The 54,303-nt window shown below is 61.7% G+C and carries 51 protein-coding genes and 1 pseudogene; 26 read left to right on the top strand and 26 right to left on the bottom strand.

The window, feature by feature from the left end; genetic code table 11:
* On the bottom strand, positions 1-582 hold a 582-nt coding region (locus tag CP49_RS03795; protein ID WP_156438018.1), incomplete at its 3' end, for an alpha/beta fold hydrolase.
* 257 nt (positions 583-839) lie between these two features.
* Here CP49_RS03795 and CP49_RS03790 point away from each other — a divergent pair.
* Positions 840-1,475, top strand: coding sequence for a TetR/AcrR family transcriptional regulator (locus CP49_RS03790; RefSeq protein WP_057848959.1), 636 nt, complete (start codon positions 840-842; stop codon positions 1,473-1,475).
* A gap of 107 nt (positions 1,476-1,582) precedes the next feature.
* Here CP49_RS03790 and CP49_RS03785 read toward each other — a convergent pair whose 3' ends face one another.
* The 6 genes from CP49_RS03785 to CP49_RS03760 all read right to left on the bottom strand — a co-directional run bounded on the left by CP49_RS03785 (position 1,583) and on the right by CP49_RS03760 (position 7,637).
* Entirely contained in the window at positions 1,583-2,557 is a 975-nt protein-coding gene (locus tag CP49_RS03785; RefSeq protein ID WP_057848958.1) for a TRAP transporter substrate-binding protein, read from the bottom strand.
* Between the two features lie 14 nt (positions 2,558-2,571).
* The gene (locus tag CP49_RS03780; protein WP_057848957.1) at positions 2,572-3,879 is read right to left on the bottom strand and encodes a TRAP transporter large permease; all 1,308 of its coding nucleotides are present in this window, start codon (positions 3,877-3,879) and stop codon (positions 2,572-2,574) included.
* Position 3,880: 1 nt separating this feature from the next.
* Positions 3,881-4,426, bottom strand: coding sequence for a TRAP transporter small permease (locus CP49_RS03775; protein WP_057848956.1), 546 nt, complete (start codon positions 4,424-4,426; stop codon positions 3,881-3,883).
* Positions 4,427-4,727: 301 nt separating this feature from the next.
* Positions 4,728-5,726, bottom strand: a complete 999-nt coding sequence (locus tag CP49_RS03770; protein WP_057848955.1) for an SIS domain-containing protein — start codon at positions 5,724-5,726, stop codon at positions 4,728-4,730.
* 11 nt (positions 5,727-5,737) lie between these two features.
* Positions 5,738-6,694, bottom strand: coding sequence for an N-acetylmuramic acid 6-phosphate etherase (locus CP49_RS03765; RefSeq protein ID WP_057848970.1), 957 nt, complete (start codon positions 6,692-6,694; stop codon positions 5,738-5,740).
* A 19-nt stretch (positions 6,695-6,713) separates the two neighbouring features.
* A complete protein-coding gene (locus CP49_RS03760) occupies positions 6,714-7,637 on the bottom strand; it encodes a glucosamine kinase nucleotide-binding domain-containing protein (RefSeq protein WP_057848954.1) in 924 nt (307 codons plus the stop codon).
* 117 nt (positions 7,638-7,754) lie between these two features.
* Here CP49_RS03760 and nagA point away from each other — a divergent pair, with 117 nt between their 5' ends.
* Together nagA and CP49_RS03750 are read left to right on the top strand one after the other, a co-directional pair.
* A complete protein-coding gene (nagA, locus tag CP49_RS03755) occupies positions 7,755-8,936 on the top strand; it encodes an N-acetylglucosamine-6-phosphate deacetylase (RefSeq protein ID WP_057848953.1) in 1,182 nt (393 codons plus the stop codon).
* Complete coding sequence (locus tag CP49_RS03750; protein WP_057848952.1) at positions 8,937-10,139, top strand: aspartate kinase; 1,203 nt, start codon at positions 8,937-8,939, stop codon at positions 10,137-10,139.
* Between the two features lie 98 nt (positions 10,140-10,237).
* On the opposite strand, the gene CP49_RS03745 is transcribed toward CP49_RS03750, so the two are convergent.
* Together CP49_RS03745 and CP49_RS03740 are read right to left on the bottom strand one after the other, a co-directional pair.
* A complete protein-coding gene (locus tag CP49_RS03745) occupies positions 10,238-11,041 on the bottom strand; it encodes an isocitrate lyase/PEP mutase family protein (RefSeq protein ID WP_057848951.1) in 804 nt (267 codons plus the stop codon).
* Between the two features lie 85 nt (positions 11,042-11,126).
* Positions 11,127-12,026 carry an alpha/beta fold hydrolase gene (locus CP49_RS03740; RefSeq protein ID WP_057848950.1) on the bottom strand — a complete coding sequence of 300 codons (900 nt, stop codon included), beginning with the start codon at positions 12,024-12,026 and terminating at the stop codon, positions 11,127-11,129.
* An 82-nt stretch (positions 12,027-12,108) separates the two neighbouring features.
* On the opposite strand from CP49_RS03740, the gene CP49_RS03735 reads away from it, so the two are divergent.
* From CP49_RS03735 to CP49_RS03720, 4 genes are all read left to right on the top strand, one after another.
* Positions 12,109-12,708 carry a MarR family winged helix-turn-helix transcriptional regulator gene (locus tag CP49_RS03735; protein ID WP_245310483.1) on the top strand — a complete coding sequence of 200 codons (600 nt, stop codon included), beginning with the start codon at positions 12,109-12,111 and terminating at the stop codon, positions 12,706-12,708.
* Positions 12,709-12,735: 27 nt separating this feature from the next.
* Positions 12,736-13,809 (top strand): sugar phosphate isomerase/epimerase family protein, encoded by a 1,074-nt coding sequence (locus CP49_RS03730; protein WP_057848949.1) that lies wholly within the window; start codon positions 12,736-12,738, stop codon positions 13,807-13,809.
* Between the two features lie 31 nt (positions 13,810-13,840).
* Positions 13,841-14,992 (top strand): Gfo/Idh/MocA family protein, encoded by a 1,152-nt coding sequence (locus CP49_RS03725; RefSeq protein WP_057848948.1) that lies wholly within the window; start codon positions 13,841-13,843, stop codon positions 14,990-14,992.
* A gap of 179 nt (positions 14,993-15,171) precedes the next feature.
* Positions 15,172-16,284, top strand: coding sequence for an Rv1681 family radical SAM protein (locus tag CP49_RS03720; protein WP_197423008.1), 1,113 nt, complete (start codon positions 15,172-15,174; stop codon positions 16,282-16,284).
* 47 nt (positions 16,285-16,331) lie between these two features.
* On the opposite strand, the gene CP49_RS03715 is transcribed toward CP49_RS03720, so the two are convergent.
* Both CP49_RS03715 and CP49_RS03710 read right to left on the bottom strand, forming a co-directional pair.
* Positions 16,332-17,177: a phosphate/phosphite/phosphonate ABC transporter substrate-binding protein gene (locus CP49_RS03715; protein ID WP_057848947.1), complete on the bottom strand. Its 846-nt coding sequence runs from the start codon at positions 17,175-17,177 to the stop codon at positions 16,332-16,334.
* Between the two features lie 82 nt (positions 17,178-17,259).
* On the bottom strand, positions 17,260-18,405 hold the full coding sequence (locus tag CP49_RS03710; protein WP_057848946.1) for an acyl-CoA dehydrogenase family protein: 1,146 nt from the start codon (positions 18,403-18,405) through the stop codon (positions 17,260-17,262).
* Between the two features lie 316 nt (positions 18,406-18,721).
* Here CP49_RS03710 and CP49_RS03705 point away from each other — a divergent pair, with 316 nt between their 5' ends.
* The 6 genes from CP49_RS03705 (at position 18,722) to CP49_RS03680 (ending at position 25,588) form a co-directional block, all read left to right on the top strand.
* Positions 18,722-19,531 (top strand): nucleoside phosphorylase, encoded by an 810-nt coding sequence (locus CP49_RS03705; protein WP_057848945.1) that lies wholly within the window; start codon positions 18,722-18,724, stop codon positions 19,529-19,531.
* Complete coding sequence (locus CP49_RS03700; protein ID WP_057848944.1) at positions 19,528-20,232, top strand: TIGR04282 family arsenosugar biosynthesis glycosyltransferase; 705 nt, start codon at positions 19,528-19,530, stop codon at positions 20,230-20,232. The genes CP49_RS03705 and CP49_RS03700 overlap by 4 nt, the downstream gene beginning before the upstream one ends.
* Positions 20,229-21,602: an MptA/MptB family glycosyltransferase gene (locus tag CP49_RS03695; protein WP_197423007.1), complete on the top strand. Its 1,374-nt coding sequence runs from the start codon at positions 20,229-20,231 to the stop codon at positions 21,600-21,602. Before CP49_RS03700 ends, CP49_RS03695 begins: the two co-directional genes overlap by 4 nt.
* Positions 21,599-22,678, top strand: coding sequence for a radical SAM protein (locus CP49_RS03690; RefSeq protein ID WP_057848942.1), 1,080 nt, complete (start codon positions 21,599-21,601; stop codon positions 22,676-22,678). The genes CP49_RS03695 and CP49_RS03690 overlap by 4 nt, the downstream gene beginning before the upstream one ends.
* Entirely contained in the window at positions 22,675-23,433 is a 759-nt protein-coding gene (locus CP49_RS03685) for a glycosyltransferase family 2 protein (protein WP_057848941.1), read from the top strand. Before CP49_RS03690 ends, CP49_RS03685 begins: the two co-directional genes overlap by 4 nt.
* A 394-nt stretch (positions 23,434-23,827) precedes the next feature.
* Positions 23,828-25,588 carry an adenylate/guanylate cyclase domain-containing protein gene (locus tag CP49_RS03680; RefSeq protein WP_245310481.1) on the top strand — a complete coding sequence of 587 codons (1,761 nt, stop codon included), beginning with the start codon at positions 23,828-23,830 and terminating at the stop codon, positions 25,586-25,588.
* A 622-nt stretch (positions 25,589-26,210) separates the two neighbouring features.
* On the opposite strand, the gene CP49_RS03670 is transcribed toward CP49_RS03680, so the two are convergent.
* The 13 genes and pseudogenes from CP49_RS03670 to CP49_RS03615 form a co-directional block, all read right to left on the bottom strand.
* Positions 26,211-26,495 (bottom strand): hypothetical protein, encoded by a 285-nt coding sequence (locus CP49_RS03670; protein WP_156438014.1) that lies wholly within the window; start codon positions 26,493-26,495, stop codon positions 26,211-26,213.
* A 214-nt stretch (positions 26,496-26,709) separates the two neighbouring features.
* Positions 26,710-27,450, bottom strand: coding sequence for a class I SAM-dependent methyltransferase (locus CP49_RS42270; protein ID WP_082645851.1), 741 nt, complete (start codon positions 27,448-27,450; stop codon positions 26,710-26,712).
* Between the two features lie 29 nt (positions 27,451-27,479).
* Entirely contained in the window at positions 27,480-28,142 is a 663-nt protein-coding gene (locus CP49_RS03660; RefSeq protein ID WP_057848937.1) for a DoxX family protein, read from the bottom strand.
* A gap of 442 nt (positions 28,143-28,584) precedes the next feature.
* Positions 28,585-28,713: pseudogene (locus tag CP49_RS42265) on the bottom strand (cytochrome c); the annotation flags it as partial.
* Positions 28,714-28,802: 89 nt separating this feature from the next.
* Positions 28,803-29,981, bottom strand: a complete 1,179-nt coding sequence (gene pobA / locus CP49_RS03655; RefSeq protein WP_057848936.1) for a 4-hydroxybenzoate 3-monooxygenase — start codon at positions 29,979-29,981, stop codon at positions 28,803-28,805.
* 170 nt (positions 29,982-30,151) lie between these two features.
* Positions 30,152-31,276, bottom strand: a complete 1,125-nt coding sequence (locus CP49_RS03650; RefSeq protein WP_245310480.1) for an acetylserotonin O-methyltransferase — start codon at positions 31,274-31,276, stop codon at positions 30,152-30,154.
* Positions 31,277-31,432: 156 nt separating this feature from the next.
* Positions 31,433-31,681 carry a DUF1127 domain-containing protein gene (locus CP49_RS03645; RefSeq protein ID WP_156438023.1) on the bottom strand — a complete coding sequence of 83 codons (249 nt, stop codon included), beginning with the start codon at positions 31,679-31,681 and terminating at the stop codon, positions 31,433-31,435.
* Between the two features lie 369 nt (positions 31,682-32,050).
* Complete coding sequence (pdxR, locus tag CP49_RS03640; RefSeq protein WP_057848934.1) at positions 32,051-33,505, bottom strand: MocR-like pyridoxine biosynthesis transcription factor PdxR; 1,455 nt, start codon at positions 33,503-33,505, stop codon at positions 32,051-32,053.
* A 903-nt stretch (positions 33,506-34,408) separates the two neighbouring features.
* Positions 34,409-35,383, bottom strand: coding sequence for a tripartite tricarboxylate transporter substrate-binding protein (locus CP49_RS03635; RefSeq protein ID WP_057848933.1), 975 nt, complete (start codon positions 35,381-35,383; stop codon positions 34,409-34,411).
* A 19-nt stretch (positions 35,384-35,402) separates the two neighbouring features.
* Positions 35,403-36,836 carry an FAD-dependent oxidoreductase gene (locus CP49_RS03630; RefSeq protein ID WP_057848932.1) on the bottom strand — a complete coding sequence of 478 codons (1,434 nt, stop codon included), beginning with the start codon at positions 36,834-36,836 and terminating at the stop codon, positions 35,403-35,405.
* A gap of 20 nt (positions 36,837-36,856) precedes the next feature.
* Positions 36,857-37,846: an ABC transporter substrate-binding protein gene (locus CP49_RS03625; protein ID WP_057848931.1), complete on the bottom strand. Its 990-nt coding sequence runs from the start codon at positions 37,844-37,846 to the stop codon at positions 36,857-36,859.
* A 5-nt stretch (positions 37,847-37,851) separates the two neighbouring features.
* Positions 37,852-38,664: an ABC transporter ATP-binding protein gene (locus CP49_RS03620; protein ID WP_082645850.1), complete on the bottom strand. Its 813-nt coding sequence runs from the start codon at positions 38,662-38,664 to the stop codon at positions 37,852-37,854.
* The gene (locus CP49_RS03615; RefSeq protein ID WP_245310479.1) at positions 38,661-39,464 is read right to left on the bottom strand and encodes an ABC transporter permease; all 804 of its coding nucleotides are present in this window, start codon (positions 39,462-39,464) and stop codon (positions 38,661-38,663) included. The genes CP49_RS03620 and CP49_RS03615 overlap by 4 nt, the downstream gene beginning before the upstream one ends.
* A gap of 180 nt (positions 39,465-39,644) precedes the next feature.
* Between CP49_RS03615 and CP49_RS03610 the strand changes: the two genes are divergently transcribed.
* Positions 39,645-40,205, top strand: a complete 561-nt coding sequence (locus tag CP49_RS03610; protein WP_057848930.1) for a helix-turn-helix domain-containing protein — start codon at positions 39,645-39,647, stop codon at positions 40,203-40,205.
* Positions 40,206-40,349: 144 nt separating this feature from the next.
* Here CP49_RS03610 and CP49_RS03605 read toward each other — a convergent pair whose 3' ends face one another.
* The gene (locus tag CP49_RS03605) at positions 40,350-41,264 is read right to left on the bottom strand and encodes a LysR family transcriptional regulator (RefSeq protein WP_057848929.1); all 915 of its coding nucleotides are present in this window, start codon (positions 41,262-41,264) and stop codon (positions 40,350-40,352) included.
* Between the two features lie 121 nt (positions 41,265-41,385).
* On the opposite strand from CP49_RS03605, the gene CP49_RS03600 reads away from it, so the two are divergent.
* From CP49_RS03600 to CP49_RS03545, 12 genes are all read left to right on the top strand, one after another.
* Positions 41,386-42,018 carry a DsbA family protein gene (locus CP49_RS03600; RefSeq protein WP_057848928.1) on the top strand — a complete coding sequence of 211 codons (633 nt, stop codon included), beginning with the start codon at positions 41,386-41,388 and terminating at the stop codon, positions 42,016-42,018.
* A gap of 100 nt (positions 42,019-42,118) precedes the next feature.
* Positions 42,119-43,018, top strand: a complete 900-nt coding sequence (locus tag CP49_RS03595) for an MBL fold metallo-hydrolase (protein ID WP_057848927.1) — start codon at positions 42,119-42,121, stop codon at positions 43,016-43,018.
* 538 nt (positions 43,019-43,556) lie between these two features.
* On the top strand, positions 43,557-44,054 hold the full coding sequence (locus tag CP49_RS03590) for an RNA polymerase sigma factor (protein WP_057848926.1): 498 nt from the start codon (positions 43,557-43,559) through the stop codon (positions 44,052-44,054).
* A gap of 99 nt (positions 44,055-44,153) precedes the next feature.
* The gene (locus tag CP49_RS03585) at positions 44,154-45,116 is read left to right on the top strand and encodes a FecR family protein (protein ID WP_057848925.1); all 963 of its coding nucleotides are present in this window, start codon (positions 44,154-44,156) and stop codon (positions 45,114-45,116) included.
* A gap of 182 nt (positions 45,117-45,298) precedes the next feature.
* The gene (locus CP49_RS03580) at positions 45,299-47,737 is read left to right on the top strand and encodes a TonB-dependent receptor (RefSeq protein ID WP_245310477.1); all 2,439 of its coding nucleotides are present in this window, start codon (positions 45,299-45,301) and stop codon (positions 47,735-47,737) included.
* A 135-nt stretch (positions 47,738-47,872) separates the two neighbouring features.
* A complete protein-coding gene (locus tag CP49_RS48550; protein ID WP_276326526.1) occupies positions 47,873-48,004 on the top strand; it encodes a hypothetical protein in 132 nt (43 codons plus the stop codon).
* Between the two features lies 1 nt (position 48,005).
* A complete protein-coding gene (locus CP49_RS03570) occupies positions 48,006-48,299 on the top strand; it encodes a hypothetical protein (RefSeq protein ID WP_057848922.1) in 294 nt (97 codons plus the stop codon).
* Positions 48,300-48,306: 7 nt separating this feature from the next.
* Positions 48,307-49,953, top strand: coding sequence for a PepSY-associated TM helix domain-containing protein (locus CP49_RS03565; protein WP_057848921.1), 1,647 nt, complete (start codon positions 48,307-48,309; stop codon positions 49,951-49,953).
* Positions 49,954-50,099: 146 nt separating this feature from the next.
* On the top strand, positions 50,100-51,185 hold the full coding sequence (gene exbB / locus CP49_RS03560) for a tonB-system energizer ExbB (protein ID WP_245310475.1): 1,086 nt from the start codon (positions 50,100-50,102) through the stop codon (positions 51,183-51,185).
* 3 nt (positions 51,186-51,188) lie between these two features.
* On the top strand, positions 51,189-51,674 hold the full coding sequence (exbD, locus tag CP49_RS03555; RefSeq protein WP_057848920.1) for a TonB system transport protein ExbD: 486 nt from the start codon (positions 51,189-51,191) through the stop codon (positions 51,672-51,674).
* Positions 51,671-52,516 (top strand): energy transducer TonB family protein, encoded by an 846-nt coding sequence (locus CP49_RS03550; protein ID WP_057848919.1) that lies wholly within the window; start codon positions 51,671-51,673, stop codon positions 52,514-52,516. The genes exbD and CP49_RS03550 overlap by 4 nt, the downstream gene beginning before the upstream one ends.
* 47 nt (positions 52,517-52,563) lie before the next feature.
* Entirely contained in the window at positions 52,564-53,109 is a 546-nt protein-coding gene (locus CP49_RS03545; protein WP_245310472.1) for an invasion associated locus B family protein, read from the top strand.
* A gap of 203 nt (positions 53,110-53,312) precedes the next feature.
* Here the strand turns inward: CP49_RS03545 and CP49_RS03540 are convergent, their stop codons facing one another.
* Complete coding sequence (locus CP49_RS03540) at positions 53,313-53,984, bottom strand: DUF1007 family protein (protein ID WP_063791615.1); 672 nt, start codon at positions 53,982-53,984, stop codon at positions 53,313-53,315.
* Between the last annotated feature and the right edge of the window lie 319 nt (positions 53,985-54,303).

Genomic DNA, 54,303 nt, shown 5'->3' with positions numbered 1-54,303 from the left:
CCCGCCGGCAGCGACGGCCGCGCGAGCCGCGGCCACGCCGTCGCCGGACGCCCCGAACAGCATGTTGCGTATGGTCGCACGCGGATCGCGCCCCAGCTCCGCTTCCGCAGGCCCCGGCTCCTGAAAATAGAGCTGATAGAATTGCGCGTTCTCCGTGCGGGGCATGAGACTTGTCGGCGGCGCCTTGCCGCGCGGCCGGAACGGTACGCTGAGCGCTGCGACCGCCCTGAAGCGGTCGGGTCGCATGAGAGCCGCCTGCCAGGCGATGCTGGCGCCCCAGTCGTGACCGACGATGACGGCGGCCGGCGCGCCGAGCGCATCGAGAATGCCCACCATGTCGCCGACGAGATGCAGGATCGTGTATTGGTCGATCGCCTGCGGCGCATCGCTCTTGCCGTAGCCGCGCAAGTCGGGGGCGACGACGCGGAAGCCGGCGGCGGCGAGCGCGTCGATCTGATGCCGCCAGGAGAACCAGGATTCAGGGAAGCCGTGCACCAGCAGCACCAGCGGCCCTTCGCCCTGCTCGGCAATGTTGATGTGGATCCCGTTGCATTCGATGATGCGTTGGTTTGGCGCGTTCATCTTTCCATCTCTCTGCGAAGTCGCCGCTGACGCGCTTGATGAGACCGCGTCTGGCGCAACTCGCAATGCGAGCGGCGCCAGGGCGGCCGCCAATAGCTGGCGTCTGTTCATCGGCTTCCCTTCCGGCGGACCAGGCCTACGCACGCGGCGCGGCCATGACCCGTCCTTTACTTTGCAGTTCGTTTTGGTACGATCTGGTACCAGACATCTCGAGATATGGTACCGACTAGTACCGAGTCAAGCGGAAAAATGAGGCGATGAGTCCAAGGATGAAGGCGCGCGAGGAGGAAACCGACGGAACCGCGGTCCGGAAGCGGATTCTGGGCGCGGCCTTTTCGGCGTTTATGGAGAACGGTTTTGCGCAGACCAGCACGCTGGAGATTGCGACACGTGCGCGTGTTTCGAAACGCGAGCTTTATTCCCTGTTCGGCAACAAGGAAGCGATGCTGGTTGCATGCATCACCGAGCGAGCGCAGCGACTGAAAGCGCCGGCCGATCTGCCCGAGCTGCGCGACAGGGAAGTTCTGGCCAACGTGTTAACCGCTTTTGGAACAAGGCTTCTGACTGAGACAACCGATCCGGCCGTTGTCGCTGTGTTCCGGCTGGCGATATCCGAAACAGTGCACGCGCCAAAGGTTGCGCAAGCGCTGGTATCGATTGCGCGCAAGCCCACGCGTGAAGCATTGCGGGAGATCATGGCAAACGCCAAATCAGCCGGATTGCTCGGTGGCGATCCGGCCGCGATGACCGAACAATTTTTGGGGCTGCTCTGGGGTGACCTGATGACCGGGCTGCTGCTTCAGGTAGCCGAGCGCCCAAGCGCCGGCGAAATCGCGCGACGGGCCCGCGCGGCGACGACAGGGCTCCTGCAGATCTATCCGAAGCCCGGGTAGAGACGCCTATTGTCGCCGATCGCAACTCATTCAACTATTTGCTGCCTACCGCGAAATAGCAGAGTCCGGCAATCGAGCGCCGGACTCCACCAGAGCACGACAGCGTCTTACTTCTTGTAGGTGGCGATCACGGCTTCACCATCGGCGCCGGCCTTCTTGAGCCAATCGGCCGTCAACTGCTCCCCGATCTTCTCAAGGCCGGTCTTCAGCGCCGGCGGCGGCGGCAGCACCTTCATCTTGTTGGCCTGAAGCTGCTCGAGATACCACTTCGCCTTTTCTTCCGCGAGCTTCCAGCCGCGTTCTTCGGCGACCACAGCCGCCTTGAGGATCGCTTCCTGGGTCGGCTTGTCGAGCGCGTCAAAAGCCGCCTTGTTCACGAAGGTCACGTTCTTCGGAATCCAGGCTTGCGCATCATAGAAATGCGTCATGGTTTCCCAGGCCTTGCTGTCGTAGCCGGTCGAGCCCGAGGTCATGAACGCGTTCACGACACCGGTCGCCAGCGCCTGCGGCAGTTCCGCCGCCTGGATGGTGACGGGCTGCGCGCCGACGAGTTCGGCGATGCGCGAGGTGCCGACATTGTAGGCGCGCCACTTCAGGCCTTTCATATCCTCAATGGTGTTGAGGTCTTTCTTGGCATAAATGCCTTGCGGCCCCCACGGCACTGCGAAGAGCAGCAGAAGACCTTGCGATGCGAGCTTCTTTTCGATTGTGGGTTTCGACGCCTGCCACAACTTCTTGGCTGCCGGATAGCTCGTCGACAGGAACGGGATTACATCGATGCCGAACATCGGATCTTCGTTCTCATGTAGCGAGATCAGAACCTCGCCCGCTTGCGCCTGTCCGGTTGCGACCGCGCGCTTGATTTCCGGTGCCTTGAACAGCGACGCCGCTGGATGCACGGTGATCTGGAGCTTGCCGCCTGTGGCGTCGGCAACGTCCTTGGCAAACGCGATCAGATTCACCGAATGCGGATTGTCTGCCGGATAGGCCGCCGGGAGATTCCATTTTGTCTGCGCCATTGCAGGGCCGGCAAGAGCCGCGACGCAGGCGGCCACCGCGCAGGTTTTAATAAGCTTCAACATGACAACACCTCTTTCTAGCCGGGAAACGCTATTCGCGGCAGCAGCATCACGATATCAGGAAACACCGTGATGATGGCAACCGCCAGAACGAGCAAAAAGAAGAACGGCAGGGCCGCCTTGGCGACTGTATTGGAATCCTTGCCGCTCATGGTCTGCAGGACGAACAGGTTGAAGCCGACAGGCGGGGAGACTTCCGCCATTTCCACCACCAGCACCAGGAAAATGCCGAACCAGATGAGGTCGAAGCCGGCTTGCTTCACCATCGGAATGACGATGGCGGTGGTCAGCACGATCATGGAAATGCCGTCCAGTGCCGCGCCGAGCACTATGTACATGACGGTCAGCGCCGCGATCAGCGCGTAGGGGCTGAGCTGGAGGCCGTTCACCCAGTTCGCGAGCGCCATCGGGATGCCGGTATAGGCCATCGACGTGCCCATGTAGGAAGCGCCCGCCAGGATCAAGAGGATCATGCAATTGACCCGCGTCGCGCCCATGACGCTCGCCCAGAAGGATTGCCAGGTCAGCGCGCCTTGCCACCATGCGATCGCGAGCGCCCCCAACACGCCCCAGGCGGCGCATTCCGTCGCCGTCGCCCAGCCCATCAAGAGCGACAGAAAGACGAAGACGATCAGCAGCAGGCAAGGAATGAGGTTGAGCGACTCGGCAATCCGCTTGCGCAAGCTCATGGACGGTTCGGCCGGCGGCGTGCGGGCCGGATTGGCGAGCGACCACACTGCGATGTAGCCGGAATAGAGCGCCATCACCAGCAGGCCCGGCAGAAATCCGGCGAGGAAAACCTGAATGATGGAGACGTTCGCCTGCACGGCGTAGACCACCATGGTGATCGAGGGCGGGATGAGAATGCCGAGCGTGCCCGCACCGGCCAGTGAGCCGAGGCTTAAGCTTTCGTCATAGCCGCGCTTCTTCAATTCCGGCAGGGCGATCTTGGCGACGGTGGCGCAGGTCGCGGCTGATGATCCCGACACCGAACCGAACACACCGCAGGCGAGCACATTGACGTGCATGAGCCGGCCCGGCAGCCAGTTCAGCCAGGGCGCAAATCCGCGAAACATCTCCTCCGATAGGCGCGTGCGGAAGAGAATTTCGCCCATCCAGATGAAGAGTGGCAAGGCCGCGAGCGACCACGACGCGCTGTTGCCCCACACCGTTGTCGCAAGCACGCTGCCCGCCGGAATGGCGCCGCCGGCGAATTGCATGCCGGCCCATCCGGTCGCCATCAAGGCGACGCCGATCCAGACACCGGCGCCGAGCAGCAGCGCAAGAAGCCCGAGGAGGATAGCGGCGATGGAGAGAAGCTCCACGTCAGACCCCGCTCTGCATGGCGCGCTCGACGATTTCCTCGGCGCTCTTCGGCTTTGGCAATTCGTAGCGCGGCGCGAAGCCGCGCAGGACATGGACCAGCTCATCCACGAAAGCGATGAAAAGAATCACGAGGCCGCCACTGTAGCCGAGTTGCGGAATCCACAGCGGCACCGCGATGACGCCTTGCGAAATGTCGGAAAATTTCCACGACTGCCAGGTCATGATCGAAGCATGCCACGCGAAAAAGCCGATGAAGCCGACGCCGATGAGGAGCGCAGCGATCTCGACATAATGGCGTACGTTGTCGTTGAGGCGGTCGATCAAGAGGCCGACGCGGATCATCTCGCCGTGTTTGAACGTATGCGCGAGCCCGAGGAAGGCCGTCGCCGCCATGCACCAGGAGATGAAATCATCGCCCGCCGGAATATTGACGCCGAGCGGCCGGCCGCCCGACAGCAGCAGCATCAGCACAAAAATCGCAATGAGGAAAAGTCCGGCGAGATAGCCGGAGAGAAGGTAGAGCCAATCAAGAAATACGCGGATCATAGTGTGTCTTTCCCCTCGCACGCATATTGCTCGGAAGCAATAGACGTACCACTTGGGGTGACCATCCCCTTCAGGATGCGCCTGTCGATCCCAGGCACGCCCGAAGTGGAATGCTGAAATCAGTCCCCAAAGGGGCAGGTTTTCGGAGTTGCCCCGGACAGTCAAGGCGGGGGAGCCAAATCGCGCGACTACGCCACACCTGCCTCCGCCAAGGCTGACAAGATTGCTACCCCAGCATGCATGGCGAAGATCTCTCTAGCGACATGGGTCGTAAGGCGCCGGGTGACCATATCCGCAGCCGTCAAAACGTCTCGGTGATCTTGGTCAGGCGAGGGGGGCGATCCGGATCAAATCCGTGGGCGCGTGCCGTCTGCTCGATCATCCGATAGGCCGGAACGAGCATGGTGATCGGGTCGGTGGCGGGGTCATCCTCGGAAAGCCAGGGCAGCGAGCCATGCGGTCCGCCGCATAGATGCAGCGCGATTTTTTGCTCGCGCAATTCTTCTGCCAGCGCGTCTACCGTGGCCGCCGTTTCATCCATGAGGCGCATCATGACAACCGGCGTGCGCGATGATAACGCGGCGCGCGGCCCATGCTGCAGCTCGGCGGCGCTCACACCAATGGAAGGCAGGCGCAGGATTTCCGAAAGTTTGAGCGCGATCTCCCGCGCCGAGCCTAAGCCCAGGCCCCGCGCCGCCACAAACACGGCCGACGCCTTGGCGAGATCATCGGCAATCTCGGACCAGTCGAGCGCCAGCGCGCGGTGCAGGCGCTCGGGCAGCCTGTCGAGGGCTGACCGCAGCGCACGGTCTTCCGCCAGCTCGGCAACAAGTCCGGCGCTGGCGGCCATCGAGCCGATCACGGTCTTGGTCGCCGCTACGGAGTGCTCTCTGCCGGCTTCGATCGGAACGACGAACTCCGCTTCGTCAGCCACCGGCGACGACGTCGCATTGACGATGGCGATGGTGCGGGCGCCCGCGGCGCGCGCCGACCTGGTCGCCGCGATAAGATCCGGGCTGCGCCCGGATTGCGAGATCACGATGAACAGTGCATGGCGCAGCATCAACGGCGTGCGAAACGCCGTGATCACCGAAGGAGCGCTGGCTGAAACGGGAAGGCGAAGCCGCGTCTCGACAAGGTATCTTAAGAAAACCCCGGCATGCCCGGAGCTTCCCCGGCCGCACACGACGCACAGGGGGGCGGAGCCAATCCCAATTCGCTGTGCGATGTCGCGCGTGGCGGGGCGGCTACGGACAATTTTGGCGACAACATCCGCGCTTTCCCCGATTTCGCTCGCCATCGCGGATGTCGTCACGGCTCAACCGCTCCGCCTTGCTTGCGCGCCGCCGCTTCCTTGGGATGCCGATCACGATGCGAGTCACGATCCTTGGCGAGCTCGGCAAACACGCGCCGAAGGTTGCCGTCACAGTTTTTCAGAATGGTCTCGGCATCAACCCTGTCGACACCCAACGCCAGAAGGCCTGCCGTCTTGATGTCTCCCTCGGCCTGCTCAAGCCAGCGTGCCGCGTGCGACGGATCACAGTGCGCGATTTGCGCCACCATCGCCTCGGCGCGCCGCTTCAGCTTGGCATTGGTCGGCTGCATGTTCACCATCATGCCGCGGTACACCCGGCCAAGGCGCAGCATGATCCCTGAGGAGATCAGGTTGAGCACAACCTTCTGCGCGGTGCCCGCCTTCATCCGCGTGGAGCCCGCGATCAGCTCGCGGCCGGTCTCGATCAAGATCGGAAACTTCGCCGACGCCAGCAGTGCGGTGCCGGGATTGTTGGCAACACCGATCGTCACTGCACCGAAAGAGCCTGCCTGCTGCAGCGCGGCGACCGTGAACGGCGTTGTCCCGCTGGCGGCAACGGCGATCATCACGTCGTGCGGTGTGAGCTGCGCGGCATTGGTCTGCCTGACTGCATCGTCGACATCATCCTCCGCACCCTCGACGCTGGTGACGAACGCGCTGTCTCCGCCGGCGACGATGAAGCGGACGCGCCCGCTGGGCCAGGCGAAGGTCGGCATCAGCTCGGCGCCGTCCTGGACCGCCACGCGGCCCGAGGTGCCGGCGCCGGCATACACAATGCGTCCGTGATCACCCAGCGCCGCCTTGGCCGCTTCGGTCGCCGCAGTGATCGCGGGAAGGGCGTGGCCGATCGCCGCGACTGCCGCAAGCTGGCCCTCCCACATCGCTTCCATCGCTGACGTCAGCGGCCATGCATCAAGATCGGCAAAGCGGGGATCGACTTCTTCGGTGGCCATATAGTTGATCCATGCGCCATCAAACGCGGAACTTTGAAGCCCGTTCATGGTCGGTTTCTCTCTTGGGCAGGTCAAGCCGCCCTCGCGCCACCAGTAACGCGCCGGCCGCCGCATCGGCGTCAGGACACCTCAGGCGCGCGCGCAGGTCAGGCGTCAGCCAGGGCGTAATGGCATCCGCGAGCCCGCCTACCAGCGAGAGCCGGTCAATCCCTCTCGCCAGGAACAGATCAAGCAGATCGCCAATGGCATCGGCCGCGCGTTCGACAATGCGACGGCCGACGGGATCGCCCTGATTGGCGTGCCGCATGACGATCGGCGCGAACGCAGCGTAGTCTGCGGCCCTGGCTTCTTCGGACCAAGCCACCGCCTGATAGGGATCATGATCGAATGCGCCCAGCACCTCTGAAAGCAATGGGGTCAGCTCGCTGCGGCGATCCGCGGCCCGCAGCGCCAGTCGAACAACCTGCAGGCCGATGTCGGCACCGCTGCCTTCGTCCGACACGGGAAAGCCGTAACCGGCGAGACGGATTTCGCGGCCGTCGATCAGGCCGACACCCACCGAGCCTGTGCCGGCTACCACGATGGCCCCGTCCGCGCCGCTATGGGCGCCGAGACAGGCCGCCAGGCCGTCGCTGATGAAGATGACGGACGCAAAGGGATGCGCGATCTCGTTGAGCGCCGCTTCCGCGCCCCGGCGACCAAGCCCGGCAAGGCCAATTCCGGCGTGCATCCGCGCGAAATCCTCGCGCGTCAGTCCGGCCTGTGCGGCTGCCGCTTCAGTGGCCTCCATCATGGACCGCCAGGCCTTCTCCAAGCCAATCCGCGTCGTGGCAGGCCCTGAGCTCGCTGCACCGAGTACGCTGCCGTTTTCGTCCTCGATCCGGGCGCGGCAGCGGGTTCCGCCGCCATCGATGCCGAGATACGTGGTACCCTTTGTTGCCATGGAAAGTTAACGCAAAGGTTTCGCTCCGGGTCCTTCCAAAGCTCCCTGATGTACATATGAAGTCTTGTAGGGGACTCGCCTCACGAGTCCGTGACTGCCATTCTCGGATCAATACAGATGGACCATGCTGGTTCTTCCTCTCTTACGATTGCCGCGCAGCACCTCTTTGATGGTGCCGACATGCGCGGGCCGGGGTCGGTCAGGATCTCGCTGGGGCGGATTGAAAGCGTCACCTTCGGCGAGGCGGAGGCACGCGGCTCAATCCAACTTCCCGCAGACGCGATCCTTGCACCCGGATTCATCGACATCCAGGTGAACGGAGGCGGGGGCGTTCTTCTCAACGACCAGCCAACGGAGGCTGGCGTTCGACGCATCGTTGAGGCGCACCGCAAGGAGGGAACCACGGGCTGCTTGCCGACCCTCATCACCGATCGCAGCGAGGTCATCGAGCGATTGGCTGCAGTCGCGCAGGATTGTCTGAAGATTCCCGGCGTTCTCGGCTTTCATCTGGAAGGACCGGCCCTCAACAGGTCGCGCAAGGGCATTCATCCGGAAGCCGAGATCCGCGTGCCCGATCGGCGCGATCTCGCCGCGATCAAAAGTTTTGGGGGCCGCGGCCGCTCCATTGTGACGCTGGCCCCGGAGTGTGTGCCCGCGTCCATGATCGATGAACTGATCGGCGCCGGATTGCGTATCGCGGCCGGCCACAGCGACGCCACCGCAGCCGAGATCGGGCAGGCGGTCGATCGCGGTGTCTCGGGGGTGACCCATCTGTTCAATGCCATGTCGCAGTTGAACGCACGGGAGCCGGGCTTGGTGGGCGCCGCGCTGGGGGATGACCGGCTGTTTGCAGGGATTATCTGCGACGGCATCCACGTTGACCGCGCCGGTTTGCGTATTGCCTTCCGCTGCAAGGGACGCGATCGATTGATGCTGGTCACCGATGCCATGCCATTGGCGGGCACGAACGACCGGCAATTCATGCTGCAAGGAAGGCAGATCACGTTGCACCAAAATCGCCTGACTGGCCCCGATGGCACGCTCGCGGGCGCTCACCTCACCATGATCGAGGCGGTGCGCAACGCTGTTGCGCTGCTCGGAATCTCCCTTGTCGATGCCCTCATCATGGCCTCGCGGACATCAGCGGTATTTCTGGGCCTTGAGTCCGAGCTTGGACGGATCGCGCCCGGATACCGCGCGGACCTTGTCGCCTTCAATCCGAACTTTGAAGTTGTCGGCACATGGATAGGCGGTGCCGGTTCGATCGGCGAGGCGAGCGAGGCTTCTTGTCGAGGTTAGATGCGCAACCATTCGATCATCGTGCAAAAATACGGCGGTGTCTGTCTCGAAACACCGGCGAAAATTCGCGCGGTTGCGCGCAGTCTCGCCGACCTGCATGGCCGTGGCCGTCGTGTCGTGGCGATCGTCTCCGCCATGGGCAAGACCACCGACCAATTGATCCAGATGGCTTATCAGGTGAGCCCTAATCCCAATCGCCGTGAACTCGACATGCTGCTAACGACCGGTGAGCGCATCAGCATGTCCCTGATGAGCATGGCGCTTTCCGATCTCGGCGTGCCCGCGATCAGCTTCACCGGCAGCCAGGCCGGCGTGATGACCGACGACTCCCATTCCTCCGCACGCATTCTGGATGTACGGCCCATTCGCGTGCGTGAGGAACTTGATCGTGGGCGCGTTGTGGTGCTGGCAGGATTTCAGGGCGTCAACCCGGTGACCAGAGAAATCACCACGCTCGGCCGGGGCGGCAGCGACACCACGGCCGTTGCGATGGCCGCGGCGCTGAAGGCCGAACGCTGTGAAATCATCAAGGAGGTCGACGGAATCTGTTCGGCCGATCCGCGCATCGTGCCGGATGCAAGGCCCCTGCGACGCGTGGACTTCGCATCCCTGTCCGAAATGTGCTTCTGGGGTGCAAAGATCCTGCATTTTCGCAGCGTAGAGCTGGCGCAAAGTCAGGATGTGCCTCTGGTTCTCAAGCAGTGGGGCGGCGTTAAACACAGCACGCAAGTGATGAAAAAGGTTGCAGGCATGGAAAACGGAAGGGTTCTGGCCGTCAACTCGATGGCTCGCATCGAGCATGTGGAAATCGATTCCAACGATCTCAATCACGGTTTCGAGAAATTCGCGCAGCACCTCAAGCAAAACAGCCTGTCCTGGCCGCAGCTCCTCGCTTCGAGCTTCACGTTAGGAAAAACCAGCATGACAGTGGCCTGTGATTCAGAGTGGCTCGACGCCCTGTTGCGCACGCTGGAGCAATGCCCGGATCTGCGCAGGCAGCGCGAGGCTTCAAGCTCGGTTACTCTCACCTGCTTCGGCGGCATTTCGTCGGAATTGCCGTTCAGGGCGTTGCAGGTTCTCGGACATCACGGGATTGTCCCCGACAAGTACGTGTTATCGCCGCATTCGGTCAGTCTGTTTGTCCCGGTAGAGAACCGGGAGGCCGCGGTTACGGCGTTGCATTCGCTTGTCCAGCAAACATAGGTCGGCTGCTGATCCACTTGGCCGACGACCTGTGCGAGTCGGCATCGATCAGCGACGCGCTCTCCACTCACCCTGCTTTGGGCTGGTGATTTACGCGCTCAGGCATTCGGTTGCAGAAACGTGCCGTATTGCTTGCTCGCGGCGACCGCGGCGGCGGCCTGTCCAATGACACGCATCGCCGCCATCATGGGCCACGGCCCAAGACTCACGCGCCGAACACCGACGCGGGCGAGGTCAGGAATTTCGGGAACACCTTGCGTCACCATGATGTTGACCGGCAGAGGCGTGAGTTGAACGAATTTTTCGATGAGAGCAAGGTCGGTGAGGCCGGGTACAAAAATTCCATCAGCGCCGGCATCGGCATAAGCCTCCGCACGCCTTGCCGCTTCATTCAGGCATTCATCCGGCGATCCGAATTTCAGCAGAAACGGATCAGTTCTCGCATTGATGAACAGATGAATTCCGACTTTTTGCGCAGCGTCCCGCACTGCCTTGATCTTCGCTGCATGCTGTTCCGGGCTGACGAGTTGCCGCTTTCCCCCGGATAACCCGTCTTCAATATTGATGCCTATGGCGCCGGCTTTCAGAATCTTGATCGCCGAGTTCGCAGCGGCGTCCGGCGTGTCGCCATATCCTGCCTCCAGATCGATTGATACCGGAACCGGCACAGCCGTTGATATCCGCGACACCAAACCTGTCACCATATCGAACGGGACATCTTCTCCGTCCGCGTACCCAAGTGCGGCCGCGACCGCCCCGCTACTGGTCGCGACGGCCGGAGAAGTCTTCGCGATGGCTTTGGCGGTGGCGACATCCCACGCGTTGAACAGGACGAGCGGATCTCCCTTCTTATGCAGACCGTGAAACGTCTCGGCGTATTGCTGCTGCGTCTTGGCGTCCATTGCGCGCACTCCTGGTCAGAGAACCTGAAAAATGTTGTGGCGCCCGCTCTTGGTTCGGGACCCCGTGCCAACGGAACGATTTCATTCAGTCGGGGGCGTGCGTCTTGAACCAGTCCATGATCAGAGCGGTGACTTCGGCCTCGCGCTCGAGGTGCGGGAAGTGTCCGACGTCGGGCAGAACAATCCGCCTATGCGGCCCCTTGAAGAACGGCTCCTCCTTCACCGAATACCTCGCTGTCGGATCGTTGCTGCCATAAATCGTCAGCGTCGGCGTATACATCTCGTTCATCGGCAGCCGGCCCGCGCGTCCCGCATCGAACAGGCCTCCATAGTATTTGAGCGCCGCCGTCATGGTGCCGGGAGAGCTGAGCGTCTCCTTGATCGAGCGGAGATGTTCGTCATTCTTGAACGACGGCGACCACAGCTTCCAAAGATAGTCGACGAAGGGAAGTCCCTCGATATTCACCGATGATTCAGCGCCAGGCAGCTGAAAAAAATAGAAATGGAAGAGGGATCGAACGGCTTCGGGATCCTTCCGGATGCTCGAAAACGTGATGGGGTGCGCGGTGTTCATGACGACGGCGGCCTTGATCGCCGATGGCGCCGTGGCTAGCGCCTGAAAGGTCGACGTGCCACCCCAATCCATGCCAACGACGCATGCTTGTCCGTCGTCGCTCAGCGCCGCGATGAGCGCTTCGAGATCCTTGCCCAGTGCGATCGGATCGAAAATTCCGTCCGCCGGGATCTCGGTCGGCGCATAGCCACGCAAGAACGGCGAGACCGCGCGATACCCCGCATCCGCGAAGACTTGCAGTTGCTTTCGATACGACCAGGCGTTGTCGGGAAAGCCATGCATGAACATGACAAGGGGTCCGCTCCCCTGTTCGAGGTAGGCAAACCGCACTCCATTGGCCTGCACGTATTTCAGGGCGGGGTCGCTGCCGGTGGCATTCGGGGATGCTAATGCGGCGCTTCGAGTATTCATCGCTATTCTCCATGTTTCTTCGTGTTCAGTCGCGCATGACAGGCATGGTCGCGAACCGCCGTTGGCCTCGCGCTGCCCTGGCGTGACACGTCGCTCGTTTGACCGAATATGTGCGGAGCGCACATATTCGGTCAAGTTGTTTTTTGTGCGCTACGCACATATTATTCATCACATGGAAACCGGAATCGCGAATTTGCTGGGGGCGCTATCGCTCGCCGTCATGGATCGTATCGAGCAAGGAGCGCGCGAGGTCGTCGGCCGTGGCGGCGAGACACCTGCAGCACTCATCGTCATTGGGTACGGCCAGGGCATGACCAACGACAAGCTCCGGCGGATCCTTGGCCTGTCGCATTCCGGAACCGTCCGGCTGGTGGACCGTCTGGTTTCGGATCAGCTTGTCGAACGCCGGCCGGGAAAGGACGGCCGGGAGGTTGCCTTGTACCTGACGGTCAAGGGCGCTGCGACCCGGAACGATCTGCTGGTTTCCCGGATTTCAGCCGTTGCGTCACTTCTGGATGTGCTGTCGCCGGCTGAAACGAAGCGACTTGGAATGTTGATACGTGAGTTGCTGGAAAGGCAGGACACCTCCGAGCTGGATCGCTTCACGATCTGCCGTATGTGCGACGATAGGGTCTGTACGAATTGCCCATTGCCCACAACCAAGAGCAAACGCGATCGCTAGCACCAAGCCTGAACCGGAGAAAATGTAATGTCAGCGACCATTCGACCGGCCACCATGAAGGGGCCCGCAATTTTTCTGGCGCAGTTCATCGGCGATGCGCCGCCGTTTGACAGCTTCGATGCCATCTGCGGCTGGGCGGCAGGACTAGGGTACAAGGGCGTTCAGGTCCCGACCTCCGATCCACGCATGATCGATCTCGACAAGGCCGCAGCGTCTCAGACCTATTGCGATGAAATTGCCGGCGTGGCTGCGAGCCATGGTCTGGTGATCACCGAATTGTCCACCCACCTGCAGGGACAACTCGTCGCAGTTCACCCGGCCTACAACGAAGCCTTCGACGCTTTTGCACCGCCGGCAGTGAGGGGCAGGCCGAACGAACGTCAGATCTGGGCGGTAGATCAACTGATGAAGGCCGCGCAGGCGTCGCGCCGCCTCGGCCTCACCGGCAGCGTGAGCTTCACCGGCGCGCTGGCCTGGCCGTTCCTTTATCCCTGGCCGCAGCGGCCGCCGGGCCTGATCGAGACGGCGTTCGACGAACTCGCGCGTCGCTGGCGTCCGATCCTCGATGCCTATGAGGAAGCGGGCGTCGACCTCTGCTACGAGGTCCATCCAGGCGAGGACGTATGCGACGGCATTACCTTCGAGATGTTCTACGAGCGCACCGGCAATCACCCGCGTTGCGCGATCAACTACGATCCGTCCCATTTCGTCCTGCAGCAATTGGACTATCTGGCCTTCATCGACATTTACGCCGAGCGCATCCGCGCCTTCCACGTGAAGGACGCGGAGTTCAATCCGACCGGGCGGCAGGGCGTCTATTCGGGCTTCCAGCCCTGGATCAATCGCGCCGGCCGCTTTCGCTCGCTCGGCGACGGACAGGTTGACTTCAAGGCGATCTTCTCGCGGCTGGCTGCCATCGGATTCGACCGCTGGGCGGTGCTCGAGTGGGAATGTTGTTTGAAGAACGCGGAGGACGGCGCGCGCGAAGGCGCCGCCTTTATCCGCGACCACATCATCCGCGTCACCGAGCGAGCCTTCGACGACTTCGCCGGCGGCACCAGCGACGAGACGAAGATCCGACGGACGTTGGGCCTCATCTGAGCGCCGGAATAAATCGACAGGAGCGCGCGACATGGCTGAGCCACGCATTCGACTTGGAATGGTAGGCGGCGGGGAAGGCGCCTTCATCGGCGCCGTTCACCGTATTGCTGCGCGCCTGGACGATCGTTACGAACTCGTCGCTGGCGCGCTTTCGGCCTCGCCCGATAAAGCGATCCGATCGGCGGCTTCTATCGGCCTTGGGTCCGATCGATCCTATCCCGACTTTCGGACCATGGCGCAGGCCGAGGCCGCGCGAACCGACGGGATCGAGGCGGTTGCGATCGTCACTCCAAACCATATGCATGCACCCGTCGCCGACGTCTTCCTGGATGCGGGTGTCCACATCATCTGCGACAAGCCGTTGACGACAACCCTTGAGGAGGCGCGCCGCTTGCGCGACAAGGCGCGCACGAGCCGACTGATATTTGCCGTCACGTATAACTATTCCGGTTATCCGCTTGTGCGCCATGCACGCTCCATGGTTCAGGGCGGCGAACTCGGCGCTATCAGGATCGTGCAGGTCGAATACCCGCAGGATTGGTTGGCCGCTCCGCTTGAGGCCACCGGCCAGAAGCAGGCCGACTGGCGTACTGACCCGGCGCGCTCGGGTGCCGGCGGCTGCGTCGGCGACATCGGTACCCATGCATATCAGCTCGCGCACTTTGTCACCGGGATGATGCCTGAGCAGATTCTGGCCGAGACGACCATCTTCGTGCCGGGCCGCCGTCTCGATGACAACGTGCAAATCCTGCTGCGTTACGGGAACGGGGCGCGGGGTGCATTGTGGGCGAGCCAGGTTGCACCCGGAAACGATAACGGGCTGCGATTACGGATCTTCGGCGAGAAGGGTGGTCTTGATTGGCGGCAGGAAGAGCCGAACGTTCTCAACTGGTCGCCGCTCGGTGAAGCACCACGGTTGATTCGCCGCGGCACAACGTCCATGAACGCCGCCGGTCAGCGCGTCAATCGTACTCCACCCGGCCATCCCGAGGGATACCTGGAAGCATTCGCGACGATCTATACCGAAGTGGCCGCAGCTATTGTGGCCAGTCGTACCGCTTCCCTTGCCGATCCAGGGCTGACCTTTCCGACGATTGAGGATGGCTTTGCCGGTGTTGCGATGGTGGACGCCGTCTTGCGCTCGAGCGCAGCCGGAGGGGTCTGGATGCCGGTTGAGTTGTGAACGCACCGACCACCGTCGTTGCCGTTACGTGGGGTGCGGAGTTCACTTGCGATGAGACAGCGAGCGAAGGCTGGTGGGCCCGGCAGGACTCGAACCTGCAATCAGACCGTTATGGGCGACGGGATATCGCACGCGATCGTTGATTTTCCCGCATTTTCGGCGGAGATTGATCCTGTTCATTGCGTTTTGGTCAGATCGTTTCTGGTGCGAAACTGGTGCGGTCCGCGCGAAACATCTCCATGACCATGGGTTTCTTCATGAGAGCGAACGCAAACGTTGAGCTCGACGCCGGCGCCAAGACGTTTGCCTCGGGCCTCTTGCCGGATTTGATAGCTGCGCTCCGCCGAAGCCGTAAAGGCGATCTGGTGGCCGTGATCAGCGGCGATCCGAGTGTTGGACCGGAGCTCGAGGCATGGTGTCGCTTCACCCGCAACAGTTTGGTTGACGCAGCAGTCGAAAAAGGTCGCACCCGTTGGGTGCTCCGGTACGGAGAGGCTCCCGAGAATGTCGGAGAAGATCGGCTTGTCGGCTCTCGTCTGTGGCTTTATACCAACTTCGACTGCAACCTGAGCTGCGACTATTGTTGCGTACGCTCGTCACCCAAAGCTCCGCGGCGGGCTCTCGGTATCGAGCGGGTGCGACAGATCGCTACCGAGGCAGCGGAACTCGGCGTAGGTGAAATCTTTGTGACCGGCGGCGAGCCATTCATGCTGCCGAATATTGGCGAGATCCTTGCCGCGTGCGCTGCGGCGGCGCCGACGACAGTTCTCACTAACGGCATGCTGTTTGCCGGAAGTCGGCTCGCAACGCTGCGCTCGCTACCGCGCGAGCGCGTAACCTTCCAGATTAGCCTCGATAGTCCCACGCCGGAGCGCCACGACAGCCATCGTGGAAAGGGGACATGGGCACGCGCCTGGAAGGGAATCGAAAGGGCCCGCGCTGAAGGATTCCGGGTGCGTTTGGCGGCTACAGTGTCGACTGACGCGGAGGCCGATGAGTTCCGCAGCTTCCTTGACGCTCATCATATTAGCGAGGAGAACCGGGTGATCAGGCGGATTGCGCTGCGAGGCTCCGCCACGCAGGGCATCGCTTTGGCAAGGGCGGATCTGGTTCCCGAGATAACGATTACGGCGGAGGGCGTGTTTTGGCACCCGGTTGGAGCCGAGGATGACGACCTGCTGGTCAGCCGTGAAATCTTTCCGCTCGCCGAATCGTTCGCAGCCGTGCGCCGCGCCTTCGATCGCGAATCCGAGCATCAGCGCAGGTTGGCGATGATTTTCAATTGCGCCTGACAAAGGCGCGGCGCACTCAACGCCGGATCGGGGCTTTGGCTCGGCTGCTAGGCCAAAGGCCGCGTTAGGAAACCCTGCAGCGTCGACGCTTCCCGTAACTGCGCATACGGTTCAAGCTGCGGTGCTATCCATTGGCGCAACCCTTCCGCTTCTAGCACAGGACGATGGGCCGGGTTATCGTAGCTCATCCCAAATAATGCTTTGGCAAACTGCTGCTCCAACGCGGGGTCCAGATCGGACCGAGCAGTGAACATGCAGTGGTTATAGGGCTGCGAGGTCCAGATCTCGGTCAGCGCACCTTGCGGCACCAGACGCTCGGTACGCACCGCGTTCCAGAATGGACTGCCGATTGCGCCGGCATCGGCCCGGCCGTCGAGAACCGCGCGAACGACCTCGGACTCGCTTGTACCCGTGTCACCGTGCTTGCCAAGGTCGGTGTTGAAGCGCAGCGTTTGGTAGTCCTTCCCCTCAACCAGTCCCTCGCGGTGCAGAAAATAAACCGGGAGGATTGCCGCATGGCCGCTGTCGCGGCTGCCGAGAGCGAGGGTGCGGCTCTTAAGATCGGCAAGCGCAGCGACCGGCCCCCCGGTTACCGCGACGATCTTGGTCATCCAGCCCACATCCGTATCGCGCATCGCGATCGGTCGGCAGCGATGGTCGCTCCAGGCATCGGCCTGGACATAGGCGAGGTTCGTATTCCATCCGATGTCGATGCGCGGCAGTCGCTCACTGGGTGAAGCTAGGAGGGCCGCGACCTGCGCCTCGTAGCTCTGAAACAGCACCACCTCGACGGGCAGATGCGCTTCTTCATGGAAGTAGCGCCGCATGCCCTCCCAGATACCGACCACCTTCGCATCATATGCAACGGCACCTACCCAGATCGTCTGGCTCATGATTGCACTCCGCTTCTCAAGCCCAGATTGAAATGCGTCTGTCGCCATCCAAGCGCCGCCAAGCCGCGCAGAGTTCTCGCGCTCAGAACAGCGGTATTCCCAAAACGGCTTTGCCGATGAACTCGCGCAGCACATCGCCCGTCGGCGCCATGACGGCGCCTGCATGTGCATCACGGAACAATCGCTCGATGGCCAGATGCTTGGAAAACGCAGCGCCTCCGCACGCCCGCATCGCCGCCGAAGTGACGGCGATGGCAACATCACCCGCCGCCGCCTTGCTCTCCAGCACGCGCAGCATAGTGGTATCTCGGGGGCGCTCAAGATGATCAACGAGATCGTCGATGCGCGCTGCAAGCCCATCGGTGTCGATCTGCATCGTTGCAAGCTGTGCGCGGAGCGTCGGCAGGCTCTCGCCGAGCGTCTGCCCCAAATGCTCGAAGCGAGCGCCGTTGAGATGTGCTGCCGTCCCCGACACCGCAGCCCGGCAAAGACCAAGCGCGACCGCCGATGTTCCGAGGTTGAATAGCGGAAGCACGACCTCCAGCATCGCCTTGAACCCGGCGCCGTCGTCGGTCAGTTGGCGATCGGCTTCAATCTTGCAATCATCGAGGATCATCGGCGCGGAAGCGTTAGCGCGCATCCCGAGACCATCCCACGGGCCGGCGACCGACAGTCCGGGCGTGTCACTGGTGACAAGATAAATGGTCGAATCCGTTGGGCTCTTGCCTTCAGGCGCGAGCGCCGAAACTACATAGCTTTGCGCGTGACCGGCGCTTGTCACCCAGGATTTCTTGGCCGTGAGATGCACGTTGACGGCGTTGCGCTTCGCTCGCGAAACGGGCGCCCAGAAGTGGCTGCGCGATCCGGCTTCGCTGAATGCCAGGGTAGTTAGGTGCTTTCCGGCTGAAATGTCCTTTAGCGTCTGCGCAACCGTGGCACCCGGACGGGCCTCCGCAATCGTTGCGGTAGCGCTCATGTGCATCAAATAAACCATCGCGGCGGACGCGTCCGCTTCTGCGAGCGTCGCAACGACGGCAGCGAACGTCCGCGGTCCCAGGGCCGAGCCGCCGACCTCGGCGGGCAGCATCACCCCCAGCAATCCGGCCGAACCGAGCGCCGCGATTGCCTCGGACGAAAATCGAGCTTCCTTGTCGTTTTGCCTGGCCGCCGGTGCGAGAATGCGATCGGCGATTTCTTTGGCATTCGAAACTGCGGTCTCGTGGTTCATGGCGACCCTCGACGCTTAGGTGTTGCGTACCAAAGTTCGAAAATATCGCATCCGCTACCTTTGCGACCAATGCTACGCCACGCGCACCATCGGATCAACACGACTGGCTTAGGGCATGGCAAGCCCTTGCCATGCCGGCAGCGAGTACGGGCCGCGGTTATTACGTTCTTCAAGGCCATCTTGTTACACCACCTGAAATCTTTTTTTGACGTCGCTGAAACCTTGGCGGCGCTTGCCCGCTGTTGCGGAGAGCTTGCCCGTTGTCGGAGAGAACGCTACCAATGACCGGCAACCGGGTGACGAGGCTTGTCTGGTGATGGCAGTCAATGAGGGCGGGGTCCCGCCCATCCTCGCGCAAAAGCACTATGCGCAGCCGTCCGCCTTCACGCCGGAAAATCTGCTGCGCGAAGCGCGCAGGCAAAAGCGGATTACGGGCGCCGGCATCCCGAACATCTGCATCCTCGATCCGGACGGCGACATCGTGCGCAGCCTGCTCGCCCGCGGCGAGGCCCGGCTTGAAGCGGGATGGGCCTGCTATCACACGCAGCTCTACAGCTTCAGTCGCGACGGGATTGAGTTCGGAATTGTCGGCTGCGCCGTCGGCGCCTCGTACGCGGTGCTGATCGCCGAGGAATTGTTCGCATCGGGCTGCAAGCTCCTGATCAGCGTCACGTCCTCGGGGCAGATCGTGCCGATGCGCCCGCCGCCTTATTTCATCATCATCGAACGCGCGCTGCGCGACGAAGGCACCAGCTATCACTACATGGCGCCGTCCGACTATTCGGATGCGGATGCCGGATTGATCGCGGCGGTCGAAGGCGCATTCGGTGAATTTCCCGTGCCGGTGCTCACAGGCGCGACCTGGACAACCGACGCGCCGTTCCGCGAGACCCAGCCGGCGATCGATGCCATGGTCAAAAGAAATCTGATGGCAGTCGAAATGGAAGCAGCCGCGCTCTATGCGTTCGCACAAGTCAGGCAAAAGCCCGTCCTGTGCTTTGCACATGTGACAAATCAAATGGGGCGCGTCGACGGGGATTTTGAAAAGGGCGAAGCAGACGGCAGCCATGACGCACTGCAGTTGATCGCGATCGCCGCTGATCGTCTGCGGTCACGGCTGCCATGAGCGTCGCGGCGATCGGGATTATATGCAAGGCGCCGCTGCCCGGCCGCTCAAAGACGCGACTTGCGACGGTCATTGGCGACGTTGCCGCATCAGAGCTGTCCGCCTGCTTTCTGCGCGACGTGGCCGCGGCAATCGAGGCGGTCCCTGAGGCGCTCGGCAGGCGCGGCTACGGCGTCTACGCGCCGGCGGGCACCGAAGACGTCATGCGGCAGCTGCTTCCGGCAGGGTTCGGACTGTTGCTACAGGCTGGCGACGATTTGGGGCATGTGTTGTTGGGCGCGACACGCGCTCTCCTGGACGCCGGACATGACTGTGTCCTGCTCGTCAATGGCGACAGCCCGACGCTGCCAATCCATTTGCTGGTACAGGCTATTGAGGCCGTGCGCGCGCCCGGAGACCGGATGGTGCTTGGGCCAGCAAGCGACGGTGGCTACTATCTCATCGGCCTAAAGCATCCGCACAAGCACCTGTTTACGCAGATCGCATGGGGAACGGAAACCGTAGCTCGCAGTACACGCGAGCGCGCCGCCGAAGTCGGACTTGCTACGATCCTGCTACCGGAATGGTACGATGTCGACGATATCGAAACCTTGCGCTGGCTGCAGGACGAGCTGGCTGGGCATTCGACCCGCTTTCGCGGCGGCGGATTTGCCGCGGCGAGCCGGGCCTTTTTGAAGGACGCGCCGCAGGTAAGCCAATGAAGCCCTTGCCAGGAGCGATCGCTAGTCAATTCGGTCGACTGGTGCGTTCCGACCACAAGATATCTCCACTTTGGCTGTTGGCCGGCATCGGTGTTGTCCTGAGCGGTCTTACCCTGGTGACTCCTTATGCCTTCGAGACTGCTGGCGACAATGCCTTCATTGCGCTGAGCATCCTTGCAGGTCTGCTGACGATCGTAGCGACAGGTCTGGCGGAACGTTCGCCAACTGGTCGCGCACTATGGCTTATCGTTGGACTTGGGATCGCGCTGAGAGCTTATGTGCTGCTGTTCGATCCACTTCTGTCCAGCGACGTCTATCGCTACGTCTGGGATGGCAGGGTTCAGGCCGCAGGCATCAATCCTTATCGCTTTATGCCAGCCGATGAGTCGCTGGCGTTTCTGCGCGACAGGATGGTCTTTCCTCACATCAACCGGGCTGATACGGCCGTAACCATCTATCCTCCCGTGGCGCAATTCTTCTTCCTCATTGTCACGCGGATCGGCGAAAGCGTGACGACGATGCGTCTCGCGCTGCTGGCGTGCGAGTCAATCACAGTCATACTGATCGTGGTCCTGCTGCGGCGTATAGACCGCCCGGTGACGCGCGTAGTTGCCTATCTCTGGCATCCGTTGCCTGTGTGGGAGATTGCCAATAACGGCCATGTCGACGCGCTGATGGTTGCGCTGATGCTGCTGGGCCTGTGGATTGCCCTGACCGGCCGTGCTCTCCGCGGAGCCGTGGTGATCACTCTTTCAGTGCTGGTCAAGCCCTATGCGGCGCCGGTGCTGGCCGGGATCTGGCGCCCCTGGGACGTCAAGGTGCCGCTCGTCGTGATCGCTACCGTCGCGCTTTGTTATCTTCCTTACCTGTCAGTCGGCTCGGGAGTTCTCGGATTCCTGACCAAAGGCTATCTGACAGAACAGGGCATCAGTGGCGGCAACGATCTCTGGCTGTTGTCACTTTGGCGCCTTGTGTTTGGCTATCATGAAGGTGATGTTGCCGCCTACGTCGCACTGGCCGCGCTGGCGCTTTGGTTCAAGGGGCTCTCCGTGGCCCGCAGCGCTCATCACAGCATCGCATCCCGTCTTGCCGACATCAACATGCTGTTACTTCTGACGCTCCTGTTGTTGTCGCCCAACTATCCCTGGCATTTTCTAATTATAATGCCCTTCGTCGCCCTGTGTGGATCCGCGCCTACGTGGGCCGTTTCGATCGGAGCGCTGTTGCTGTCCGAACAGCTCGACTGGGATTTCTACATCCCGAGAATTGTGAGCAAATCAATTCTGTTCGGAGGTCTTTTCCTGGCTTGCGCCTTTGCGGCGTGGAGAGCCCGCATGCAGCGAACTGCAGTTTCGGGGGCATCGCAATGAACGTTTTCGGCGAAGTGCAGGGCACTCGCGCGCCGTTCGATCCGCGCCGCTATCACGAGACGGTCACGGGCGAGCGCTCCGAGATCGCCCAGCGTCCGCCGGTCTGCGCCTATCTGGAGGTGACCAACCGCTGCAATCTGCTGTGCACCACCTGTCCTCGCACCTACGAGGAGCTCGAGCCGCCGGCAGACATGAGCTGGGATTTGTTCACGTCGATTGTCGACCAGCTGCCCGATCTGGCGCGCGTGGTTCTGCACGGCGTTGGCGAGCCGATGCTGGTCCCGAACCTGCCGCGAATGGTCAAATACCTGAAAGAGCGCGGCGTTTACGTCCTGTTCAACACCAATGGAACGGTCCTCAGTGAGCGCAACGGCCGTGCGCTGATCGACGCCGGGCTTGATGAGCTGCGTGTATCGCTCGACGCGTCAAATCGCGAGAGCTTCAAGGCGATTCGTGGCAGGGATTATTTCGGTCGGATTGTCCGCAATGTTCGCGCATTTCGCGAGCTACAGGAGCGGGAGGGGCACGCAAGGCCGCAAGTTTCCGTTTGGCTCACCGGCCTGAAAGAGACTGTCGAGCAACTGCCGGCATTTGTGAAAGTTGCGGCGGAGATCGGTGTCAAAGAGGTTTATCTGCAGCGGCTCGTGTTCTTCACTGAATCCGCCATTGGCATGGCGCGACCGGATCAGGCCCTGTTCGAGCGCCTGACGCAGGAAGAAGCGACCTACTTGAAAGAGGCCGAGGATCTGGCGCGTTCGCTCGGCGTGACCTTCAGCGCGTCGGGCGCGGCGAGCGAGCCGGGACTAAGCCTGAAAGGCAGTGGCGACGGTTCGCCGTGGTCGCTCTGCCGACGGCCGTGGTCGTTGATGTATTTCACGGCCAATGGCCGCGCCTTGCCATGCTGCATCGCGCCATTTTCGCAACATGGCTACGAGAACTACACGCTTGGCCATGCAGGTCAGCAGTCCTTACACGACATCTGGAACGGGTCCGCGTATCGGGAGTTTCGTGCGGCCCTGCTATCGGACAAACCACCTAAGTGCTGCGCCAATTGCGGCCTGCGCTGGAGCCTATGAACGAGGTGACCCACGGGATCGGTGGCAAGCGGTCCGTGTTGTGCCAACCGCCGGTCGTTTCGGCGATCATTCCATGCCTCGACGAGGAAACGGCAATCGGCCAGGTCGTAGCTGCAGTGCTGGCACAGAACGTGAGTGAAGTCGTCGTTGTCGATGGCGGCTCGCGGGACCGCACGGCCGAGCGGGCACGGGCCGCCGGAGCTCGCGTGATTGTCGAGCCGCGACGTGGCTACGGTCGCGCCATCCAGGCAGGCATCGCCGCTGCGCGCGACGACGCCGACATTTTGGTCTTTCTCGACGGCGACGGCAGTGATCCTGCAGAGCGCATCTCTGATCTCGTGTCGCCGATCGTGGCTGGGCAGGCTGTCTTCGTTGTCGGCTCGCGCGTTCGCGGTTCACGCGAATCCGGCAGCCTCGCGCCGCAGCAGCTCCTCGCGGCCCATGTCGGCAGGCTGCTCCTGCGCCTCGTCTATGGCGCAGGCTTCACCGACCTGTCGCCGTTTCGCGCCATCCGGCGGGATGAGCTCAGACATCTCGGTATGAAGGAGGAGACATATGGCTGGAACCTGGAAATGCTGATGCGGGTTGCGGCCGCCCGCTTGCCGGCGCTCGAGATCGCCGTGGGGCAGCGGCGCCGGATCGGTGGGGTATCGAAGGTCTCCGGCAATCTCATTGCCGGCATCAAGGCAGCTTGGTCGATTTCGACGACATTTGTTCGCCTCGCGATTGAGCTGCGACACCAAAGGGTGGGGTAGAGAGGCGTGGCTAGGGCGTGTACCCATAAAGGGGACGTCGGCTTCTGACGGCCCAGCGGAAATCTTCTGATCGGCAAGAGTATTGCTGCTGGTGACCCAAAGCAAACATTCTCTCTCTACAGAGATGAAGCGGCCTCGTCGATACGTCAAAATAAAACTATGGGTGTGAGTGATTTCACACACGTAGGGTGATTTACCGATTAATTTTTCGAAACTCAACTTGAGTGGTTCGCCCAGTCTACTAGTCGGGGAAGAGCGGAAGTGGTCGGCCTCCGGTCGAAACGTCGCGATTGACCCTAACGGAATTCCGGAACCGCGCTACGGACCGGATGACCGTCGGCACCTCGTCGGGTAGACTGGTTGCCTAAGCGCCCGAACGGGAACGGGTATGCGCATGGCCCGGAAGCTCGCCGCCATCATCGCCGCCGACGTTGTCAGCTATAGCCGGCTGATGGGTGTCGACGAGGCCGAGACCTTGGCGGCGCTCAAGACGCATCGACGAGATTTGATCGACCCGAACATTGCCGAGCACCAGGGCCGCATCGTCAAGACAACTGGCGATGGCCTTCTGATCGAATTCCCGAGCGTGATCGAAGCCGTCCAATGTGCGGTCGAGGTCCAGCGCGCGATGCAGGAGCGTAATTCGGACGTGCCAGCGGACCATCGCATCGAGTTCCGCGTGGGCATCAACCTCGGTGACATCATCATTGACGGCGACGATATTTATGGCGATGGCGTTAACGTTGCGGCACGGCTCGAAGGCCTCGCCGAAGCCAATGGGATCTGCGTAAGCAGAGTCGTACACGATCAGGTGCGCGACAAGCTGGGTCTGGGCTTCGAGGATCTGGGCGAGCGGCAGCTCAAAAACATCGCCCGGCCGGTCCGCGTCTTCCGGATTGCAACACCGGATATCGGACTGCGGACGCAATCGGCAAACCCCGCACTCGCGATACCGGACAAACCGTCGATTGCCGTATTGCCTTTCACCAACATGAGCGGGGATCCAGAACAGGACTACTTTGCCGATGGAATGGTCGAGGACATCATCACGGCGCTATCTCATTTCAAGGCGCTGTTTGTCATCGCCCGCAACTCCAGCTTCACGTACAAGGGGCGCGCCGTCGACGTGAAGGCAGTCGGGCGTGAGCTTGGAGTGCGCTATGTGTTGGAAGGAAGCGTTCGCAAGGCCGCAAACCGGGTGCGCATCACGGGACAGCTTGTCGATACCGCTACTGGCGCGCATCTTTGGGCGAACCGGTTTGATGGTGGGCTCGGCGACATTTTCGATCTGCAGGACCATGTGACGGAGAACATTGTCGGAGCAATCGCGCCGGCGGTTGAAAAAGCCGAGATCGAGCGCGCCAGACGCAAGCCGACCGAGCGTCTCGACGCCTATGATCACTACTTGCGCGGTTTAGCTAAGTCTTATCAAGATGCCAGTCAGCAAGCGTGCAGCGAGGCACTGCACCTATTCAACTGCGCGATCAAGCTCGACCCAGACTTTGCGACAGCCTACGCTCGTGCTGCCTTTTGCTATGCCAATGCCAAGGCCTTTGGCTGGATTTCACTCACACCGGAAGAGGTTGCCGAGGTATCGAGGCTCGCTCAGCGAGCGGTTGAGCTAGGTAGGGATGATGCAATCGCGCTCGCTGATAGCGGATGGGCATTGGCATATGTTGTTCGCGATCTCGATCGAGGCGCCGCTTTAATTGATCGCGCGCTTGCGCTCAATTCCAATGTGGCCGAGGCGTGGGATTGCGGTGGCTGGGTAAAGAATTGGCTCGGCGAGTACGAGCTAGCGATCAAGCGCTTCACGCGTGCCATACGCCTGAGCCCACTTGATCCGTGGGTCGCACCGATGCGAGCTGGGACTGCGCATGCACATTTCTTCCTAAGTCGCTATGACGAAGCGGCATCGTGGGCGGCAATGGCGTTGCAGGACAATCCAAACTCTCAACCTCTACTTCGTATTGGCGCTGCGAGCAATGCGATGGCGGGGCGGCTGGATCAAGCGCAGAAGGCGGTCCTGCGCCTGCGCCAACTCAATCCTACACTGCGGATTTCCAACCTCAAAAACGTGTTGGGACCTTATCGGCGTGCCGAAGACATCTCGCGATACGAAGAAGGATTGCGGCGAGCCGGGCTCCCCGGATGATACCGCTGGAGGAAGGAAGCGTTACCTTGCCCGATTCTTTCGAGACTTCGGTTATTCGGAGGTCGCGATGAGGTTCTGCGCGTCTACGCCACACCAGACCGAGAATCTCATTTCGGATGATGTCATATCCCAATAAGCCACATACCGCTTTTCCCAAACGAAGCGCCGTTCGAGCTTTGTCCCACTATCCGGCGTCACGTATCCGCTTCGTGCACGCCGGCCGGCATAGGCGAAATCGGTCGGCACGCTCCGCCGGGAAGGGTGCTCACGGTGTGGCTCGACGGGATCGTGAAGTTCGGGACGAGCGATGGAGAGGTGCGGCACGTTTCGGCCGGTGGTTCTATGTTGGCGGAAGATACTCATGGAAAGGGTCACATCTCACGTCATCCCAATGAGGACAAGCGCTTGATTCTGATCACGCCGGCAGAGGGTCTCGACAGCCCACCCATTCCAACTCTAGAAGTTGCCGTCGAACTCCTCGGATGAGCGACCGGATGTCGCCAATTGGCACGTTTAGGACATGCCGACGGACTCACAGAATGTCCGTTCGTATGGGTAGACCGGAAGTGATTTACGCACGGGCGAAGCGGCGCTTTTGACCCAAAGCAGGCATCTGCCCGTGTCAGGATTTCGAGGACGATTGTTCGGTGATCGTAACGCGAAGACGATACTTCTTTTCGTTAAGTTTTTCCACGTGAGCACGACAGCGGCGAACATTCCTCGTCTTGATAGCACCGATTATAACGTGGTCCACTGAGGCGTCGGCTTGCTCCATGGGCAGTGAACCTAATTCGCCCAGCGTCAAGCTCAGCTCCTCAGCGAAGTCGCGCAGATCATGAATTGCCAGATTTCTTTCCAACCCTGAGGCTGATGGTATCTCAAGATCTATTCGGATCGAATGAGCCATCTGGGTGTTCCGAAGGGTAAAGAGCAGTCCCAATATCGTGAACGCCCTAACAGTGACCTGCGCTCAACAACGAAAAAATATATCAAATTCGAAATGTCCGGTTCTGGCCCTTCTGCGACCTCCGGCGACGTCCGCTATTCCGCCGCTATTGGCGGACAAGCGGACATCAGGGTGCCTGACCCAAGCGCCCCGATTTATGAGTACACGGCCCAGATCAGCGAGGGCCGACACGCCCACAAGCAACGACGTCCCGGGGGGCTTTTCGATCCCCTGGCTCCGGTGGCGAAAACACCGCCAGGTATCCGCCGTCGCCTGCGAGCTGATGTGTGGCGACCTCGCGATAGCCAACGGCGGTGAGTTCGCAACGCAACAGCCCGATTGGCGTGCCATGCTCCGATGTCGGACGCTCGAGGTCGACAATTCCGATCCGCGCGCCCGGCCTCAAGGCGGGCGCCAGATTGTAGAGGAAGGCATAGGGCTGAGCTACTTCGTGATACATGTGCACGAGGATGGCAGCGTCGAGCGAGGAAGCGGGAAGGCGCGGGTCGTGTGGTTTGCCCAGCGCGAATGTGACATTTGTCAACCTCAGGCGTTGCGTTCGCCTGGCGAGTGCGATGAGATATTTCCGCGTGACGTCCTGGGCGATGACGGCGCCGGTGGGACCGACGAGACGGGAGAGACGCACCGTGTGGTAGCCGCTGCCTGCACCAATGTCGGCGACGGTCATGCCTGGCTTCAGTTCGAGAAGGCGGGCGATCTCACCGGCCTCATTCAGGGAATCGCGATGCTCCTCGGAGGCTCGGCCTGGGCTGACGATCTGCGCAACCGGGCGCTGAGGCGCGGGAAACTCCTTTGCAGGGACACCCGGCGGAGCCAGATAGCCGATGTCAGCGGCGTGTCCGCAACTTGCGCCCAGGCCCACAAGAAGCGTCACCACGCGGACCAGTGCTATCATGCTCGTCTCCCCACGTAGAACGACGCCGACTAACCGGCGATGTTGAAGAACCAGCCAATAGGTCCCTTCCCATCGCGCACGGCAGGGATTTTGCGGCGCAACCAGGCATCAAGGCCGAGACTGCGGCCGGCGCCCTCGACCACAAACAGGAACATCAGCATGGCCAGGAACATGTACGACCACGGCCACTCGGCCGGATCGCCCGGCCGATAAATGCCGAGCCAGAGTTGCAGCGTATAGGCGAGGGCCAGCACGCCCACGAACCGTACCGCAAGCCCGAGGATCATCGACGCGGCAAACACGAGCTCGGCAAGAAAAACAATTGGCCCAAAGAAATTCATGTTGGGCAGCACGATATCCTTCACGAACGTGCCGTGAAACTCGAACGCTGCGCGGGTCGTTTCCTGTTCGGTCCAGAATTGCAGGCCGCCGGACACGGGCAGCGGGAGTTTCCACAACATGCCTTCGAACCACATGCAGCCGATCAGGACCCGGACCAGCCAGATTCCAAGATGTCGCCCGCTACGTTGCGCCGAATCCTCCCGCCAATTCTGGAAGGCCACTGCAATGCCGGCGAGCAGCAGCGCCCAGAACAGCGCCAGGATCAGAAAGCGCCAGTTTCCGAGCTGAAGATAGTCGGCGGTAGTCGCGGTCAGGAACTGCCAGACATCGGTAAACGGATTCTTGGGCATAGGCGCGTGCTCCAATGAATTGAATAACTGCTCTGCCTATCGGCCAGTTGGCGCGCCGCCACGCGGGCGATCGAGGGGCGCCTACCAGGTTACTACGCAGTAGAACGCGTGGTTATTACGCAGAAGGCCCGTCAAAAAACTTAGATAGCGCCCGTACCTCGCCCGGGAAGGCTTCCTGGTCTTCCCGCGTAAGAGACCGCGTTGTTCTGGTGGGCCCGGCAGGACTCGAAACCTACAACCAGACCGTTATGAGCGACAGAGTATTGATCAGCTTCGTTGATTTTGCCGCGTTTTTGTTCGATTTCGATCGCGTTCGTTGCGTTCTGATGAGGTTGTTTCTGGTGCGAAACTGGTGCGGCGTCATTCTCAGACATTGGCGCACGAACCCGCGACGTCCGCTTACGCTAGACAAATGCGGAGTATTGTTTGGATCAGACCCAGACTACTTGGCCGCAGCCGCTGCGGTTTCACCCGGTGGCACAATCCGGAACATGAAGGTCGAAACCTTTTCCCCGGGTTTGAACGGACCGGGAATCTGGTTGCTGACCGGGTTCAAACTTTGGAGAAAAGCCGTGTCCTTCGATTCCAGAGTTCGTGCGGGCCTCGCTGCCGATAAGGCGCTGCGAGCGATTGCGGCAGCGAAGCGTAGCGCTCGCGGCATCAGCTCTCAAATGGCAGGCCGACATACTGCTCGGCGAGCGATGCCTGCGCACGCTCCGACACAAGAAGGTAATCGAACTGGTTCTCGCGCATGCGCCGGTCGAACGGCGCTTCATTAGGGAACTGGTGGATCAACGTGGTCAGCCACCACGACATGCGCTCGGCGCTCCACACCCGGCGCAGCGCCATATCGGAATAGCCGTCGAGATAGTGGGTGCGGCCGGCCTTCAAGGCCTCGGTCAACGCGCGCGAGAGGTAGAACACGTCGGAGACCGCGAGGTTGAGACCTTTCGCTCCTGTGGGAGGGACAATGTGCGCTGCGTCGCCCGCCAGAAACAGGCGACCATAGCGCATCGGCTCGGCGACGAAGCTCCGTAGCGGCGCGATCGATTTCTCGATCGAGGGACCGGTCACGATGCTGTCGGCCATGCCCTTCGGGCAGCGCGCCTTCAATTCCTCCCAGAAGCGGTCGTCCGGCCAGTCCTCGATGCTGGCGTCGAGATCGCACTGGATGTAGTAGCGGCTCAGCATCGGGCTGCGCTGCGAGGCGAGCGCGAAGCCGCGCGAATGATAGCAATAGCAGATCTCCGGATAGGGCGGCGTCTCCGACATGATGCCGAGCCAGCCGAACGGATAGCCGCGCTCGAACGTGCGCAGCGCCGACGCCGGGATCGATTGCCGGCTCACGCCATGGTGACCGTCGCAGCCAGCGACATAGTCGCAATCGATCCGGCGGGTCTGCCCGCCCTTTTCGTAGGTCACGTGCGGGCGGTCCGACGTCAGCTCGTGCAGCGCGACGTTTGCCGCGTCATCGATCACGACGCCGCCAGCCGCGTCGCGCGCGGCATAGAGATCCTCGGTGATCGCGGTCTGGCCATAGCACATCATCGGTCGGCCGGTGAACTTGCGGGTGTCGATGAAGAAGTGCGGCTTGCCTTCCCACGCGATGCCCGAGCCGTCATGGACACGTCCCTCCCGATCCATGCGCGCGCCGAGGCCGACCTCGCGCAAGAGTTCGATCGTTCCCGCTTCCAGCACCCCGGCGCGGATGCGCTCGAGCACATGGCGGCGGCTCTGCCGCTCCAGCACGATGCTGTCGACGCCGTTGCGGGCGAGCATGTGAGAGAGCAGTAGACCGGCGGGACCGCCGCCGATGATGGCAACCTGCGTTCGCGTCATCGCCGCATGAGGCCTCCCTTGAGTTCACAATCGGCTGACGCCGAAAGGGGCGCGGAGACAGGGCTGATGCCACGTGCCCAACTCCGCGGTTCGAACGATAGGTGGAGGCCGCGCGGGAACTCTTGGGCAGAAGCGACGAGGACTTGGGAACAAACGAACATCTTTACGCCCTACGGCTTGCGGCCGATCACGGCGCCGTTCGCGGCGGGTGCGTCGAACCAGACCGTCTCGATGTGCCGGAAGCCGGCTTCCTCGAGCCACGCCGAATATTCTGCCGGCGTGTAGTTTCGTCCTTCCGTCTCGATCAGCATGTTGAGGCTCATCAGCGCGGCCGGCGCCGGCCCGGTCTTTTCGTCATTGACGAGAAGCTCGCTGATGACGACTGCGCCGCCGCTCGGCAAAGCCTCGAAGGACCGGCGCAGCAGGGCGCGGTTCTTCGCCTCATCCCAATCGTGCAGGATCATCGACAGGAGATGCACGTCGTGATCCTCGGGAAGCTGTTCGAAGAAGTTGCCGCCGGCGGTCTCGATGCGGTCGGTCAAGCCGGCCTCGACAATTTTTCCCGCGGCGATCGCGGCCACATGCGGCAGATCAAATACGGTCGCGCGCAGCTCCCCATACTGTTTGCAAAGCTCGATGTCGTACGCGCCCGATCCGCCGCCGATGTCCAGAAGGCGGCGGAAATGACTGAGATCCACGGCTTCGCCGAGCTCGCGCGCGGTCATCGTGGAGAGCGAATGCATCGCCTCCCAGAAGAGTGCCAGCATCGTCGGATCCTCGCCGTCGAATATCGAGGATTGCACTGCCGGGTCCCACGTGGTTGGTCGGTTCGTGCGCAGCGCTTCGGTAAGTTTGCCCCAGCCCGCGTACAGCCGCTTGTCGGCCATCTGCACGAAGCCACCGAAGTAATACGGCTTCCCTCGCACGAGATAGGCTTCGCTTAAGGGCGTATTGCGATAACGGCCGTCCGTTTTCTCCAGAAGCCCGAGTGCAGCGCAGCCGGTCAACAGCATCTCGGCCGGGCGTGGATGCAGACCGAGCGCTTCCGCCAGCTCCGCAACCGTGGTGCCGGCGCCGCCTGCAAGGTGACTGAACAGGCCCTCCTCGTGTGCTGCGGCCAGGGTCTTGAAAGCCCAGAAGCCGGTCGAAAGTGCCATTAGCGGGACGGCGGACGGAAGCTCCTGCGTGGTGACGATCGGTTGATCGGCCGCGCGCAGCCTTGTCTCGCCCGAGATCGAACCGGGCTGGCGGGCAAGCGTTGTCCTGTGCGCAGCAGCGCGCTGATGGTTGGGCATAGGGCTCTCCTCAGGTGTTGACGGTTAATTCGCAGCTCTTAAGCCGCGCGGTGGTCTTCAACACAAATCCACGTAGTCGCACTCTCGACGAGTGATAGACGCGAATTTCCGCTCGAGGCACGGACATCGCCTGCAGCAAGTGCGCGATGATCGGCGTCATTTCCAAAAGGGCTTGGCTGCTTCGGCCATTGCCTCTGGCCGCGTCTTGCCGATGTCCTTGAGATGGTGGTCATCGAGCTCCGCCAGGGCTTGTCGCTGCCGCGACCGCTCCGAACACTGGACACACCAGCTCAAGAACCGTGTTCCCCATCCAGGTCGACATGTCTCGGCGCCGTCGTGATGGTTGGACGCCGCGGCTGCTTTCCGGCTCGTGAGCGAATTGACGCCTGCGATTGCAAGAATCATCGGATGCTTCATGTGAAACCTCCTGCTCGATTTCGATAGGTCAGCTTGCAGCAGCTTGATTAGGTCGAGCTGCGACCCGCGGCCGTGAATTGCTTCACAACTCACACGCTCGTGTCTCCAAGTTGTGAGTTCGCGATTTTTGCAAGTCGGCGGAAGTCCGCTTTAATGCGATTTGCGGTCTTGATTGATCCGCGATTTGGAAAGTGCGTTGCGGGTGCGAGATGGAACGCGCCCCGCCCTGCATCGGTCCGTCGACCTTTTCAACGGCCCGACACTAAAAGGCGAAGCGGTATGACGGAAGGTCCAATTTGCGGATAATCAATCAGTCCAATTCAGGGGCGTGCGTGCCGTCACCTCTAGCGACATCGGTCACGCCGCTTCGCGTCGAGGCACACGTTCATCGAAGCATCTGCGCAGCCGCTTCAGCCCTTCGGCAATCCGCGCCGTCTCGATCGCCCCATATCCCAGAACGAAGCCGGCCGGAGGCTTTCCGTCCACCCGGCAAGGCGACATCGTATCAATGGCAACGCCGAGCTCAAAGGCTCGTGATACGATCGCATCGATATGATCAGCCGACGCCCCTCGCGCGCAGGCGGTGATATGCAGCCCGGTGCTCGATGGAATAAGGTCGAGGTAATCGCCGAAGTTCCTCTTGATCTCCGCGGTCAGCATCGCATGCCGTTCGCTATAAATGCGGCTCACCCTGCGAATGTGACGCGCAAACGCGCCCTCGTCGATGAACTGCGCTAGCGCGCTCTGCGCTATTGTCGCTGTATGCCAGTCGGTGACGAACTTCGCCTTGTGCGCCGCCTCTCGCAGCGACGGCGGTACGACCATGAAGGCCAGCCGGAGAGCCGGCAGCAATGTCTTTGAGAACGTGCCGACATACGCAACGCGGCCGGCCGAATCGATGGTCTGAAGCGGCTCGAGCGGACGTCCGCCGAAGCGAAACTCGCTGTCATAGTCGTCCTCGACGACAACCGCGTTGTTGCGCTCGGCCCAGGCAAGCAGCGCACGTCGACGCGACAGGCTCATGGCCACGCCGAGAGGAAACTGATGCGACGGCGTCACGTAGACCGCCCTGGCCCCGGCCGGCAGCGCCTGCACGACCAGGCCTTCGCTGTCGACCGGCACACCGATCACGCGCGCGCCCAGCGCCTTGAGCAACTCCTTTAGAGGTCGATAGCCCGGATCCTCCATCGCAACGACATCGCCGGGCTCGAGAAGCACGCGAGCGACGATGTCGACTGCCTGTTGGGTGCCATTGGTCACGATGACGTCGTCGGGCGATGCAGAAACGCTACGTGAGATGCCGATGTGGCGAGCGATCGCCGCGCGCAGGTCCCGATTGCCCGCAGGATTCTCGTAGACGCCTGCCGCCATCTCGCGCGAGCGCAGCGCACGGGCGACGACCCGCCGCCAGGCCCGGTGTGGAAACAACGAAGCGTCTGGAAGCCCGGTTCTGAAGTCGAAACGCGCCGCGCGGTCAAAGGCCCTCGGGAGCGGTATCGTCTCCCAAACTCGACGCACCCGAATAGCGCGGGCCGTCGATCGCCTTGTTTTCGATGCCGGACGTTTTGCCTCGAACTGATGGCTGACGAACGTCCCGGCGCCCGTATGGGACGTTGCGAAGCCTTCCGCGAGCAGGCTTTCATACGCGACCGTCACCGTCGATCGTGAAACCGTCAGCGCGGCGGCCAGTTCTCGCGTGGGAGACAACCGCTCTCCAGGCCGAAGACGCCCATCCAGAATTGCCTGCCGGATCTGACGGTAGATTTCTCCGCTGAGGTCACTTCGACCAACAAGACTGATATGAAAAGTCACAACCCAGGTCCATCTTCGTTTGCAATGGACCGGCAACCCTGCACAAAGGTGAACGTTCCATCATACCGCTTCACAGATGTGGAGAGGGCAACCGAAGGTTCCTTGAGCGTGAAGCTAAGATGGCTCTGCCGCAGATCGGGTAGGCAGGAATCATGTCGACCGCTAATGGGCCGCTCGATCAAAGAAGCGCAGGGCGTTGTTTGCCGGCTCGTGTGATAACACCGCCGAATCTGCGATCAAGAAGGAGAGACCATCGTCAGATCGAATGTGGACCGCTAGTCTTAGGCGCTGGACTATGTCCCGCGCGCAAGACTTCCCGCGGGGCAATGATGGATTTGTGCCGGTGATTTGCCCGACGTGTCAAATGTCTTCGCGGCGTGGATCAAAGGATCGTTGCCGGCGACTGCCGTGCTACTTTGCATGGGGTTGTTTTCGATATTTTGCTTGGAAGTGAGAGCCGCGTCGGCCTTGCGGCCGTCTTTCCCGTTAACGATCGCAGGATGGCTCGCCAGGCCGTAGCTCGCGGGCCGGGAGCCCGCCTTCGCCCGATGGGCTTCGGCGCGGCAGCCTTCACGCGCTTCGCGATGTGGGGACCACGAAAGAACGACTCGGCTACTTGATGGGGGGTGAAAAGGCGTTCAAGAGTGACCCTTCCATCGCAAGGTAGGTCAATAGCTTAGCTCGCCGATCGGCGCCGGGACCCCACGTTGATTGGCAGACTCAATCACTCTCGATGCCCGTATCGCGCGCTTCCGTGACCTTTCGACCGGGCCACCCTCCTAAGGGACGATTTTGCATGCGGACCTAATAAGATCGGCGATCCTGTGCGGCAGATCGTAGCGCAACCTCGGATTATTCGCCGCACATGACCGCTATATCCGTGACACGGCCCGAGCACCGGCATCAGCCCAGCTTGATGCCTGCTTCGCGCGCCACGGGCTCCCAGCGCTCGCGTTCGCGCTTCAAGGTTTGCGCGAACTGCTCCGGTGTGCCACCCGTCGCCTCGACCCCGAGGGTCGCAAGCCTGCTTGCCACGTCAGGCATGGCGAGCACTTTGCTCAAGGCGGCGGAATACTGCGCCACCAGGTCTTGCGCCGTGCCGCCACGAACGAAGAAACCCATGTAGGTTTGTCCGTAAAGCTCGGCAAAACCCTGTTCCTTGAAGGTCGGGATGCCCGGTGCAAGCTTGCTGCGCTGTTCCGTGGTGACACCAAGAATGCTGACGAGACCGGAGCGATGCGAATCGAGGTAGTCGGACAGCACCGACTGTCCAGCCGGCACATGGTTGCCGATCAGGTCGGTGAGAAGGGGCTGACCGCCACGATAGGCGACGAGCCGGATATCGGCACCTGTGGTCTTGCGCAACAGCGTGACGAGGAAGGCACCGATGCCGCCGAGGCTTGATGTGCCGACACTGCCGAGGTTCGGATCGCGCCGCACTGCTTCGACATAATCCTTCAGCGTCGCGACGCCGGTGCCCTTGCTGGCGACGAGCGCGTTTGCAGCGAACGCGCCCTCGCACACCGGCGTCAGATCGCGCTCGGGATCATATGGAAGGCTGGCATAAAGAAAGGGAAAGAAAGCCACAACCGAAATGGGCGAGAACATGATGTGCGAGCCGTCGGGTGGGGTGTTCTTCATGAAAGAGCCGGCAACAAGGCCCGTTCCGCCGGCGCGATACTCCACGACCACGCTGCGGCCGATGAGTGGAGAGAGCTTGTCGGCCACGACCCGCACGATGGTATCCATCGTCGCGCCGGCCGGCACGACGACAATCATCCGCAGCGGCTGTTCCGCACGCGAGATGTGGGGGGCAGACAATGCAAGCGGCAAGGCCGCGGCAAGGCGTGAGAAGCGGCGGCGGGTCAGCAGCGTCATGGGGCCTCCTGCAATCTGTTCAGAAGTATGGTGTGTTGAACTCGAATTCTTTCGGCTTGATCTTGCGCTCGATACAGCGCGCCGCGGCGAAGCCAGCGATCTCGCCAGTCTGCGTGCACCAGGGGAAATTGCGCATGACCATGAACAACGTCTTGTACTCGAAGGACAGCGACGCGCCGGTCAGAATCATGTTGTCGATCCGCTTCGGCAGAAAGCAGCGGAACGGCACTTCGAAGGTATATTTGCGGTGCCCACCCCAGAAGAACGTCTTGGTCATTGGCTTCGTCACTGCGTCGCGGAAGGTGCGCCCGGCTTTCACGTCATCAAGATTGACGACGTATTCGCCGATCGGATGGCGACCGTCGCGCACGCCGACGAAACGGCCGATGCCCGACACCGTCGCGTTCTCAAAGCCGGGAACATACTTGCGCAGGAATTTCGCCTCGACATTGATGAAGGCCCGCAAGGCCCGCTTGGCCTTTGCGTGGTCGGCGGCGTCGTCATCCATGTGCAGGGCCCACTCGTACGGCACGTTCTGCCAGAGCACGTAGGTGCCGTCGGCGGCAATCGGGCTCATGTCGAGCGTTGGATGTCCGATATAGGCATCGCCATAAACATTCTTTCCGGCCATGCGCGGCCGGTACACTGCTTCGGGCAAGTCGCCGCTGGCGGCTGCCTCGGCCATCAGCTTGTGCAGCAGCGGATCCTTTGCGGACTCCTGATGCGCAGCGAGTTTCTGAAAGTCGATCCCGCTCATTGTCCAGAGCAGTCCGCCGGGAATAGGTCGCTCTACCCCGTCCCAGCCCGTACCCTCGGGCTGTCCACCGCCGCCGCGCACGAACGGCGCGCCGGCGCGCGCGACGAGCTCGCTGGTGCCTGAGCCCTCTATGAAGATCTTGCCCGCAATCCCCTGCAGACCGCTCGCATTCTCGACGACGATGGCGGAGATGCTGTCGTTGCCCGTGCCGCGAGTGACGATCGCATCGACGAAGCTCGTTCCGTAGAGCGCCGTGACGCCCGCCTCCTGTAGCATGTTCGCCATCACGCAGCCCGCGCCTTCGGGATTGAACGTCATGCGGGTGAAGGCGCTGCCGGGCTCCTTGTTGCGTTCGTAGTGCGAGAGCGGATTGCCGGCCCAGCCGGGATGCGTGTGCTCGGTGGCCGTATAGATGTAACCGTCTGCCGCAAAGCGCTGCATCAGTTCGGTGTGGATGCCGCCGACACCGATGTCGGCGGAGCCCTGCAGCCCCGAGGTATGAACGCCTCCAGGCATATCGAATCGCTCGACGAGCACCACGCTCGCGCCCATGCGCGCCGCCTGAAGGGCGGCAGCGAAGCCGCCAGGGCCTGCGCCGACCACGACGACGTCGGCTTCATACGCGATGGGAACATCGCGCTTCACCACAATTGCGGGGCGTTGCACTTCGGTCGTGAATTCGTTTGCAGCCGTCACCGTTCAGTCCATTCCTCAGTTCAGGTTGCGAAAAAGCCCGGGTCCGCCGGGCGTGCCAGGACACCTTGCCGCGCCAGGATCTCGGAAGCCATCGTGATGGTCTTCTGCGTCGCCGGATCTGATGCTGCAGCGAACTTGAAACGGAGACGCCCGGCCTTCTTGGCCGCTTTCAGGGGTTCGGCCTCGATACGCGTGCGGGGAGCATATTTGTCGGCGATTTGATCGAAGTTGGCTTCGAGCCCGGCAACGCATTCCCCGAACATCGCGTTGAGCCGGGACGAAAGTCCGGGCGTTCGATCAAGCAGCTCCTTGCGAGCGTTGACGCAGAAGTACGGCAGATCGAGCGAAGTCTTTTCCCGGAAGACCGCGCCCACATTGTAGATGACGCCGAGGTCGGCTCGCCGCGCGATCCCTGAGCTGATCATCGGCTCCCAGGCCACCGCAGCATCAGCCCGGTCGGCGATTGTGAGCGTGACGCCTTGCGCCGGATTGTCCGCGTTCTGCACCTGCGCGGTGGTTTCGATGTCGATCTTGTCGAATTCCTTGATCAGTGCGCGCGTCATCCGATACACGCCCGATTGCAGCGGCGCGGCGACCGTCTTTCCCTTGAGATCGGCAACAGATCGCGGCCCCTTCTCGGTGGCAACGAGGCCGATCATGTCGGCGGTCATCAGCGTGCAGAGCAGCTGACACGGTACGCCGCCCTGGTAGCGGGTCAGGAAAGGATCCCAGCTTGCGATCATCAGTTCGTAGGAGCCGGCCACGAAGTCGTTGAACAGCGCGGCGATTGACGTGTTGAGGATCGGCTCCGGAAAACGCAATCCGTGTTTCTGGTCGAGCTTGTTGTCGCGGATGTAGTCGTAGAACGCGACCGTCAGCCCTGGCGTCGCCGTCGCCCACTTTGCCGTGAACGGTTCTTGCGCATGAAGAACGGCAGGTGCCGGAAGCGCCGTCGCCATCGCAAGCCCGCCTGCTCGCGTGATGAAATTGCGTCTCGAAATCTGCGCCATCGTTGTCACCCGCGCTCTTGCTGACTGGATTCCTGCTCCGCTTCCGGACCGAGCGCGATTTCGATGTCGCGGCGCAGCCCGTCCCTGGTCTGCCCGACGGCACTTGCGGACGGCACGGTCGCTTCCAGGCGAATGCGCGCCTTCGCGCCGAGCACGATGACGCGGTCAGCCATCTCGATGGCATCATCGATGCGGTGCGTCACCATCAGGCAGGTCTTTTCGAATTGTCGTGCCAGGTTGCAGAAGTCCCGCCGCAAGGCGGAAGAGGTGATGTGATCCAGCTGGCTGAAGGATTCGTCCAGAAGCACGAGTTCCGGGTCGACTGCGAGTGCGCGCGCGAGAGAAACGCGCTGGCGCATGCCTCCGGAAAGCTCATGAACGTAGCGGTTCTCGGCACCGGATAATCCCACGCGATCAAGCCATGACGCGGCGATTTCCCTCGCTTCGCGCTTCGGCCTGCCGAGGATGAGGAGACCGAGCTCGGCGTTCTCGACCGCGGTGCGCCAGGGTAGCAGCCGGTCGGTCTGGAAGCTGACGGCCATATGGCCGCGCAGGGCCTTGAACTGGAGAAACGGATCGTGGCCGGCCACGCGTACGGATCCGGCGTCGGGCTGGAGAGTCCCCATGACGAGATTGAGCACGGTCGTCTTTCCGGCGCCGGTGCGGCCAAGCAGCGTCACGATCTCGCCGCGCCGCACCCGAAAGCTTAGGTCCTCGATCACCCTGAAACCGGCGAAGCTCTTGGCGACGCCGTCGAGCGCGATGACCGGCTCGGTCCCGACGCCTGCGCAGTTGGAGAAAGTGGGCCGTTCGCTCATCGTACTGACGCCTCCGGCCGCCACTTCAGCGCGATCTTCTCGACTCCGCTCACAATCAGCTGAAGAATCATGTTGAGAACGACGAGCAGGAAGGTCCAGGCCATCACCTCGTCGATGTGGAACGAGGATTGCGCCAGGCCCATGCGCGAGCCGATGCCGACAGCTGCCGCGACAAGCTCGGCGAAGATCACCATTCGCGTCGCATAGCCGACGACGGTCTTTGTCGTCAGCAGAATATAGGGAACGATGTGCGGCGCGATCAGATAGCGCACGATCTGCCAGCGCGAGGGCCGGAAGCTCTCGATCATGTCGACGAGATCCTTCGGCAGCGCGCGGATGCCGTCGTATGTGTTGAGCGCGTAGAAGGGCAGAAGGATCATCGTGAGGATGAAGAAGATTCGAACCTCCGGATCCTTGAACCAGAATACGGCCAGCAGGATCCATGACAGCGCCGGGATGCCGGTGTCGATCACGACGAGCGCGCGCAGGAACGGGCGTATGGATGCGGATACGCCCATGATGAGTCCGATCAGGACCCCGGCGACCATCGAGAACAGCAGGGCGAGCATCAGGCGTCCCACGGTCGCCATCACGTGCAGCATATCGCCCGTCAGGATCTTCCAGCCTGCTTTCGCAACAGCGGCGGGAGAGGGCATGATGTAGTCGGGCACGAAGCCACTGACGACATGCATCGTGACGAGGATGGCGATCACGACGACGCTCATCGCTACGATGTCGCCGATTGCCGCCGGGCGGGCGGCAGGCCGAGGCGCAAGGCCCTCCATCGCGCGGTCCGTCATCGGACGCCCGGCTCCCGCAAGCGAAGCCCGACCATTGATCCTCCCGGTATGATCTGCAGGCCCCTTGGGCCATTTTTACTTATCATGAACTTAACATGTTATGTTGATGCGTCAACCCAAGGCAATGGGGTATGCTGACCCCGGCAACAATCGATTCTGATGGAACAAGGACGGCGGCGGATGCGGACCCGGTTGAAGACAGGCGAGGCGGATGATCGTCGTCCGGCGCGGAAGAGCGCTGCGCAGAAGAAGGAGAAACGAAGGGCGCCGGGACATGCAGAAGGCTCGCGGCGCGGCGGCCTGACGCAGGAGGTGGAGACCGGGCTACCTGTTGCACTTCTCCGCGCGCGCGAAGCCGTCATGTTTCACATGCGGCCTATCCTGCGCGCGCACGGATTTACCGAACAGCAGTGGCGCGTGCTGCGAAAGCTTGATCCCGCCGTGCCAATCGACAAGACCACGCTGTCTTTCCGCGCCACCTTGCTGATGCCCAGTCTGCTTCGGATCCTGAAGGACCTCGAGGAGGCGGACCTGATCCGGCTGGTTTCGTCCGACCGGAATCCGCGGCTGTCGCGCGTCGTATTGTCGGCCAAGGGTGCCGGCGCCGTCGCGCGGACATCAGCCGACATCGAACGCGCCATGAAGGCCGTCAAGGCGAGGATCGGCGAGGGGAGCGTAGCACGGTTGCTTGAGCTGCTTCAGACGGTCGAAAGCCGGCTCACCGGATTTTCCCTGCCTTAGCCATTTGCTTCTTCGTTCGGTGCTGTCCGCGGAAAAATCAAGATCTTCGCCATGCCCGAGATCCGACGATGGAACGAGGTCACCGTTAAGGGGAGCATACAAAGGACTGATTAGCCAAGACCGATCACGCACGATGTGTTCGCACTACCTTCTTCCCATAGTTGGCAAAGTGCGCTTGTGTTCCTCCATCAGCATCGCAACGAACGCCGTCACTTTCGGTGGGCGGAAGCGGGCGGCCGGATAAACGGCGTGAATACCGCCGGCCGGGAGCATCCATGCGGGCAGGATATGAACCAGCCGCCCGGCCTTGATTTCATTTACAACCAAAAAATCTGGCAGCACCGAGAGACCAGCGCCGGCGATGGTCGCCGCAAGGACTGCGGGCGTTGTATTGATGGTCAGGGTTTGGTTCATGCGAACGGTCTGCCGTTCGAAATCGTTCTTGGTGAATTGCCATTGCAGCGGCTCCTTCAGTGCGCCATTTGCAATGAACGGGAGGGGTGCCAGATCGACAGGCCGTGCCACCGCGCGTCTCCTTACGACGCCTGGCGCGGCGACTAACAATTGTCGAAAGCTCCCAATGCGCCTGGCCTGCAGGGCCGAATCATCGAGCCAGCCGACGCGGATCGAAAGGTCGATCTGGTTCGCGAGAAGATCGATCCTGGAGTCGGCCAGCATCAAGTCGACGCAGCAGGCGGGGAATTTTTTTGAGAATGCGGCCGCCAGCGGCGCCAGCATGTAAGACCCGTAGTCGTTCGGCGCCGCGATCCGCAGTAGCCCCATCGGCTCTGCATTCGTCTGGGCGAGCTCTGCGAACGCATTTTCGGCTTCACGCAAGATCATGACACATCGCGCATGGAGCAGACGACCCGCCTCGGTCGGCTCGACCCGTCGCGTCGTCCGCACAAGCAGGCTGGTCTTGAGCTCCTGCTCGAGCCGGGCCACCTGTTGGCTGACGACCGTCTTTGTGATGCCAAGCCGATCGGCTGCCCGGGTAAAGGACGCTGCATCGACGACGGCCGCAAAGTAGGCCAGGCGGTTGAGATTGATCGATTCCATGCTTTGGCGCCCAACGTTATTGTATGTATTTGGCATACAGTCTGTCGCATTGGTGGTCATTTATCAACGAATGAAATTGGCCTATGTCCGCCGCCACCGAAATCGATCAACTGAGCCGGACATGCGCATCACCTATCTCTTTGATCCGCTTTGCGGCTGGTGCTACGGCGCCGCCCCCGCGCTCGATGGCCTTACGCAGCTCGGCGACGTGACGCTCGAACTCATGCCGACAGGTCTGTTCGCGGGCGAGGGAGCGCGCGCGATGAATGATCAGTTCGCAGCCTACGCTTGGCAGAACGACCAGCGGATCGCGCGGCTAACGGGCCAGCCGTTTTCAGAAGCCTATCGAACCGAAGTCCTCGGCGGGCGCGGCGGCATGTTCGATTCCGCACCGGCGACGCTCGGTGTGATCGCCGTGCGCGTCACTGAACCCGCAAGGGAGCTCGATGCGCTCAAGGCGCTCCAGCGAGCCCGCTACGTGGACGGTCGGGACAATGTCAGCTTGGCCGGAGTGAGCGACATCCTCGAGTCGATTGGCCTGCCAGCCGCAGCCGAGCGGGTGCGGACGCCGGACGAACAATTGATGCAGGATTATCGCCGGTCGATCGACGCCGCGCAGCTCGACATGCGGCGGTTCGGCATTTCCGGCGTTCCCGCCATGCTGGTGGGAGAAGGTGCCAGCCGGCATTTGCTGCCCGGCAATCTCTTGTTCGGCCGCTTCGATCTTCTCGTTTCACAGCTCAAGGCCGCCTGATCATCACCCATCATTGATGCCGATTTCGCGCCGAGAGGGGTGTCCTGACGAGCTTCTCACGCGGAGATTGCCCTGTTTCGAAAGTTGAACGGAGACCAACATGCCTACACGGAGAGATATCATGAAGACGACCCTGGCGGCTGGCGCAGCAGCCGTGTTCGCCCCTGCTGAGTTCGGTCACGCTGCCGAAACCAAACTGAGCTGGAAGCACTTTCCGGCTGGTCCCAACGGTTTCTTCCGCGCCCCGGTACTACTGTCCGGGCCGAGCGAAGCTCTCTTGATCGATGGCGGCTTCAGCTATCCGGATGGACGCGCGCTGGCCGATGCGATCAACGCGACGGGCAAGAAGCTCACCGCAATTTACATCAGCCAGTCTGATCCGGACTACTACTTCAGCCTGAAGCCGGTTCGTGAAGCCTTTCCGGGCGTGAAGGTGATCGCGGCAGCGGCGACGCTCGAGGCGATCAAGGGCAACGTCGAGAAGAAGCTGGCCGTTTGGGGACCGCAGCTCAAGGAGAACGGTCCGCAGACCCTCTCCGACATCGTGCTTCCTGAACCGTTCGACGGCGCGTCCTTGACGGTCGACGGCGAGACCGTCGAGATCGTCGCCGCTGAAGGCCTGGCAAACCGTCGCTATCTCTGGGTGCCCTCGCTTAAGGGGGTTTTCGGCGGCGTCATGGTGTTCTCCGGCGTTCACGTCTGGACTGCCGACACTCCCGCGAAGGAACAGCGCGCGGCGTGGATCGCGAACCTGGACAAGATCGTCGCCCGCACTCCGGCTGTCGTGGTCGCGGGCCATATGGCGCCGGGTGTGGCGACCGATCTTTCGGGCATTCAGCACACGAAGGCTTATCTGCTCGCGTTTGAGGAGGAATTGGCCAAGGCCAAGGATGCCGCGGCGCTGAAGGCCGCCATGGAGGCCAGGTTCCCCAATCTTGGCATGGGCGTTGCTCTCGACATCGGCTCCAAGGTTGCCAAGGGCGAAATGAAGTGGGGCTGAGGGGGGCGCCAATCTTGTTCTGATTGGACTGATGAGGAGAGCGGCCACGACCGGCGCTCTCCTTGCTTCCTGCATTTCCTGAAAGCAGTGTCCTCAAACGCGATCGAAAGCCCGTGATGCACTACAGCAGTTTCCTCGAAACGCTGGGACGCCGGCTCGCCGCTGGACCGAAGCTGCGGCAGGAGATCGGGGAAGACGTCGGCGGATCAGGTTCCGATCCGTTGCGATAGAGTGGCCGAGATCTCCGTGTCTCTGCGGATCTGCATCCATCGGAAGGATGCGGATTGTCTCACATTGAGGTTCTTTCGCATGCCACCGGCGCAGAAAAGCAACACTCACAAATGTCTCAGGATTCCAGCGCTATAAAGGGGAAAGCCGTCGAGCATCGATGAAATTCAATTGCTTGGTGCCTCCAACTTAGAGGCGATCTAAATATCTGAGATTGCAAGGAAATTATCGTTCCCATATGGAATGACTCTGCGGTTGGCAAGCAGGAAGGCGCTTCGACGCATCCTTGCGACCCGGGGGGACGTGTTTAGTGGCGTTCGATATCCAAGAACTGTTTCGGCGGCATAGCCAGGAGCTGAAGCGCTTCCTGCGGCGGCGCGGCCATAGCGCCGAGACGGCCGCCGACATCACCCAGGACACCTTCCTGCGGGTGCTGGCGTCGCCGCCGGCCGAGGTTGGCTCCAACCACAATCCCAAGGCCTATCTGTATCAAGTCTCGCGCAATCTCAGCGCCAACCACCAGCGCCGCGAGAGCCTGATCCAGACCACCGACCTCGATGACGCCTCCAAGATCGCCGATCCGACGCCCTCGGCCGAGGCCGTTGTCTGTTCGCGCCAGTGCCTGGCGCAGACGCGGCAGGCACTGGCCGAGTTGCCCGAGCGCACACGCATGGCTTTTGAGATGCACCGGCTCGGCGAGCGCACAATCCAGGAAGTGGCGGCGGAGTTGAACTTGTCGACCGGACGGACCTGGGGGTTGATCCGGGAGGGCTACCGGCATCTCTTGACGCGGGTCGACGACTTCTGACTTTTTTCATCTCCAGTGTGAAATTTGCCGCTGCTCGCTTGTATTAGAAGGTAGGCGCGATTCTCCGACCTATGGTCGCGGCCTATCGAAGGAATACGAATGAGCGAGGCGGGGCCAGACCAGGATCGGCTGACGAACGAGGCTATTGATCTCGTCATTCGGCTGCAGAATGACCCTGAAAATCCGGTCGCGATCGAGATGGTGCGCGCTTGGCGGGCGCGCGGACCGGAGCACGAAAGGATCTGGGGGCGCGTGGCGAAAGTCCACGGCGCAGCCGGCAAAATTCTCACCGACCGTCGCAGGGCCGAGCGCCGCGAAAGCCTGGGACTGACGCGGCGAAACTTTGTCATAGGCGGTGCGATCGGTCTCGGCGCCATCGGCGCCACTTACTCATTCCTCCCGGAAGTCCTGATCCGCGGCCGCGCCGACCACATCACCGGCACGGGTGAGATCCGCAGCATCACGCTGCCGGACGGCAGCGTGGCGACGCTCGGACCCGATAGCGCCATCGGCATGGATTTCATGAACCAGAGTCGTCGCATCGAGTTGCTCGCCGGCATGGCATTCTTCGACGTCGCGCGGGAGCCTCAGCGGCCGTTCTCAGTGAGGACGGCCGACCTTACGGTGACCGCATTGGGGACAGCCTTCGATCTTGCCAACGATGCCGGCATGCTGACCGTCACGGTCGACCACGGCCTCGTCGAGGTACGGGCGGCCGACTCGCCGCTCGCGTTGGGCGAAAAGCTTCGGGCCAGAGATTGGGTGACGTTTGACCGCTCGACGCGCGGCATCGAGCGTGGATCGCGCGAGGCGAGCCAGATCGCGTCATGGCGCGACAATTTCATCATCGCGGAAAAGGAGGCGGTGTCGACGCTGGTCGCGCGTATCGGCCGCTGGATTCCGGGCCGCATCGTGATGGCCGACCCGTTCATCGGTGCACAACGGGTGAGTGGCATCTTTGATTTGAACGATCCTAAACAGGCGCTCGAAGCTGTCGTGCATCCGACGGGCGCGCGTGTCCGTCAGGTCTCATCGTTCGTGACGGTGATTTCTCCCCTCTAAAAAAGTTCCGCGAAAAACTGAAAAAATCCGAGCCCCGATTGTATCAGCTATAGGGGCTGGCACCACCCAGGCATCGCAAGCCCTCCCAACGAGAAACTTGGAGTGGCTTTAACATGGGGCGCGGGGCTCGGACATTCGCTGACAGGACCAATCGAAGCAGGGCTCCGATCGCAGCGCTGATGATGACCACGGCGATTGTCGCCGGCGTCGTCACGGTCGACCGCTTCGCGTATGCGCAGAACGCGGCGCAGACTTCGTTCAACGTCCCCGCGGGCCCGCTCAATCGCGCGCTGACGACCTTCGGTCGGCAAGCCGGCCTGCAAGTCACCTATCTGGCGAGCATCGCGGCCGGTATGAACTCGCCCGGTGTGTCCGGGCCGCTGTCGCGCGAGCAGGCACTCGCGCGAATCCTGCAAGGCACTGGGCTCACTTACAGTTTTACGAACCCGACAACGGTCGCGATCTCTCAGCCGAATGCGGCCGGTAGCGCTGGCGCGCTGCCAGCCGACGCGATCCCGCTCGACACCATTGATGTGCAGGGGGCCAATCCGAATTCGACAATGACGCCGATGCCGGCTTATGCCGGAGGGCAGGTGGCGACCGGCGGGCAGGTCGGCATGCTCGGCAACCGCAGTGTGATGAACACGCCGTTCAGTCTCACCAGTTACACGAACAAGCTCATCGAGGATCAGCAGGCGCGGACTGTTCAGGATGTATTGAACAATGATCCCTCTGTTATAGCGAGTACTTCGAGCGGTACCCCCCACGATTACCAAGTCATCCGGGGATTTGGGGGTTACGGAATCGACGGAACCCGCACCCTCAATGGTTTGGCGGGTATGGCACCCCTGTTTTTCCCGTCGTCCGACTACATTGAACGCGTGGAGATTCTAAAAGGCCCAAGCGCACTCCTGAACGGTATGACGCTTGCGTCCGCAGCGGTCACCGGCGCTATTGGTGGCTCGGTCAATCTAGTCACGAAGCGCGCAACGAATGAACCGATCACGCAGCTGACTACGCGCTATGTGTCGAACTCCCAAATTGGTACACATCTTGACGTCGGCCGTCGTTTCGGAGCAAGCAACAAGTTCGGTATCCGTTTCAACGGATCTATCGACGGCGGTCATACGCCAATCGATACACAACACTCGAAACTCGGTACAGCGGCGCTCAACCTCGACTATTCCGGCGAACGTGTCCGACTGTCAGCAGACTTTGCACATCAATCCCAAAATTTGGATCCGAATGGGGTATATATCCAGGCTCGGTCTGTGGCCGGCTCGCTATCATCCTTTCCTCGCGCACCAAGCTCGACAGTGAGCCTCGTTCCTCCCGGGTCGGAATATAAAACCAACTCGACCATGGGCATGATACGAGGCGAAGTCGATATACTTGAGAACGTCACAGCCTATGCCGCCATAGGTAAGCAGAGTTCAGAAGCCGACTTGAATGGCTACGAAAAGGTCCGGCTGCTCGACAGCGCCGGCCGATACAGTATCGCGCGAGAAATACAACATTATTCGCGGGATATCTTCTCTATGCAAGGCGGCGTTCGGGCTAAAGCGAATACTGGCCCAGTGGATCACGCTTTGAGCCTTAACCTTTCTCGGTCAGAACTTACGTACAAACGTGCAGAGTCCGAAGGATCCGCTTCGATAATAGAGTCGATGTATAATCCTGTATTTCCGCTCCTGCCCTCTGTTGCTGATCCCGGAGATCCCAGGAAGAGCTCCCAGACGGCGGCGTCCAGCATTGGCTTTGCAGACACCTTATCTATACTCGACGAGCGTATCCAATTTATGGCCGGAATTCGCTATCAGGAAGCGGGGATCGACAACTTCAATACTACAACAGGGCTGCTGTCCTCGAAATACGACGCCAATGCCTGGACTCCTGCGTTTGGGCTGGTCGTCAAGCCGTGGGAAAACGTTTCGCTCTATGCCAACTATATAGAAGATCTGAGAGCAGGAACCATCGTCGGCACGACGTACGCGAATGCTGGCGAGGTACTCCCGCCGTACGTCAGCAAGCAGCACGAGGCCGGTGTCAAAGTCGACTGGGGTCAGGTGACGACGACGTTGGCTGTATTCCAGATCGCCAAGGCCGCTGCAATTTCGATAGACGATCCCGCGGGCGGGGACCCAACATTGTCGCAGAACGGAGAAGAGCGCAATCGCGGCATCGAACTGAACGCCTATGGCGAACTCATGCCCGGCGTTCGTCTGTTGGGCGGGCTCACCCTGCTCGACGCCCGCCTGACCAAGACCGAAGGCGGTACTCTCGACGGCAAAAGGAACGATACCGCTCCGAGAGTCCGCGCGGTGGTTGGAGCGGAATGGGACGCACCCTTCGTGGAAGGGCTGACGCTCACCGGCCGGCTGACTTATACTGGCGATGCGGTTGTCTCAACCTCCTCCGGCGTCACTATTCCATCATGGACCACACTAGACCTTGGCGCACGCTATACCTTCAATTCTCCGTTGAACGAGAAGCCGGTCACTGTCCGCTTCAATGTCGATAATGTCTTCGACAAAGACTACTGGGCCGGTACTTATGCGTCTGGCTTCGTGTACCGAGGTCAGCCGAGGACTTTCCGCCTCTCAACCACGTTCAATTTCTGAACCATGATCGTGGTGCTAGCATTGACTTTGACCGTTCTAGGCTGTGCGTGCCTCTACCTTGCTAGCCCAAATCAGAAATGGCTTTCGCAAAATCTCCCGCGAAAGCCGCTTCTGGCGGCGGGAAGCCTGCTGTTGGTGGCCGGCCTCATCGCGTGGATCGCGGCATTTCTTCCGCTGTCCGGGATATTCGTGACGCTGCACGTGGCGATGGTCTGCCTGTTCGCCTTTCCCTATGCCGCCGCGCTTCGCGACTGGCGGAGCAACTGACATGGCGGAAGATATTCGTCCCGACTACTGGGCAAAGGCCAGCGCTGGCGCAATCCTTGGTTTGGGCTTGGCGCTCTCGCTGGTCGGCCTCTACGCCTATCTGGGCCCGGGCGGCATAGACGCTCCGACTGGGCGCTACTCGCTTATGCGTCACCTGGAAGCGTTCGTCTGGATCGCAGTGTTCGGCCTCTGCTTCCTGTTTCGCAGCGGTCGCGCGGCTTGGACATGGCTCGGCGCGGCGAACCTGATCGCCTTCGCGGCGCTGTTTGCCTGCCGCTTCTATTTCTTCGCGTGAGGGCAACATGATCCGCGCCGATATCGTCAAGCACTATAAGACAGTCCACACATGGACCGGCATCAGTTGCGGTTTAGCTCTGTTCATCGCCTTTTATGCGGGCGCGCTCACCATGTTTCAGGAGCCGATAGCACGCTGGGCATCGCCGCCTGCCGCAGGTGTCGCTGCGGTTCCTTTGGACGACGCGGACCGTCTCCTCGAATTGGTCGTCGCCGCCCATCCTGAAGCGCGCAAGGAAGGCATCACGCTGCATTTGCGGGGACATGAGAACGAACCCGCGCGGGTAACTTGGGAAGAAGACGCGGCGCATCAAGAAGGCCAGCCGCACGAGCACGTCCATTGGTGGGCGACGCTAAAACCTGATGGCACGCTGCTGTCGAAGCAGGAGGAGCCGTCCGAACTGGCGGAGTTCATCAATGCAATCCACATGCGCGTCGGGATTCCAGAGCCGTGGGGATCGTATTTCATGGGGGTGGTCTCGCTCCTCTACGGTGTGGCGCTGATCGCCGGCATGATCGTGCTGCTGCCGTCACTCACCAAAGATTTTCTGGCTCTGCGTGTCGGCCATAACCTCAAGCGCATGTGGCTGGACGCGCACAACGTCGTCGGAGTTACAGCACTCCCGTTTCACCTTGTGATGGCGGTGACCGCAACGGCATGGAGCTTCGGCGGCCCGCTCTGGTCCGCGCAAGAGAGCGTGATCTTCGGTGGCAGGCAAAAGGTCGTGATGAAACGCGATTTCGAGCGGTGGACCGCGCCTAACCCCACCGGGGACGCGGATGTAATGATGTCGCCCGGGCAATTGCTTCAACGCCTGCACGCTCAGGTGCCCGATTTTGAGCCTAAGGTCATGATCTTCAAGAATTTCGGAGATAAAGCCGCTGCCGTGAGATTCGTAGGAGCCGAGCGCGGCTATGTTGGGCATACAAGCTTCGGAGGCGTCATGCTCAGCGCCGTGACCGGCAATCTCATCAAGGATAATCGTGCATCGCGCCAAGACCCGGACCGGCGAGCGTCGACAACAATCTTCGCCCTCCATACAGGGGAGTATGGCGGGATCACGATCACATGGGCCTATTTCTTCCTCGGTTTTTCCGGGGCATGGCTGTTCTATTCGGGCAACCTGCTGTGGGTAGAGACGCGGCGGAAGAAGGCTCGCAAGGGCCGCGAGGACGAGCAACCGCGCTCGACGCGCCTTTTGGGCAGCGCGACCGTAGGCGTTTGCCTTGGGTGCGTCGCCGGTCTCTCGCTCACCATCGTCGCCGCCAAGTGGCTGCACGGCAGCGTCGCTGATCTCAATGCATGGCACGCATATATCTACTACGCCGTGTTCCTCGGTTCGGTCGCATGGGCCTTTGCATGGGGTGCGGCGCGCTCGGCCGTGCATTTGCTGTGGCTGTGTGCCGCCGCGACAATTTCGATTCCGCTGACGACTGTACTGGCGCTGCTGTTCCCGGCGCTCGGCATGTGGGCACATGGCAGCGCCGCGACGATCGGCGTCGATGTCGTCGCCTTCATCGGCGCGCTCTGCTTCGCCTGGATGGCGATCGCCACCGCGCGGCGCGTCAGGCACGGCCCCGCCGATAGCATCTGGTCCATCCGCAAGGGCGATGACCACACGGCGCACGAGCCAGTCGCAATCGCGGCGGAGTGACCATGGACGAGTCCAGCCAGCGCGCCGAAGCCGAAAGGGCATACCGACAACGAACTTCCCGACCGGGGAGTGCGCCGCAAGCCAGCCAGCTCCGGACCTCCAGAGCAAGCCAGCCAGCGGATACATCCCCAACCGAAAGAGCTGGAATGAAGCGTATCTCTGAACCAGCATCAGCAAGGATAACAATCGAAAAGATCGCGCGCCTTGCGCTCGCGTCCCTGCTTTTGCTGTCAAATGCATCCGCCGTCGTGCGCGCGCAAGACCAACAACCACAACAGTCACCCCCTGTGGTCGCGCCGCAGCCGCCGGCACCGTCCGCGCCAGCCGTCGATCCCGCACCTGCGGCACCCGCACCACCAGCATCACCCGCAACGGGCGAACCTCGCGCAGACACATCGGCAGAACCTGCGGCCGCGAGCCCGCCGTCAGCGGCCGCAGCAGCAACATTGCCGCACGACCTGTCGCCCTGGGGCATGTTCATGCAGGCCGACATCGTCGTGAAGGCGGTGATGGTGGGGCTCGCCTTCGCCTCGCTCGTGACCTGGACGGTCTGGCTCGGCAAGGGGCTCGAACTCGCGGGCGCGAAGCGCAAGGCGCGGAGCGCGACACGGAAGCTCCAGCGCGCCGACAGTCTCGTCGAGGCGACGGGTGAGATCGAAGCGGGATGGACGCGCACTGGGCCTGTCGCCGACCTTGTGCATGCGGCCGCGCGGGAGCTGAGGCGCTCGCCCGACCTGTCGGCGGAAGGCGTGAAGGAACGCCTCGCCATCGCTCTGTCGCGGATCGAAGCCAGCGCCGGCCGCAACATGGCGCGCGGCACCGGCCTCCTGGCGACGATCGGCGCGACCGCGCCCTTCGTCGGCCTGTTCGGCACCGTGTGGGGCATCATGAACTCGTTCATCGGCATCTCGCAGTCGAAGACCACCAATCTTGCGGTCGTCGCACCTGGTATCGCTGAAGCGTTGCTGGCGACCGCGATCGGTCTCGTCGCCGCGATCCCGGCGGTGATCATCTACAATGTGTTTGCGCGCGCCATTGCCGGCTACCGCGCGCTCCTGTCCGACGCTTCGGGCGAGGTCCTGCAGCACCTCTCGCGCGATCTTGAAAGGAATGCCATCGTCGGCGCTGCAGGTCATCCGTCAACGACGCCTTCGCATCTTTCTGTCGAAGAGCGCGCGGCGCCGGTCGATCAGCTGCCCCGTGCTGCGACGGCGCGCCGTTCTTGGGAATAAACCATGGCCGTCACGCTTAAGGACCCGCAAGACGGCGACCTCACCGAGGTCAGCGATATCAACGTCACGCCGTTTATCGATGTGATGCTAGTCCTTCTCATCATCTTCATGGTGGCGGCTCCTCTTTCAACGGTCGACGTCGCTGTGGACTTGCCGGTGTCAAACGCGCAGCAGCAACCGCGGCCGGACAAGCCCGTATTCCTGACCGTGAAGCCCGACCTGACATTGGCGCTCGGCAACGAGAACGTCCCGCGCAGCGCGCTGCAGGCAACGCTCGACCAGCAAACCAGCAATGACCGAGAGCAGCGCATCTTCCTGCGTGCAGACGGCGTCGTCGCCTATCGCGACCTGATGAACGTCATGAACCTGCTCCGGCAGGCGGGCTATCTCAAGATCGCGCTGGTCGGCCTCGAAGACGTCGGGCAGATCGCAGGTCCGGCCGCCGTGCCTCCGGGTTCCCCGCAAAGCGGGGGATCGCCGCAGCCATGATCGACTGGCGCGATCCCGATGGCCGGCCAGAGCGCAACCTCACCGCACTGTCGGCGCTGCGCTGGACCGCTGCGGTGATTGTCGTCGTGGCCACGCATGGCGGCGGCGCTTGGCTCGCGCTCAATTGGAAGCCGGCAACGGCAGCGGGCGAGCCACCGTCCGCCGTAATGATCGAACTGGCACCACTGGCGGTCTCGCCTGAAGCGCCGCCGCAGGACGTGGCGCCGGGGCTGCAGATGACCGAGGCGCAAACCGAGCCTACGCCTGACGAGCCGGAGAAACCTGTCGAAAAGCCCGAAGAGGTGCAGGAGCCTGTCCCGCAGGAAGTGGTCGAGAAGCTACCGGAGAACGAGAATGCGGAAGCGGTACTTACCCCACCGCCACCGGAGCCGCCAAAACCCGAACCCGTCAAGAAGTCGCCGCCCAAGGTGAAGACGGTCGAAAAGAACAAGCCGATAGATCCGAAGAAGACCCGCGCACCACAGACCACCGCGCCGCCGACATCGCAAGCTCAACGCTCCGATCGCGCGGCCGCGGCACACGCCAGTGCGTCATTTGATCCGTCGATGTCACCGGCGTCCTGGCGCAGTGCGCTGATGGCGCATCTCAATCGCCACAAGCGTCCGGCGGCCGCGGCCGGCACCGTCGTCACAATGGTTGCCTTCACCATCGATCGCTCGGGCCAGGTGCTTTCGTCACGGCTGGTTCGATCATCCGGCGATTCCGCGCTTGATGCGGAGGCGGTCTCGTTGCCGCGCCGCGCCAGCCCGGTGCCCACACCGCCTCCCGATGTCGGCGGCGGCTCCGTCACGCTCGCCGTTCCCATCAGGTTCAATCGATGATGTCCTGCAAACCGACCTTGTTGCGCATTGCTGCTTTCGTTGCCCTCATGCTGGTCGCGATAATGAACGCCGCCGTCGCACAGCCTGCGCCGCGCCAGGGACAGACTCTGTCCGCGCAGCAACCGGCAGCGCCGGCCGCAACGCTGCCGAACGGAGCATCCGCGATCAACGAGACCTATGGCGACTGGACGGTCGATTGCCGGATCGCCGAGCGGCAGAAGGTTTGTCTGTTGTCGCAGGCGCAGGGCAATCGCGAGACCGGCCAGCGCGTCTACGCCATCGAACTGCACCCACCCAAGGACGGCAAGACCGAAGGCAGCATCCTGATGCCGTTCGGGCTGAACCTCGATGCCGGCGCGCTGCTCAAGCTCGACGACAGGGACCTCGGCAAGGGACTGCGGTTCTCGACCTGCGTGCCGCAGGGCTGCCTGTTGCCGGTGAGCTTCCCGACGGTTGCGACCGACGCCATGCGCACAGCGGGCAAGCTTACGGTCGCATCGCTCAACCTCTCGAGCGGAGAGGCCGTCACCTTCAATGTGTCGCTGAACGGGTTTGGCGCGGCACTCGATCGAATGAGTCAGCTCGCGAGGTGACGCCGACCAGTTTGTTTTTCAATCAAGAAGCAAGGGTCGATCGCATGCAAAACACCGTCGTGATGTTCGCCCGAAAACCTCTCCCGCAGCCGGCGCCTCGCTGGGTGCGGCGAAGCCGGCGCAGTCGTCTGGCACGGTTGCGGCGTATGCCTTACTGGGCGGCCGATCACTTCTTCCGGCGCTAAGGTCGCAAGACAAAATACTCAGCACTGAATCGTAATCTTGCTGGCGAATTGCTCACCCCAGTTGCTCGATGCCGTAAGCGAATTGAAGAATGCTTCGCTGAGGGTCGATGTCGACGGTCCCGCGGCCGGCTTGCGAATGTTTAGTTTACAGGCGGCCGGCGCGCCGATGAGCTTCATCGCATTGCGCTCGCTGAGGGTGAAATCGACAAAGCCGACGGGATCGTAGAATTCAAGGCTGAGCGTTTGCGCGCTTACCGGTGTCTTCAATGGAAGGGTGAAGTTCAGCGTCAGCAGGCCGTCGTTGTAATCCAGCCAGTAGTTGGTTGGCTTTTGAAGCAAGACGCGCTTGGACGACGAGCGCACGAAAGTGAAGTAACGGTACTCCTGCAAAGACTCTACATTTACTTGGGCAAGGCCGGCGAGATCCTCCCGAGAAAACTCTCCCTTCTTGCGCTTATCGAGGCCTTGCACTGCGAAGGTCGAGAACATCTCGTCGAAGGTCCACCGGTGGCGGATCTCCGTTACCGTGCCGTCTTCCGCGTAAACGATCTCGCTTTGCATCGTCACCCATACGTGCGGGTGCGCGTCGGCAGGATCGACCAGAGCGAGCAATGCTGCCGTGCCCGCAATGAGGCTCCTTCTCAGTCTGCGCACGTACCACGCGATGCTTCTTAAACCTTCATAGCCCATCGTCCACTCCCTCATGTGTAACAATGTACGTTGACCTTGACATCGTCGCCCGATACGGGAACGTTATGTTATAACATTACAGTAGTGGGGACTGGTCGTGAAGTTGTGGGGCGATTTGAGGGGGAGTCGGTCAAAAAACGGGCGGGCGGGTCGATTTAGCGCGGGTTTGGTTGCACATTTGGTGGGCTTTGGTGCCGGTTCCATTCAGGCACAAGAGGCGGCCGCTCCCCCCGCAAATACTGTTCTTCTTGAGACGATCACCGTACAGGCGCCCGCTCGACGTCCCGCGCCCCGGACGACTGCGGCTCGCAGCCGCCCC

This window comes from Bradyrhizobium valentinum, from assembly GCF_001440405.1.
GTDB lineage: Bacteria > Pseudomonadota > Alphaproteobacteria > Rhizobiales > Xanthobacteraceae > Bradyrhizobium > Bradyrhizobium valentinum.
This window is presented reverse-complemented; position numbering and strand designations above follow the sequence as displayed.

Excerpts from the sequence above, each read along its gene's own strand:
- CP49_RS03645 (WP_156438023.1), bottom strand. The coding sequence starts at position 31,681 with ATGATTCTTGCAATCGCAGGCGTCAATTCGCTCACGAGCCGGAAAGCA.
- CP49_RS03625 (WP_057848931.1), bottom strand. The coding sequence starts at position 37,846 with ATGGCGCAGATTTCGAGACGCAATTTCATCACGCGAGCAGGCGGGCTT.
- CP49_RS03740 (WP_057848950.1), bottom strand. The coding sequence starts at position 12,026 with ATGAATACTCGAAGCGCCGCATTAGCATCCCCGAATGCCACCGGCAGC.
- CP49_RS03765 (WP_057848970.1), bottom strand. The coding sequence starts at position 6,694 with ATGGCCACCGAAGAAGTCGATCCCCGCTTTGCCGATCTTGATGCATGG.
- pobA (WP_057848936.1), bottom strand. The coding sequence starts at position 29,981 with ATGACGCGAACGCAGGTTGCCATCATCGGCGGCGGTCCCGCCGGTCTA.
- CP49_RS03680 (WP_245310481.1), top strand. The coding sequence starts at position 23,828 with ATGGCCCGGAAGCTCGCCGCCATCATCGCCGCCGACGTTGTCAGCTAT.
- CP49_RS03660 (WP_057848937.1), bottom strand. The coding sequence starts at position 28,142 with ATGCCCAAGAATCCGTTTACCGATGTCTGGCAGTTCCTGACCGCGACT.
- CP49_RS03585 (WP_057848925.1), top strand. The coding sequence starts at position 44,154 with ATGAGCGAGGCGGGGCCAGACCAGGATCGGCTGACGAACGAGGCTATT.
- exbD (WP_057848920.1), top strand. The coding sequence starts at position 51,189 with ATGGCCGTCACGCTTAAGGACCCGCAAGACGGCGACCTCACCGAGGTC.
- CP49_RS03540 (WP_063791615.1), bottom strand. The coding sequence starts at position 53,984 with ATGGGCTATGAAGGTTTAAGAAGCATCGCGTGGTACGTGCGCAGACTG.
- CP49_RS03695 (WP_197423007.1), top strand. The coding sequence starts at position 20,229 with ATGAAGCCCTTGCCAGGAGCGATCGCTAGTCAATTCGGTCGACTGGTG.
- CP49_RS03785 (WP_057848958.1), bottom strand. The coding sequence starts at position 2,557 with ATGTTGAAGCTTATTAAAACCTGCGCGGTGGCCGCCTGCGTCGCGGCT.
- CP49_RS03715 (WP_057848947.1), bottom strand. The coding sequence starts at position 17,177 with ATGAGCCAGACGATCTGGGTAGGTGCCGTTGCATATGATGCGAAGGTG.
- CP49_RS03615 (WP_245310479.1), bottom strand. The coding sequence starts at position 39,464 with ATGACGGACCGCGCGATGGAGGGCCTTGCGCCTCGGCCTGCCGCCCGC.
- CP49_RS03595 (WP_057848927.1), top strand. The coding sequence starts at position 42,119 with ATGCCTACACGGAGAGATATCATGAAGACGACCCTGGCGGCTGGCGCA.
- nagA (WP_057848953.1), top strand. The coding sequence starts at position 7,755 with ATGGACCATGCTGGTTCTTCCTCTCTTACGATTGCCGCGCAGCACCTC.
- CP49_RS03545 (WP_245310472.1), top strand. The coding sequence starts at position 52,564 with ATGCTGGTCGCGATAATGAACGCCGCCGTCGCACAGCCTGCGCCGCGC.
- CP49_RS03570 (WP_057848922.1), top strand. The coding sequence starts at position 48,006 with ATGGCGGAAGATATTCGTCCCGACTACTGGGCAAAGGCCAGCGCTGGC.
- CP49_RS03605 (WP_057848929.1), bottom strand. The coding sequence starts at position 41,264 with ATGGAATCGATCAATCTCAACCGCCTGGCCTACTTTGCGGCCGTCGTC.
- CP49_RS03710 (WP_057848946.1), bottom strand. The coding sequence starts at position 18,405 with ATGAACCACGAGACCGCAGTTTCGAATGCCAAAGAAATCGCCGATCGC.
- CP49_RS03775 (WP_057848956.1), bottom strand. The coding sequence starts at position 4,426 with ATGATCCGCGTATTTCTTGATTGGCTCTACCTTCTCTCCGGCTATCTC.
- CP49_RS03620 (WP_082645850.1), bottom strand. The coding sequence starts at position 38,664 with ATGAGCGAACGGCCCACTTTCTCCAACTGCGCAGGCGTCGGGACCGAG.
- CP49_RS03550 (WP_057848919.1), top strand. The coding sequence starts at position 51,671 with ATGATCGACTGGCGCGATCCCGATGGCCGGCCAGAGCGCAACCTCACC.
- CP49_RS03790 (WP_057848959.1), top strand. The coding sequence starts at position 840 with ATGAGTCCAAGGATGAAGGCGCGCGAGGAGGAAACCGACGGAACCGCG.
- exbB (WP_245310475.1), top strand. The coding sequence starts at position 50,100 with ATGAAGCGTATCTCTGAACCAGCATCAGCAAGGATAACAATCGAAAAG.
- CP49_RS42270 (WP_082645851.1), bottom strand. The coding sequence starts at position 27,450 with ATGATAGCACTGGTCCGCGTGGTGACGCTTCTTGTGGGCCTGGGCGCA.
- CP49_RS03670 (WP_156438014.1), bottom strand. The coding sequence starts at position 26,495 with ATGGCTCATTCGATCCGAATAGATCTTGAGATACCATCAGCCTCAGGG.
- CP49_RS03635 (WP_057848933.1), bottom strand. The coding sequence starts at position 35,383 with ATGACGCTGCTGACCCGCCGCCGCTTCTCACGCCTTGCCGCGGCCTTG.
- CP49_RS03705 (WP_057848945.1), top strand. The coding sequence starts at position 18,722 with ATGGCAGTCAATGAGGGCGGGGTCCCGCCCATCCTCGCGCAAAAGCAC.
- CP49_RS03725 (WP_057848948.1), top strand. The coding sequence starts at position 13,841 with ATGGCTGAGCCACGCATTCGACTTGGAATGGTAGGCGGCGGGGAAGGC.
- CP49_RS03745 (WP_057848951.1), bottom strand. The coding sequence starts at position 11,041 with ATGGACGCCAAGACGCAGCAGCAATACGCCGAGACGTTTCACGGTCTG.
- CP49_RS03565 (WP_057848921.1), top strand. The coding sequence starts at position 48,307 with ATGATCCGCGCCGATATCGTCAAGCACTATAAGACAGTCCACACATGG.
- CP49_RS03760 (WP_057848954.1), bottom strand. The coding sequence starts at position 7,637 with ATGGCAACAAAGGGTACCACGTATCTCGGCATCGATGGCGGCGGAACC.
- CP49_RS03650 (WP_245310480.1), bottom strand. The coding sequence starts at position 31,276 with ATGCCCAACCATCAGCGCGCTGCTGCGCACAGGACAACGCTTGCCCGC.
- CP49_RS03610 (WP_057848930.1), top strand. The coding sequence starts at position 39,645 with ATGCGGACCCGGTTGAAGACAGGCGAGGCGGATGATCGTCGTCCGGCG.
- CP49_RS03750 (WP_057848952.1), top strand. The coding sequence starts at position 8,937 with ATGCGCAACCATTCGATCATCGTGCAAAAATACGGCGGTGTCTGTCTC.
- CP49_RS03730 (WP_057848949.1), top strand. The coding sequence starts at position 12,736 with ATGTCAGCGACCATTCGACCGGCCACCATGAAGGGGCCCGCAATTTTT.
- CP49_RS03685 (WP_057848941.1), top strand. The coding sequence starts at position 22,675 with ATGAACGAGGTGACCCACGGGATCGGTGGCAAGCGGTCCGTGTTGTGC.
- CP49_RS03580 (WP_245310477.1), top strand. The coding sequence starts at position 45,299 with ATGACCACGGCGATTGTCGCCGGCGTCGTCACGGTCGACCGCTTCGCG.
- CP49_RS03770 (WP_057848955.1), bottom strand. The coding sequence starts at position 5,726 with ATGGCGAGCGAAATCGGGGAAAGCGCGGATGTTGTCGCCAAAATTGTC.
- CP49_RS03600 (WP_057848928.1), top strand. The coding sequence starts at position 41,386 with ATGCGCATCACCTATCTCTTTGATCCGCTTTGCGGCTGGTGCTACGGC.
- CP49_RS03690 (WP_057848942.1), top strand. The coding sequence starts at position 21,599 with ATGAACGTTTTCGGCGAAGTGCAGGGCACTCGCGCGCCGTTCGATCCG.
- CP49_RS03700 (WP_057848944.1), top strand. The coding sequence starts at position 19,528 with ATGAGCGTCGCGGCGATCGGGATTATATGCAAGGCGCCGCTGCCCGGC.